The organism is Cupriavidus sp. GW823-FHT07B10, from assembly GCF_058794355.1.
In genome coordinates this window covers 1-55,099 of the sequence record NZ_JBXAGS010000026.1, presented here as the reverse complement: position 1 = coordinate 55,099, position 55,099 = coordinate 1, and the positions used below count along the sequence as shown (strand labels likewise).

At 60.5% G+C, this 55,099-nt stretch carries 53 protein-coding genes and 10 pseudogenes (1 of these 63 cut by a window edge); 38 read left to right on the top strand and 25 right to left on the bottom strand.

Annotated features, from left to right (window positions below):
- Together AC1Q6V_RS32305 and AC1Q6V_RS32300 are read left to right on the top strand one after the other, a co-directional pair.
- On the top strand, window positions 1-233 hold the 3' portion of the coding sequence (locus AC1Q6V_RS32305) for a hypothetical protein (protein WP_439673151.1). The gene continues 46 nt to the left of window position 1, outside the view; 233 of the gene's 279 nt are visible here — the last part of the coding sequence; its start codon lies beyond the left edge, outside the window; it ends in the stop codon at window positions 231-233.
- A gap of 9 nt (window positions 234-242) precedes the next feature.
- Window positions 243-440, top strand: a complete 198-nt coding sequence (locus AC1Q6V_RS32300) for a cell division protein ZapA (RefSeq protein WP_439673152.1) — start codon at window positions 243-245, stop codon at window positions 438-440.
- 129 nt (window positions 441-569) lie between these two features.
- Here AC1Q6V_RS32300 and AC1Q6V_RS32295 read toward each other — a convergent pair whose 3' ends face one another.
- From AC1Q6V_RS32295 to AC1Q6V_RS32275, 5 genes are all read right to left on the bottom strand, one after another.
- Window positions 570-1,019 (bottom strand): HU family DNA-binding protein, encoded by a 450-nt coding sequence (locus tag AC1Q6V_RS32295; protein ID WP_439673153.1) that lies wholly within the window; start codon window positions 1,017-1,019, stop codon window positions 570-572.
- A gap of 161 nt (window positions 1,020-1,180) precedes the next feature.
- On the bottom strand, window positions 1,181-2,167 hold the full coding sequence (locus tag AC1Q6V_RS32290; RefSeq protein ID WP_439673154.1) for a tyrosine-type recombinase/integrase: 987 nt from the start codon (window positions 2,165-2,167) through the stop codon (window positions 1,181-1,183).
- 51 nt (window positions 2,168-2,218) lie between these two features.
- Window positions 2,219-2,551 (bottom strand): hypothetical protein, encoded by a 333-nt coding sequence (locus AC1Q6V_RS32285; RefSeq protein ID WP_492344728.1) that lies wholly within the window; start codon window positions 2,549-2,551, stop codon window positions 2,219-2,221.
- Window positions 2,548-3,315, bottom strand: coding sequence for a DUF6884 domain-containing protein (locus AC1Q6V_RS32280; RefSeq protein WP_492344729.1), 768 nt, complete (start codon window positions 3,313-3,315; stop codon window positions 2,548-2,550). The genes AC1Q6V_RS32285 and AC1Q6V_RS32280 overlap by 4 nt, the downstream gene beginning before the upstream one ends.
- A 321-nt stretch (window positions 3,316-3,636) precedes the next feature.
- Window positions 3,637-4,602: an IS5 family transposase gene (locus AC1Q6V_RS32275; protein WP_492344730.1), complete on the bottom strand. Its 966-nt coding sequence runs from the start codon at window positions 4,600-4,602 to the stop codon at window positions 3,637-3,639.
- 126 nt (window positions 4,603-4,728) lie between these two features.
- Between AC1Q6V_RS32275 and AC1Q6V_RS32270 the strand changes: the two genes are divergently transcribed.
- From AC1Q6V_RS32270 to AC1Q6V_RS32205, 14 genes are all read left to right on the top strand, one after another.
- The gene (locus AC1Q6V_RS32270; protein WP_492344731.1) at window positions 4,729-5,418 is read left to right on the top strand and encodes a tyrosine-type recombinase/integrase; all 690 of its coding nucleotides are present in this window, start codon (window positions 4,729-4,731) and stop codon (window positions 5,416-5,418) included.
- A gap of 78 nt (window positions 5,419-5,496) precedes the next feature.
- Window positions 5,497-5,748, top strand: a complete 252-nt coding sequence (locus AC1Q6V_RS32265) for an AbrB/MazE/SpoVT family DNA-binding domain-containing protein (RefSeq protein ID WP_459570504.1) — start codon at window positions 5,497-5,499, stop codon at window positions 5,746-5,748.
- Window positions 5,742-6,092 carry a type II toxin-antitoxin system ChpB family toxin gene (locus AC1Q6V_RS32260; RefSeq protein ID WP_492344732.1) on the top strand — a complete coding sequence of 117 codons (351 nt, stop codon included), beginning with the start codon at window positions 5,742-5,744 and terminating at the stop codon, window positions 6,090-6,092. The genes AC1Q6V_RS32265 and AC1Q6V_RS32260 overlap by 7 nt, the downstream gene beginning before the upstream one ends.
- An 83-nt stretch (window positions 6,093-6,175) precedes the next feature.
- On the top strand, window positions 6,176-6,970 hold the full coding sequence (locus AC1Q6V_RS32255; RefSeq protein WP_492344733.1) for a hypothetical protein: 795 nt from the start codon (window positions 6,176-6,178) through the stop codon (window positions 6,968-6,970).
- Window positions 6,971-6,987: 17 nt separating this feature from the next.
- Window positions 6,988-7,308 carry a hypothetical protein gene (locus tag AC1Q6V_RS32250; RefSeq protein WP_492344734.1) on the top strand — a complete coding sequence of 107 codons (321 nt, stop codon included), beginning with the start codon at window positions 6,988-6,990 and terminating at the stop codon, window positions 7,306-7,308.
- 88 nt (window positions 7,309-7,396) lie between these two features.
- Window positions 7,397-7,672 (top strand): hypothetical protein, encoded by a 276-nt coding sequence (locus AC1Q6V_RS32245; protein ID WP_492344735.1) that lies wholly within the window; start codon window positions 7,397-7,399, stop codon window positions 7,670-7,672.
- A 20-nt stretch (window positions 7,673-7,692) separates the two neighbouring features.
- Window positions 7,693-8,376: a hypothetical protein gene (locus AC1Q6V_RS32240; protein WP_492344736.1), complete on the top strand. Its 684-nt coding sequence runs from the start codon at window positions 7,693-7,695 to the stop codon at window positions 8,374-8,376.
- 67 nt (window positions 8,377-8,443) lie between these two features.
- Window positions 8,444-8,899, top strand: coding sequence for a hypothetical protein (locus AC1Q6V_RS32235; protein ID WP_195428836.1), 456 nt, complete (start codon window positions 8,444-8,446; stop codon window positions 8,897-8,899).
- A 618-nt stretch (window positions 8,900-9,517) separates the two neighbouring features.
- Window positions 9,518-9,796 carry an HU family DNA-binding protein gene (locus AC1Q6V_RS32230; RefSeq protein WP_195428834.1) on the top strand — a complete coding sequence of 93 codons (279 nt, stop codon included), beginning with the start codon at window positions 9,518-9,520 and terminating at the stop codon, window positions 9,794-9,796.
- An 84-nt stretch (window positions 9,797-9,880) separates the two neighbouring features.
- Window positions 9,881-10,057, top strand: coding sequence for a hypothetical protein (locus AC1Q6V_RS32225; RefSeq protein ID WP_492344737.1), 177 nt, complete (start codon window positions 9,881-9,883; stop codon window positions 10,055-10,057).
- A gap of 9 nt (window positions 10,058-10,066) precedes the next feature.
- Window positions 10,067-10,411 carry a hypothetical protein gene (locus tag AC1Q6V_RS32220; protein WP_492344738.1) on the top strand — a complete coding sequence of 115 codons (345 nt, stop codon included), beginning with the start codon at window positions 10,067-10,069 and terminating at the stop codon, window positions 10,409-10,411.
- 15 nt (window positions 10,412-10,426) lie between these two features.
- Entirely contained in the window at window positions 10,427-11,080 is a 654-nt protein-coding gene (locus tag AC1Q6V_RS32215; RefSeq protein WP_492344739.1) for a hypothetical protein, read from the top strand.
- Window positions 11,081-11,157: 77 nt separating this feature from the next.
- The gene (locus tag AC1Q6V_RS32210) at window positions 11,158-11,484 is read left to right on the top strand and encodes a hypothetical protein (protein WP_492344740.1); all 327 of its coding nucleotides are present in this window, start codon (window positions 11,158-11,160) and stop codon (window positions 11,482-11,484) included.
- 63 nt (window positions 11,485-11,547) lie between these two features.
- Window positions 11,548-12,165 (top strand): hypothetical protein, encoded by a 618-nt coding sequence (locus AC1Q6V_RS32205; protein WP_492344741.1) that lies wholly within the window; start codon window positions 11,548-11,550, stop codon window positions 12,163-12,165.
- Between the two features lie 509 nt (window positions 12,166-12,674).
- On the opposite strand, the gene AC1Q6V_RS32200 is transcribed toward AC1Q6V_RS32205, so the two are convergent.
- From AC1Q6V_RS32200 to AC1Q6V_RS32180, 5 genes are all read right to left on the bottom strand, one after another.
- Complete coding sequence (locus tag AC1Q6V_RS32200) at window positions 12,675-13,064, bottom strand: DUF3775 domain-containing protein (protein WP_492344742.1); 390 nt, start codon at window positions 13,062-13,064, stop codon at window positions 12,675-12,677.
- Between the two features lie 141 nt (window positions 13,065-13,205).
- On the bottom strand, window positions 13,206-13,475 hold the full coding sequence (locus AC1Q6V_RS32195; RefSeq protein WP_492344743.1) for a hypothetical protein: 270 nt from the start codon (window positions 13,473-13,475) through the stop codon (window positions 13,206-13,208).
- 71 nt (window positions 13,476-13,546) lie between these two features.
- A complete protein-coding gene (locus tag AC1Q6V_RS32190; protein ID WP_492344744.1) occupies window positions 13,547-13,927 on the bottom strand; it encodes a hypothetical protein in 381 nt (126 codons plus the stop codon).
- Window positions 13,928-14,126: 199 nt separating this feature from the next.
- Window positions 14,127-14,480 (bottom strand): copper resistance protein CopV, encoded by a 354-nt coding sequence (locus tag AC1Q6V_RS32185; RefSeq protein WP_492344745.1) that lies wholly within the window; start codon window positions 14,478-14,480, stop codon window positions 14,127-14,129.
- Window positions 14,481-14,673: 193 nt separating this feature from the next.
- Entirely contained in the window at window positions 14,674-14,835 is a 162-nt protein-coding gene (locus AC1Q6V_RS32180; protein WP_492344746.1) for a hypothetical protein, read from the bottom strand.
- 798 nt (window positions 14,836-15,633) lie between these two features.
- Between AC1Q6V_RS32180 and AC1Q6V_RS32175 the strand changes: the two genes are divergently transcribed.
- The 4 genes from AC1Q6V_RS32175 (at window position 15,634) to AC1Q6V_RS32160 (ending at window position 19,517) form a co-directional block, all read left to right on the top strand.
- Complete coding sequence (locus tag AC1Q6V_RS32175) at window positions 15,634-16,545, top strand: DNA-binding protein (protein WP_492363707.1); 912 nt, start codon at window positions 15,634-15,636, stop codon at window positions 16,543-16,545.
- Window positions 16,546-16,672: 127 nt separating this feature from the next.
- Window positions 16,673-17,362, top strand: coding sequence for a competence protein CoiA family protein (locus AC1Q6V_RS32170; protein WP_492344748.1), 690 nt, complete (start codon window positions 16,673-16,675; stop codon window positions 17,360-17,362).
- 32 nt (window positions 17,363-17,394) lie between these two features.
- Window positions 17,395-18,003, top strand: coding sequence for a hypothetical protein (locus AC1Q6V_RS32165; RefSeq protein WP_492344749.1), 609 nt, complete (start codon window positions 17,395-17,397; stop codon window positions 18,001-18,003).
- Between the two features lie 14 nt (window positions 18,004-18,017).
- Complete coding sequence (locus AC1Q6V_RS32160) at window positions 18,018-19,517, top strand: NYN domain-containing protein (RefSeq protein ID WP_492344750.1); 1,500 nt, start codon at window positions 18,018-18,020, stop codon at window positions 19,515-19,517.
- A gap of 102 nt (window positions 19,518-19,619) precedes the next feature.
- Here the strand turns inward: AC1Q6V_RS32160 and AC1Q6V_RS32155 are convergent, their stop codons facing one another.
- Together AC1Q6V_RS32155 and AC1Q6V_RS32150 are read right to left on the bottom strand one after the other, a co-directional pair.
- Window positions 19,620-20,054: a zinc-finger-containing protein gene (locus AC1Q6V_RS32155; protein ID WP_492344751.1), complete on the bottom strand. Its 435-nt coding sequence runs from the start codon at window positions 20,052-20,054 to the stop codon at window positions 19,620-19,622.
- 37 nt (window positions 20,055-20,091) lie between these two features.
- Window positions 20,092-21,058: pseudogene (locus AC1Q6V_RS32150) on the bottom strand (SOS response-associated peptidase family protein).
- Between the two features lie 286 nt (window positions 21,059-21,344).
- Here AC1Q6V_RS32150 and tnpB point away from each other — a divergent pair.
- The gene (gene tnpB, locus AC1Q6V_RS32145; RefSeq protein WP_492344752.1) at window positions 21,345-21,641 is read left to right on the top strand and encodes an IS66 family insertion sequence element accessory protein TnpB; all 297 of its coding nucleotides are present in this window, start codon (window positions 21,345-21,347) and stop codon (window positions 21,639-21,641) included.
- Between the two features lie 29 nt (window positions 21,642-21,670).
- Window positions 21,671-23,242: an IS66 family transposase gene (gene tnpC / locus AC1Q6V_RS32140; RefSeq protein ID WP_492344753.1), complete on the top strand. Its 1,572-nt coding sequence runs from the start codon at window positions 21,671-21,673 to the stop codon at window positions 23,240-23,242.
- Window positions 23,243-23,277: 35 nt separating this feature from the next.
- Here tnpC and AC1Q6V_RS32135 read toward each other — a convergent pair whose 3' ends face one another.
- Window positions 23,278-23,514 carry a hypothetical protein gene (locus AC1Q6V_RS32135; RefSeq protein ID WP_492344754.1) on the bottom strand — a complete coding sequence of 79 codons (237 nt, stop codon included), beginning with the start codon at window positions 23,512-23,514 and terminating at the stop codon, window positions 23,278-23,280.
- A gap of 195 nt (window positions 23,515-23,709) precedes the next feature.
- Here AC1Q6V_RS32135 and AC1Q6V_RS32130 point away from each other — a divergent pair, with 195 nt between their 5' ends.
- The gene (locus tag AC1Q6V_RS32130; protein WP_492344755.1) at window positions 23,710-24,339 is read left to right on the top strand and encodes a hypothetical protein; all 630 of its coding nucleotides are present in this window, start codon (window positions 23,710-23,712) and stop codon (window positions 24,337-24,339) included.
- 12 nt (window positions 24,340-24,351) lie between these two features.
- On the opposite strand, the pseudogene AC1Q6V_RS32125 reads toward AC1Q6V_RS32130, so the two are convergent.
- Both AC1Q6V_RS32125 and AC1Q6V_RS32120 read right to left on the bottom strand, forming a co-directional pair.
- Window positions 24,352-24,629 (bottom strand): annotated as a pseudogene (locus AC1Q6V_RS32125) (DUF4158 domain-containing protein); the annotation flags it as partial.
- A gap of 144 nt (window positions 24,630-24,773) precedes the next feature.
- Window positions 24,774-26,460: pseudogene (locus tag AC1Q6V_RS32120) on the bottom strand (site-specific integrase).
- A gap of 322 nt (window positions 26,461-26,782) precedes the next feature.
- Here AC1Q6V_RS32120 and AC1Q6V_RS32115 point away from each other — a divergent pair.
- On the top strand, window positions 26,783-27,865 hold the full coding sequence (locus tag AC1Q6V_RS32115; RefSeq protein ID WP_492344756.1) for a glycosyltransferase family 4 protein: 1,083 nt from the start codon (window positions 26,783-26,785) through the stop codon (window positions 27,863-27,865).
- 30 nt (window positions 27,866-27,895) lie between these two features.
- On the opposite strand, the pseudogene AC1Q6V_RS32110 reads toward AC1Q6V_RS32115, so the two are convergent.
- A pseudogene (locus AC1Q6V_RS32110) lies at window positions 27,896-28,241 on the bottom strand (3-deoxy-D-manno-octulosonic acid transferase); the annotation flags it as partial.
- Window positions 28,242-28,263: 22 nt separating this feature from the next.
- Between AC1Q6V_RS32110 and AC1Q6V_RS32105 the strand changes: the two are divergent.
- The 8 genes and pseudogenes from AC1Q6V_RS32105 to AC1Q6V_RS32070 all read left to right on the top strand — a co-directional run bounded on the left by AC1Q6V_RS32105 (window position 28,264) and on the right by AC1Q6V_RS32070 (window position 38,294).
- Entirely contained in the window at window positions 28,264-28,515 is a 252-nt protein-coding gene (locus AC1Q6V_RS32105; protein ID WP_376790697.1) for a hypothetical protein, read from the top strand.
- A gap of 285 nt (window positions 28,516-28,800) precedes the next feature.
- Window positions 28,801-29,073, top strand: coding sequence for a metal/formaldehyde-sensitive transcriptional repressor (locus AC1Q6V_RS32100; RefSeq protein WP_116322109.1), 273 nt, complete (start codon window positions 28,801-28,803; stop codon window positions 29,071-29,073).
- 62 nt (window positions 29,074-29,135) lie between these two features.
- Complete coding sequence (dmeF, locus tag AC1Q6V_RS32095; RefSeq protein ID WP_492344757.1) at window positions 29,136-30,095, top strand: CDF family Co(II)/Ni(II) efflux transporter DmeF; 960 nt, start codon at window positions 29,136-29,138, stop codon at window positions 30,093-30,095.
- Window positions 30,096-30,374: 279 nt separating this feature from the next.
- A pseudogene (locus AC1Q6V_RS32090) lies at window positions 30,375-31,714 on the top strand (MFS transporter).
- 158 nt (window positions 31,715-31,872) lie between these two features.
- Window positions 31,873-32,208: a hypothetical protein gene (locus AC1Q6V_RS32085; protein WP_492344758.1), complete on the top strand. Its 336-nt coding sequence runs from the start codon at window positions 31,873-31,875 to the stop codon at window positions 32,206-32,208.
- Window positions 32,209-32,305: 97 nt separating this feature from the next.
- Window positions 32,306-33,628: a TolC family protein gene (locus tag AC1Q6V_RS32080; protein WP_492344759.1), complete on the top strand. Its 1,323-nt coding sequence runs from the start codon at window positions 32,306-32,308 to the stop codon at window positions 33,626-33,628.
- A complete protein-coding gene (locus AC1Q6V_RS32075) occupies window positions 33,625-35,100 on the top strand; it encodes an efflux RND transporter periplasmic adaptor subunit (RefSeq protein ID WP_492344760.1) in 1,476 nt (491 codons plus the stop codon). The genes AC1Q6V_RS32080 and AC1Q6V_RS32075 overlap by 4 nt, the downstream gene beginning before the upstream one ends.
- Before the next feature lie 8 nt (window positions 35,101-35,108).
- Window positions 35,109-38,294 (top strand): efflux RND transporter permease subunit, encoded by a 3,186-nt coding sequence (locus tag AC1Q6V_RS32070; RefSeq protein ID WP_492344761.1) that lies wholly within the window; start codon window positions 35,109-35,111, stop codon window positions 38,292-38,294.
- A gap of 287 nt (window positions 38,295-38,581) precedes the next feature.
- Here AC1Q6V_RS32070 and AC1Q6V_RS32065 read toward each other — a convergent pair whose 3' ends face one another.
- The 4 genes and pseudogenes from AC1Q6V_RS32065 to AC1Q6V_RS32050 all read right to left on the bottom strand — a co-directional run bounded on the left by AC1Q6V_RS32065 (window position 38,582) and on the right by AC1Q6V_RS32050 (window position 40,448).
- Entirely contained in the window at window positions 38,582-38,902 is a 321-nt protein-coding gene (locus tag AC1Q6V_RS32065) for a sigma factor-like helix-turn-helix DNA-binding protein (protein WP_147316276.1), read from the bottom strand.
- Between the two features lie 27 nt (window positions 38,903-38,929).
- Window positions 38,930-39,295: a hypothetical protein gene (locus tag AC1Q6V_RS32060; protein ID WP_116322088.1), complete on the bottom strand. Its 366-nt coding sequence runs from the start codon at window positions 39,293-39,295 to the stop codon at window positions 38,930-38,932.
- Between the two features lie 326 nt (window positions 39,296-39,621).
- Window positions 39,622-40,005, bottom strand: a pseudogene (locus AC1Q6V_RS32055) (Hsp20/alpha crystallin family protein).
- A 15-nt stretch (window positions 40,006-40,020) separates the two neighbouring features.
- Window positions 40,021-40,448 (bottom strand): annotated as a pseudogene (locus AC1Q6V_RS32050) (Hsp20/alpha crystallin family protein).
- Between the two features lie 757 nt (window positions 40,449-41,205).
- On the opposite strand from AC1Q6V_RS32050, the gene AC1Q6V_RS32045 reads away from it, so the two are divergent.
- A complete protein-coding gene (locus AC1Q6V_RS32045) occupies window positions 41,206-41,436 on the top strand; it encodes a hypothetical protein (protein WP_492344762.1) in 231 nt (76 codons plus the stop codon).
- A gap of 303 nt (window positions 41,437-41,739) precedes the next feature.
- Here AC1Q6V_RS32045 and AC1Q6V_RS32040 read toward each other — a convergent pair.
- Window positions 41,740-42,182, bottom strand: a pseudogene (locus AC1Q6V_RS32040) (phage integrase family protein); the annotation flags it as partial.
- 29 nt (window positions 42,183-42,211) lie between these two features.
- On the opposite strand from AC1Q6V_RS32040, the pseudogene AC1Q6V_RS32035 reads away from it, so the two are divergent.
- Window positions 42,212-42,379, top strand: a pseudogene (locus AC1Q6V_RS32035) (transposase); the annotation flags it as partial.
- 320 nt (window positions 42,380-42,699) lie between these two features.
- Here AC1Q6V_RS32035 and AC1Q6V_RS32030 read toward each other — a convergent pair.
- Window positions 42,700-43,809, bottom strand: coding sequence for an acyltransferase family protein (locus tag AC1Q6V_RS32030; protein ID WP_492344763.1), 1,110 nt, complete (start codon window positions 43,807-43,809; stop codon window positions 42,700-42,702).
- Window positions 43,810-44,705: 896 nt separating this feature from the next.
- Between AC1Q6V_RS32030 and AC1Q6V_RS32025 the strand changes: the two genes are divergently transcribed.
- Window positions 44,706-45,647, top strand: coding sequence for an NAD(P)/FAD-dependent oxidoreductase (locus AC1Q6V_RS32025; RefSeq protein WP_492344764.1), 942 nt, complete (start codon window positions 44,706-44,708; stop codon window positions 45,645-45,647).
- A 1,267-nt stretch (window positions 45,648-46,914) separates the two neighbouring features.
- On the opposite strand, the gene AC1Q6V_RS32020 is transcribed toward AC1Q6V_RS32025, so the two are convergent.
- Complete coding sequence (locus tag AC1Q6V_RS32020) at window positions 46,915-48,165, bottom strand: GGDEF domain-containing protein (RefSeq protein WP_492344765.1); 1,251 nt, start codon at window positions 48,163-48,165, stop codon at window positions 46,915-46,917.
- A 334-nt stretch (window positions 48,166-48,499) separates the two neighbouring features.
- Between AC1Q6V_RS32020 and AC1Q6V_RS32015 the strand changes: the two genes are divergently transcribed.
- A complete protein-coding gene (locus AC1Q6V_RS32015) occupies window positions 48,500-50,623 on the top strand; it encodes a TonB-dependent receptor (RefSeq protein ID WP_439673201.1) in 2,124 nt (707 codons plus the stop codon).
- A gap of 237 nt (window positions 50,624-50,860) precedes the next feature.
- Here AC1Q6V_RS32015 and AC1Q6V_RS32010 read toward each other — a convergent pair.
- Window positions 50,861-50,950: pseudogene (locus AC1Q6V_RS32010) on the bottom strand (H-NS family nucleoid-associated regulatory protein); the annotation flags it as partial.
- 141 nt (window positions 50,951-51,091) lie between these two features.
- Entirely contained in the window at window positions 51,092-51,463 is a 372-nt protein-coding gene (locus tag AC1Q6V_RS32005; protein ID WP_439673200.1) for a hypothetical protein, read from the bottom strand.
- Window positions 51,464-52,207: 744 nt separating this feature from the next.
- Between AC1Q6V_RS32005 and AC1Q6V_RS32000 the strand changes: the two genes are divergently transcribed.
- Window positions 52,208-52,516: a hypothetical protein gene (locus tag AC1Q6V_RS32000; protein WP_199414674.1), complete on the top strand. Its 309-nt coding sequence runs from the start codon at window positions 52,208-52,210 to the stop codon at window positions 52,514-52,516.
- Window positions 52,517-53,028: 512 nt separating this feature from the next.
- Entirely contained in the window at window positions 53,029-54,828 is a 1,800-nt protein-coding gene (locus tag AC1Q6V_RS31995) for a PHA/PHB synthase family protein (RefSeq protein ID WP_439673199.1), read from the top strand.
- Window positions 54,829-55,099 lie beyond the last annotated feature (271 nt).

Here is a 55,099-nt window from a genome sequence, read left to right as displayed (position 1 = left end):
CTCGCGGTAAGAAGGTGCACACGTTTTTCAAAGTTTTCGGCTGGATTGGTGCCGACGTTGACCGGACCAAGGTGCTGGCGGCATTTGCGTCAGCCCAGGAGGTTGAAGTGTCTCCCGATGCTGCTGCGTGCTTCGGCCATCAGCTGGCCGTAAGGCTGGACGGCATGCGAACCTACATCGACACCAACCAGAAGGCCTTGCGCAAGCTGGTACCGCAAGCGGTTACCGCGTGAGGACGGATCATGCACCTCATTGTCGACATTGATATTGGTGGCGCAGCGTTGCAGAGGACGGCCGGTCCCGCCGAAGCCGCGCAGCAGTTGCGCGAGTTGGCCAACGAGATCGAACGCAAGGTAGTTGATTTCTCCGTCTGCCGCGAGGGCCAACGCCTGGCCGGCACGGACGGCGGATGCGCAATCGCCTATCTCGCCGATCTGTAGCACTTCCAAGTTGGCGTGGTGGTAAGTTGCTACGCCTCAGCACGCTCTCTTCTAGAGCCAATGTAAAAAGCCCCGAGATCCGCAAGGACTTCGGGGCATTTTCTTTTGGCTCGTGGGAGCCAGGTGCGATTACATCGCGGCGTCCTTCAGCTTCTTCATCGGGCGGACCTTCACCTTGACCGATGCGGGCTTGGCTGCGAACCACTGGTCCTGGCCCGTGAACGGATTTTTTCCGAAGCGCTTCTTCGTGGCCGGGACCTGGATGGCCGACACCTTAAACAGGCCGGGGAAGGTGAATTCACCGGCGCCCTTCTTGTGAATCGCGCTCACGATGGTGTTTTCCAGGTGGGCCAGGACGGTTTGGACGGTCTTCTTGTCCAGCTCGGTCTGGGCGACCAGGTGGGCGAGGAGGCTCGACTTGTTGAACGTGTCCTTCAGCGGCTTGGCGACCGGAGCAGTCGCGGCAGCCTTCTTGGCAGGAGCCGCCTTCTTGGCGGGGGCGGCCTTCTTCGCCGGAGCAGCCTTCTTCGCTGCGGTCTTCGTTGCAGTCTTTGCTACGGGTTTCGCTTTCGTGGCCATGGTCGTGTCTGGTTAGAAAAATGCGCGCCCGATGGCGATTTACACGGGCGCACCGGCGAAGAATAGCAAAACCGGCAGCCTGCGCAAGAGGTTTAACGCGAAAGGAAATCCCGCTGGACACCGTGAAAGCAATCTATCGGCGCGCGATCGCCATGGCTTTCCTATTTGCCTGGATTGACGGGGCCTGAGGCTTCTCGCAGCGCATCGCCTTCGGGCATCAGGGTCGCGGCGATTCGGTCACAGGTGCGAGTGCTGGCCAGCCCCAACATTTGACTGACCTCATCGCGAAAATGGCCGGCCAGGAGCTGGCGGCGGCAAAAGGTATTGCGCAACGTGCGCGGGCTTGGCTCAGCGCCGACGAACCCGATCTCTGCAAGAGCGGTGGCCACGATGCGGCCGAAACTCATGTCGGTGATCGGTCGGCCATCCGGGGTGAGGGTGAACAGCAGGTCGCCGTCGATAGGGAGCGTCACGCGCCGTGCGCACCACGCCCGCAGTATCGGTACCGCGAACTTGGCCAGGTGTACGGTCCGGGCGTCTCGCGGGCCACGAGTGCGCACGACCAGGTAGGGCGGGATCGCGTCCGGCCACAGATCCGCTAGGCGCGCGGCGCGAGCTTCTCCCGCGGTGATTCCCGTGCCGAGGAAAGCGGCGACGATCGCGCGGCTGCGCAAGCTGGCCACATCGTCAGGAATCGATCGAAGGTAGGCCTGTAGCCGCGCGTCCTCGGCTTCCGTCAGAAACAGAGGTGTGGGCTCCTGATCTGGCCACGGTTCAGCCGAGAGCAGAGAGGCCGCAGGGTTGTCCAGGCGTACGCCGGTGAAGACCAGATGCCGGCACAGCCGGTCCAGCAGCTTCACGTACCGCGTGCGGGTGGCCTGGGAGTATGTGCGGCCATCCGGTGTTTGCCAGAACGCGTCGAGATCGGCCGCGCCAAAAGTCGCGATGCTTGCGCCCTTGGTCATCAGGTGTCGGCGGAAGTTCTCGAACATCGCCTGATGCTGGACGATCGAGCGTGCCGAGAACGGGCGGCGATCGGCGCCGGCTGCCTCACGAGCCTGCCAGTCGCGGTAGGCGAGGATTGGGTTGCTGAGCCAGAGGGAGTCCATTTGTGCCATACCCGCTGTTATATACTGAATTTGGCCCATCCCACACCCCTGCCACCGCTACGCGGCGGATCTTGCTTGCAGGCCAGGGGGTCAGAACCGCGGCCGCCCATAACGGTTGCGGCGCGCGGCGAGCCTTGCGCGGGTGCAGGCATAGCGGGGGTAGGCGGCATCCAGCATGTCCGCAATCCGTTCCAAGCGGTCCTCCTGCGTAAAACAGCACGCGAGCAGGCATTCGTCGGCGCAGTAGCGCATGATCTTCAGTAGCAGCGCATACCGCTTTTCGGGCGGGAACTGCAGATTGCCGACCTTGGCCCACGCTTTCAACCCGGTATGGGCCAGCGCCACGAGTTTGTCGGGCGTAGCCGGGCCGGTTTGGCACAGTTCAACCGCTTCACGATGCAGTTGCCGGTCGAAATCACTCATGCCCGCTCCCCGGTGAAAGGCTGGAGATCCGCGACCCTGACCCAGCGGGGGGAGATTTTTGCGCGTCCACGCACGAAGTCTTCCACCTCAACATCGGCAGTGGGACCGCTGGGCCCGTTGAAGACGGAAAGCACTCGCACCTGACGGGCGGGGAGGGCTGGCGCGGCCCGGTAGCGCAGGGTCGCGATTGCGCCGGCCTGGATCCGACCGTAGGCGCGAAAGATCGGGGTACCGTTGGCATGCTGGCCGATCTGGTCGCGGAACGCAGACTTCAGCCCTGAAAGAAAGGCGCCGAGCTGCGATCGCTGCATGCCGATACCACCACAGGTTTCCTGCAGGGCAGGCAGGGCAGGGCCGTACCGGCAGGCCAACGCGGCCCGCATGACGCGTCGATACTCGGCGCCGCCAGCGAGCATCACCGATCCGACGCGCGTTGGCCAGGCAGCGGGCCGCAGGTAGGTCGACAAATCCGCCATCATCTGGTCGGCACGTTGCCGGGTCATTCGCTGGTCGTAGGGTGCGATCTCTGTGTCGGGCTGCAGGAAACCGTGCCGCGCGGACAGGATCAGGACGCGGGGCGCCACATCGCTGCGCAGGTGTGCCCGGTACGATTGGTACATGACGCCCCGATAAAGATCGATGGCAGGTGCATTCCGCTCGAGCTTCGAGCCGGAACAGGCCATCAAAAGCAGGGCGGGCTCGGCGGCCTCGTTGCAGCGCGCCGGCACGATGGGGAACAGGGAAAGTTGCGTGGTGGAGAGCATTGGGTGGGTATCTCGTTGCATGCTTCCCACTCTACCGAGATCACCCCTAAGTCAAGGGAGCCGCGCACCCGCCTATCGTTGGACCGTGCCATCGTCCGGTTCGCCGATCCAATTTTTCCGAGGACAGCAGGAAATAAGCCGGTTTATCATGGAAAGGAGCGCTAGGGATGGTGTCCAAAACCAGCTCAGCGACGCTGAACTGATCATACGAGTCGCCAGATGAAATCGAGGAGCCATTTCACGCCAATCCGATGCCAATTTCGGCATGAACGCGGACGATTTCGCCCCCGTTTCGGGTCTGCTTCCCGATTCCGGGCGCACTCATCCCTTGGCTGACTGCAAAATTCGTCGGCGCATCATCCACAGATTGCTCAAGGCAAACAGTGTGTGCAGTTGCTGCGTGTTTTTCATCAACCCACGGTAGCGCACCTTGAGGTGGTCGAACTGGCGCTTGATGACGCGAAACGGGTGCTCCGCCTTGGCGCGGATGCGCGCTTTGACGCGTTCGAGCTCGTCGCGCGCCTTGCCCATCGGGGTGTCCTTATCCAAGGCGCGGCGCTTGCCAGGGCGCATCGCGACGTGCCAGTTTGCCGCGATGGCTTGCGTCTCGCCGCGCTTTTCCACACCTTGGTAACCCGCATCACCGAATACGTCAGTCTCGTCGCCATGCACCAGGGCGTGGGCTTGCGTGACATCGTTGACGTTGGCGGCCGTGCCCACCACCGTGTGCACCAGGCCCGAGTCAGCATCCACGCCAATGTGAGCCTTCATGCCGAAATGCCATTGGTTTCCCTTCTTGGCCTGGTGCATCTCAGGGTCGCGCTCTCCCGATTTGTTCTTGGTCGAACTCGGCGCCGCGATGAGCGTGGCGTCCACCGCCGTGCCTTCTTTAAGCATGTAGCCGCGGGCAGTGAGTTGCTCGTTGACGGTCTTGAGAAATTGCTCGGCCAGTTGATTGCGCTCGAGCAGATGCCGAAAGCGCAGAATGCTGACGCGGTCGGGAAGGCGGCTCATGCCACCCAAGGCAGCGAATTCACGGTACAGAGGCGTGTCATACAACGCTTCCTCCATAGCCACGTCGCTCAGACCAAACCACTGCTGCAGAAGGTGGATGCGTAGCATCGCCTCAACAGGAAATGGCGGACGACCCGTTGCTTTGGCCGGCGCATGCGGCGCAATCAGTGCCACAAAATCACGCCACGGCACCACGCGTTCCATCTCGTCAAGAAACACGCGCTTGCGCGTGCGCCGATTGCTCAAGTCCAAGCCGAGGTCTGTCTGTTTCATGCACTCATTGTGGCTGCCAAGCCTGCTCATGGATATCAGGCCTTGTGCGGGTTTTGAACACAATCCCTAGCCGTTTCTCTCTCGTAACAATGCTCGAAATCGAGCGTATTCCGAGATGGAGAAACGATGCACATCAGACGCGCCAAGACCCTCAAACCGTCCCAGATCCGACATCTGCTCCGGGTCACCGAAGCCACCAGCCGGCACCCGGAGCGCGACACGCTCATCTTGTTACTGGCATTCACCTGCGGCATGCGGGTGTCGGAGGTTGCCAGAATCGAAGTCGCCGACGTTCTGCTGCCCAGTGGCCAACTTCGCGAAGAGGTGAGCCTGCGAGCGGCTATCACGAAAGGTTGCCGGCAACGTTGCGTCTATCTCAGCCATCAGAAGACAGTGGCGGCCCTGGAGCGCTACATCGAATGGCGATGGCTGAACAACAAGGGCACCGCAATGGATCGCCGCACGTGGCGTGGTCTGATGCCAGAGACGTGTCTGATCCTGACGCACAAGGGCGGTCGGTACGAGCTGAGTGTCAAGCGTCGCGTCAACGATGCCGGCGACCTGGTCGAGTACCTGGCGGCCGACAGTTTGCAGAGCTACGTTACAGGCCTGTACCGCGCGGCGGGCTTTGGCACCGGCTACAGCAGCCACTCTGGCCGCCGAACGTTTGCCAGCCGACTCCTCGCACAGGGCCACTCGCTCGAAACCGTGCAAACGTTGTTGGGGCATGCCGAGCTGGACCACATTGCGCCGTATCTCGAAGTTTCAAACAAAGAGCGTCGAGAGGCGGTAGCAGCACTTGGTGATAGCCTTTAGTAGCTACAATGTAGAAACAGAATCTTGACGTGTTACGCCTTTGTATCTACAATGAATCTACGCAATAGGAGTGCCGAGATGGAACTGTCAATTCAAAAATGGGGCAACAGCGCGGCTGTGCGCCTGCCCACAACCTTGCTTGAACAACTCAAGGTGGCATTGGGAGACAAGCTGTCTGTCGATGTGCGTCCGGACGGCGTCATGCTTAAGCCTGCTCGGCACAAGTATTCACTCGATGAGTTGGTTGCTCAGTGCGACCCCAAGGCGCCGACCCCTGAGGGGCTGGGTGATTGGAGCGGGGTCAAACCGGTGGGGCGCGAAGTATGGTGAGGCGCGCCAAGTTTGACCGGGGCGACATTGTGCGAGTGAGCTTGAACCCAACAGAGGGGCGGGAGCAACAGGGCGATTTCCGTCCTGCGCTTGTGCTTTCACCGGCAGCATTCAACGCTCTGGGTGTTGCCCTGGTTGCACCGATTACGCAGGGAGGCGATTTCGCGCGCTTCGCTGGTTTTGCTGTTCCGCTGTCTGGTGCTGGCACGGCGACCCAAGGTGTCGCGCTGGTGAACATGGTGCGCACGCTGGATCTTGAGGCTCGCGGCGCGAGGAAGCTCGAACGCGCACCTGCCGAGGTTGTGGAAGATGCGCTCGCCCGCCTTCAAACCATCCTCGAATAGCCGTTAGTAGGCGTCAACACAGGAAAAGCACCAGGCGCACGTGCGCCCCGCACCGGCCGGCAGCCGATAGGTAAAGATCAACCATGGGTGAAGCCAAGAGACGGGGAAGCCGCGAACAGCGGGTCACGGCGGCAAGGGGTCGGAATGAAGCTGCGCTTTCGCACATGGCAGAGTGGGTCAATCTGCCTGTTGACGAGGAGCTGTACCTGTTCTGCAGCAACTTGTACAGCGCCGCAGCTCATATGAGTATGCCCGTTGATAACCCTGCATCAAGGAAGATTGGTATTGAGGGTTTTGGGACGTTCGCCTTCTCTGACATTCCGGTCAATCGGGGGATGTTGGCAGTGACGAAAGAGCTTGAGGAGCAAGGTATTGCCCAGCCGACGCGCTTCTCGATGTGCTGGCGGGTCATGCACTTCGGCGACGTCTTGGCTGAAAGGGAGCGCTTTGCGAAGTGGATACGGCCTGGAGAAGAGCCGGACGCAGTTTCCGTGGCGGAAGCGCTGATTCGGGCGTGCGCAATTGCTCGGATTGATTTGTCCGATGACAAGGGCTCGTTCGACATGGACGATGTGGCGAGACACGCAGCGGAAATTGAGGCTCGACTCGACGCCGAGGATGGCAACGCCAATCGCGAGAGTAATAGGAAAAAGAAAGGTAAAGCGAGAATGGAAGACTATGCAATTCAAGTAGCTGAATGGCTCGAAAGACGGGTGCGCAGCGCCGAGGATCGCGACCCGATGCTGGCGGGTCTGAAGCAGAAGGTTAGGGAGACCACCGCGGCGGTAAATGCAGCTGACGAAGACAGTCTGCCGGCCGCGCTGCATGCCCAGGAAGAGGCCATTCAAGCGCTAGTCAAGCACCGCCCGACCAGGTAACGAAGGGGAAAAGAAGAATGGATTGGCTTCCTGCCTTTTTACTGGAGCGTCCGCGCCGTCTGTTGGTGACGGGACGCCTGTTTGTATATCTGGGCGGCCTGTGGTGCATCGCTGGCGTCGCCGGAGCCTTTGCCACGCGCGCAATCGGGATACTTCAACATACCGCACGCTCGGCAGCGCCGTCGCTGCAACTGGCGGATCTTTACCCCGGCTTGCCAACTTGGTGGGTGCCTGAAAGCTGGCTCGGTGCGCTGCCGCCGATCGCGCTCGTAGCCTTCGGCCTGTGGCTGGTCGCCGTAGGCAATAAACTGCTGCGCTTCCTTGGTGAAGCCGAATAGCTGCCACCTAACCGACACTAAAAGCACCTGGTGCGACAACGCCCCGCCGCTGGCCGGTAGCCAGCTGAACATAGGGAATGGAATGAGGATGGACAAAGAGAATGACCAGAATGCTCTGCCACGAAAGCCTTTGACCGGCGAGTTTGTAATGCATGTTGATGCTCCGATCTCGATCACGTTTCGTGGGAAAACAGGGGAACTTGATATAAACGCGATGGCGGCGGTAGCGGGCCAAGTGGAGGCGGTAAAGGTGGTTATTCGACTCACCAACGAGGGGGCAGGGAACCTCATTGGTGCCATCCAGAAAGCTATCGAAGTGGGCGGTATTGTTGTATCCGAGGCCCCTCCCAAGGTCGTCCAATAGACCACGGAAAAGGGACTGGTATGCACTGGCTACTCACTCCGTACGACAAGCACGCTGATGATGGTTTCGGTGCAATGGCGTCTGCCTTTAAGGCGAGTGCCGAAACGCTGATTGCCGCAGAGAAGGACTCCATTACGCATCGCGAGCTACCGACCTGTTTCCTGTTGCGGCACGCTGCCGAGTTGTTTCTCAAATCTGCGCTCATCGTGTCGCACCGCGCTCTCGTTGCGAGCGCTGATCCCTATCCTCCTATTCGGGTAGCTGAAAAGCAAAAGTCATTGACGAGCGTTCACAGTCTCAGTGTGCTTTATCGATCCCTAATTGAATTGCTGACGCGTCATCGAGCCGAACTGGAATTGCGCGCGAAGACGGATTGGCTTTCGACGCCGCCTGAGCTTGATGACGCCATAGCTATAATTGATGAGATGGACAGCCGAGGAGTGTTTTTCCGTTATCCAACAGAGAACAACTCAACGAAATCGAGCAACAGGCCGCTGCCGATCGAAGACATTTCAAGATGGCCGGCAGAGAAGCAGGGCCCGCTCAAGGCGTTTGTCGTGGTCGATCAAAATGACACTGTGATCGAAGCATTTCGTTACACGCCTGACCTTCTGAAGTCGGAGCTTGAGACGCTTACAACCGCATGTGAGTGGTTGAACTGCCTCCACCTTGGGCTGCGCCACGAATTGGCAGGGGGATGGTGAACGATGATTTTGTATCACGCAGTGCAACAGAACGGATCGGAAAAGCAGGGCGAACACGATAGAGTCGATGAACGAGCAGCTTCATCAGCACGTTCGCCGCAGCGCGTCACAGTCGGGCGGTAAGAATCGACAAACTATGCCGCACTCGTTGCATGAGGAGTTCCCTATGTCTCACAAGTTGCTTAGTTTGAATTTTACGTCAGTCGTTTCGGAGGGCTGGGAAAGTCTTCCCAATCTGGAGAAGCTTAAGAGGCAGATCGCGACTGCCGTACTTGCCCACAGCGAACTTACTCAGGAGGATCTTGGCATGTATGCACCTCCGAAAGAGATAAGAGAAGTTAGGGTCACGGCCGCCGCCGGCGATCAAATTACATGTATGTGGCACGGTCATCGAAATCGCGGGCGGAAGGCCCCGCCTACTATTCCACTGAAAATCTTCGTCTTTGGTTTCGGGCAAGATTCTGATGGCACGTGGGCAGACATCGAAGTCTTTCCCGGTATTGACGACTGGTCCGTTGAATGACCAGACTGACAATGCGCCGTCGCTTTATTTCGTGACCTTATGGCCGCAGATCGCCGCGCATGATGACTGGCGCAAGCTAACCCGGAAAAGAAGAATGAAGACGACACGGAGCAACCAAGCCAAGATGGGTAGTACGCCTTACCTCCGCCTATGTGCCGCAACGCTTTCTTTCTCACTGGTTGCATGTGCAGCTCCGCAGTTGGGTGAGCTTCGTTCATTCCCTCCCCGTGACACAGCAAGTGTACAGGCGCCAGTCGAGTGCCTATATGAGAAGGGTCGCGAGCATGTCTCTTCCTACCTTGGCATGAGCGAGCCCAAGTATCAAACGTTCATCAATTCCGCGCGAACCGATGCGTGGTTCCGGCAGCCCCTGACGTTAGTCGAGTTGCAAGCTACGGCGCGGAACATAACTGAGATAACGCGGCGGCAGACATCCTCGGCGGCCGCGTTGGGCCAAGGGGACGACCTTATGCAATACCTGCGGAGCAACCCGTGTGGGAGTTTGGCAACGCCGAAGAACTGACCGAGAACGTTGACGTGACGGCGAAACGCCCATTGGAAAGGCCGTTGTCCCGGCACTGACGGCAAGGAAATTTACAACTTGAGAAGGAGCAATGCATGACGAAAACTGAATTGATCGATGCCATCGCGGCTGGTGTGGACGGCCTGACGAAGGCCAAAGCGGAACAGGCGCTGAACTTTACCCTCAACACCATCATGGACACCGTGGCCAAGGGTGACACCCTGAACTTGATCGGCTTCGGCAGCTTCGGCAAAGGCGAACGCGCCGAGCGTATGGCGCGCAACCCTCAGACTGGCGAGGAGATCAAGGTCGAAGCAGCCAAGACCGTGAAGTTCAAGGCGGGCCAGAAGTTCAAGGATGCCGTCAACAACTAACCAGGTGAGCTGACGCCTGATCCTTGCCGCTGCGAAGCGGCGGCAACCGTCAGGCCTCGACGTGGCACCAGATAGGAAAAGAGCATGTCATCACTGACCACCGCAGATGTGCGCCGACTCGCGATCAACGTACTTCGCGACGCCGCAGAGTCCCGCAAGATGCCATCCTGTGCCGAGCTTGACGAGGCGACTGCAGGCCGCCGTGCAGACGCGGCCGAGACGCTGGAAGCGACCCTTGCCGACCTTAGGGATCACGAGTAGGAAATATTCATGAATAAGACCGTTGAACAAGCTGAAGCCGCGCTGGCATCAGCGAACGCCGCCCTCCTGAGCGAGTTGGAGCGCGATTGCGAACGTAGTGAAGGAAGTGGCGCCCAGGAGCGCCGCCGCGAGGAGCGTCAGCAGTCGCTGCGTGATGCCGTAGACCAGTGTGAACGCGATCTTGAAGTTGCAAAGCGACAAGCTATAGCCACCGCTCCGGAGCCTTCAAGAACAGACGCTTGGTGGGAAGGGTTCCACGCGCGGCGTGAGAAGAAGCCGAGCAGGCCGCCCTATGGGATCGGCACCCAGGAATATTCCGATTGGTCGGATGGTTGGGTGGCAGGTGCAGACTAGGAAAAGGAGAATATCTTGGACCAGTGCAAGATGTTGCCTTTGACGTGCAATATTGAAGGCCTACGTACGCACTCCGTGGCAAGCAACATGTTCGGCTTTGGGGAAGAAGCCGATCTCGTAAGGCGATGGCGGACATGGCTCGTGCACTGTCTAGTCAAGGCGGGACGGCATTACAATGAGGCTCGCAGCATCGTCCTGTCCCAAATCGAAGCCAACCACCAGGCCTCAAACGTAGCTCGCTTTCCCATCTTTGACTTCGCGCTAGCCATGGAGGACTGCGTCACCTCGATCGATAAGAGTGCCACCTGTATCTCTGCATTGGCAAAGTCCACCCCCGCTCTCGCGACGTTTGCAGTCAATCATTTGCTGGAGAGACAACAGCTGAAGGCAATCCGTAACCAACAAGAGCATATGCATCAGCAGGTGGCGAGTGGTCAGACTGGCGGCGGCCCAATTCTGCTCTCGCTGACGGAGGATGGGGAGGCGATTCGCCTGCGTGATTTGAGAATGCCATTGGTGTCTGTTCATGCATTAATCGGGGAGTTGTATCGAGTGCTTTGTGATATCTACCCGAACTTTGATGCCGATTCGACACCAAAGCCAGCGGGTACGCTGCAGCTATCGATGCAGATTCTCATTGATCCCGTCATCTCCCCCAGCAACACTTAGCAGCCCGACCACCAGGGGAGGAAAAGATGATCTCCTCCATTCCAAACAACAAGTAGTCCACGGGGAGAATCGCCATCATGGAACGACACAAGCGAGTAGGCATTCTCACCATGGCGATTGCCATGGTTTTCGCGTTCGCCTCAGTGGTCTTCTCAGAGAACGCTTGCTATCCGGGCTCGCCAGCCGATGAGTCGTTGGTGAGGTTGCTGCTGGTCCGCTTGCGCATCAACGTCTATGAAGAGATCCCGGGTAACGAGTACGGTGACCACATCTACCTGCCGTTGAAGTATCTGCTGCTTGCATCGGTCGCCACATTCACGCTGGGAATGCTGTGGCACAAAGCCGTTCTCCCATTGCCGTCTGGACGGGCAAAGTCGGCATCGTCCGAAGATGAAAACTCGTAGGTAAGGAAAGGAATCCACTATGGCAGAACTCACAACAAGACCTCTTGCATTTGCGGAACAGCCATGAATTACGACGAATCAGCCGCTGAATCGAAGCGGCAAGAGCTGCTAGACGCCGCATTGTCAGCCGGCCCCCCGGTTCACGAGCTTCCTGTCGCTGTGCTCGAATCCGTTCTAGCAGCATTCACAAGCGTGACGCCCCCGGAGAAGCCTGAAGTTCGGTTCGATTTCGTCACGGTGAATTCGCTCCACACTACGCCAAAAGCGCAGTCGCGCAAACCAGGGAATGTTCTTCTCAACTGGCGCAAGCTGGTCGATATCGTCCCTGATATCTCGCTCGCAGGCATTGGCGCAGCCACCTTGCCTGTAGCGCCGGTGTTGGCGGCTGCTCTTGCCGGGCTGTATATTTGGAATAAGGTTTGGCGTGGAAGTGCGGAAGATTTCTCTGATGTCGAAGCCCTAACGATCCTCGCCCTGTGGCAGCATCGAAATGGTGAGGACAAAATCAACGAGAATGACGGCTTGGTGAAGACGAACCAGCTACGTGCACAGTACTCGATGCCCCCACTCACCCCCGGGCAGTATGCAGCTGCGGTCAATAGGCTCGTTGAGATCCATTGCATCGAACTCGAGAACGGGGTCATCTGGTTGTGCGAATCGGTCCGGGTCAAGTACTCCTGATATCAGGAGTACTGCTAAGTAGGAAAAAGAGAATAGAAGTCGAAGTCGAAGTGGACGGCCGGGCGATCTCTGTTTTGGCAAGACGGCACTGGACAAGGTTGTCAGATGGGACCTGCCGTCGAAACTCGGGGATCGTCAGGAAACGGGGATCACCTACACATACAAGATTAACGATCTCGCCGAATGGGCCAGAAATCCGGCTGTCCAGCAGTCATATCCTGGCATTCAGGACGTCATCGCCAACGCGGGGAAGCTGCAGAAGACGCACGGATTGACGCTCACCAATCAAGGCTGGGTAGCCAACGGCCTGTAGGGGGCGCTCCGTTCCGCTAGGAGCGGCGACAGCTCGGCCGGCCGTCACCCGGCTGCAATGTGGGAGGAGGTCCCTTCAGCGTGGGCGAAGTGCCTTCCCTTCGCCGATCCCCATACGCCGCGGAGACGCTACTGGATGCTTGATGAGCCCAAGGGCGTGCGAAAATCCTGTGGGCATTGCCCACAGCCTTCGACGACTACAGAGTCATGCGCTTCAGGCCTGCAGGTAGATACGTCGACAGGGGCTTTCCGGAGACATAGCCAGCACTACGCGAGTCGCATTGCGATTTAGCGTAATCGAGCACCGATGCAAAGGTTGCTCCGGGCTCGGCAATGCCGTCACCCCGGCCGAACCAGGCCAAGGCCATGATGTAGCTTAAATCGTCTTTGGACAGGCCTTCCAGAACTTTCAGCGTCGGATTCGGCCCCTGCTTCAGAACAGCCGCGATATCGGCCAGTTCTTTTTTGGTGTCCTTGCCGCCGAATGTCATGGTAATGCCGTTGGGATGCCGTGCTTGTTCTTCAGCACGATACTGGCCGTCGAGTCGTACCAGTTCATCAATAGTCTTGCGAAGCTTCGGTGTCACACTAACTCCTTGTTTTTATTCAGACTGAGGAAGACCGATTTTGCAACCGGCCGATTTTGGTATCGGAAACGCCATGCCGATATCAACAGTTATCGGCAAGGAGGCGGATGACATTAAAGGCCGCCTTGCGGGCGGCTGTCTTCATCGTCCAGGTGGCGGGAAATCGGCGGCAACCGGCGGTCGGTACGGCTTACCGTAGCCAATGAAGCATGCGGCGTAGGCAACCGCGATGGCCACGAGCGGATAGACGCGTGTTCGGAGGAACCCGTCATACACGTAGTCGACGGGCAGGAGCGTGGAGCGCACCGGCCAACCGTCATGAATGGAGAACCACGCCCACCAGCCAAAGGCTACCACCACCAGCCAAAGTGTCGCGGCCCACCACAGCAGCAGAAAGAATCGTCGCTTCATGAAATGGCGCCCTCCAGGCGCTGGTCTCTATCCCCTTTGGGGGTGTTTTGGTTTCCTAATCTCAGAACCGCTTAACGTTTGCACAGTCGGCTTTCAATGGCATCGCGCAGTGCCTCCGGATAGCCCTTTGCGTTGGCTTCCGGGTGCGCAGCGACGTGGGCAAGGTAGGCTTGGCGAAGACGTTCAGGCGCCTCGGCGCTGTTGTCCACGCCGCAACGGGCGCGCGGCAGAATGGTACCGGTGCGCTGCTGCATGTCCTTCACGCCCTGGACCATAGACATGACCTGTTGGTCGTCGAGATAGACCCTCATCGTGCCCTGGTAGGTGCCTTCCATGAAGCCGTCACGATAGGCGCCCAAGGTGAGCCCGCACACTGCCCAGTCGAAATTTGTGCTGACTTGGTTGAGGGAACCTCCATTGCGGCAGCGCTGAGCCAGTTCACCGGCATTCATGGCGGCTTGTGCGCCAAGGGGAGTTACTAGGGCCAACGTTAGCAGCGTCTCGCGTAGGTGCCGTATTTGCATTGCCATTGTTCGCGCCCTCCCTGGCGCTTGTTTGAGCGCCCCAAGGGGGCGTTTTCTGTCGCGCGGTTCCGTTATTGGCGCTTGTACAGTTGCACCCCGGTGCGGCGCGGTCTCGCTCGGCCTATCCCTACAGGTAGCCGCCAACGAGCCCGCCGGCCTGGTGCAGCATCTCGCGCAGCCACGTTTCGCGGTCCAAGCCCAAATTCCGGCCGTATTGGTCATCGTTGGGATCGGGCTCGTCGCGCTGCGCCAGCGCCTCGGCAAACTCGGCCGCGGCCTGGTTGCCAACGACGTCGGCGGCCGCTTGGTTGCCGCGGGTGATCCAGTTGCCAGCCTGGCCGACTAGTGTCTGCGCGCCATCCACGTCCACAGCCCGCAATGCGCCACGCGCTGTCGCATGCGCGGTGAGCTGATTGCCGGCGGCGGCGTCCAGGGCGGCCTGCGCCTCAGCCTCACGAGAGCGGTAGATTTCTGGGTCCATGTGTTCGCTTAAGCGTGGCTGTCAGATCGGCGTAGTTCCAGGTCTTGCCAGCGGCCATCGGCCTTCCCTCTCATCGCGGCTGCCGGCCGGTTGCGGGACGCATGGGGGCGCCGGCTCGGCGTCCCAGGGGCTTTTTCCCGCTTGGCCGTAGGCCTATAAACAAAATTGTAACAGTTGCGCCTGAAAGGCATCTTTACGGCGAATGCGCGAAATCGGGGCGAAATACGGGAAATAGCTCGCCTGGAGCAGCGACTACGAGGGTGAGAGCCGTGTGCGCGAAAATCGTGCTGCAGAGCGAGCGCAGCGTCGACAACACCACCGTGGTGCTGACCTTCAAGACGGGGGAGAAGGTCATGGTCAATATGCTGCGCAAGCTGCGCAAAGGACTACCGCTAAGAAGAATTCATCATCGCCAGCGCACAGTTCGACTCGGCACCAAAGACTTCCTGCGCAACAAGCCACCTGCGCTTCGTGGCGGAAATATGCGGTTTTTTTGCAGGAGCCGGCGGTTTTCTGCGGAAATTTCTCACAGACACCCTAAAACACGTAGCGCGTCGGAGGTTAGGAGAAGCTGTAGTAGACGCTACTACAGGCACTCCCAGTGCCGTATCAGCACGAACAGGGCTTATGATGCTGCTATGTCATTCGGCGCACATTCAGGAAAAGCCGCACGAGAGGGGGACGGTTCCAGGTGTACGATACGAGGCAACTTTGGCAGAAACGCCGGAGAGGGGCCTAGCCGGAAAGTTGATGTTTGGCGCATCAACGACCGGCTTGGCATTTGATTAACCATTCACTGGGAGGATGCCCATGGGTGAAATGATCAATCTGATCATCGCACTGGTCGTGCTTGCGATCGTGATGAAGGCTTAATCGAAGCCGTTCCAAGTTGGCGGTCGGTTCGTTGGCGCGAATCGGCCGCTTTGATCCCGTTGCGTTTTTCACAACGCGGGTTCCAGCAAATGCTAACGAGATGGGAGCCGCGGTGTCAACAACACAATGTCGTTGGTCCCCTCCAAAGTGACAAGCTAGACACCCACTCTTCGAACGTGGGCCCGACGCCCTCAACTTCTTCTGCGGCTTCCCCTGTGAGGGGCCCTTTCCTTTATACGTATCGTATCGTAGTATTTTCAATACGATACGTTTTGAGGAAATGGAGATGCCGCGCCCAGGAATAGCCTACGAAGAAGTCGCAGCAGCCGCGAAAGAACTAGTCGCAGAGGGCACCAAAGCGACACTGACCGCCGTGCGAGAACGGTTAGGCAACACTGGGAGCATGAACACCATCCATCGCCATCTAAATGCCTGGCTCGCGCAACATAAGCCGGCTGCGCGAAAAGTAGCGGACCCCAATCCGCGGCTGCTGGTGGCTCTGGGCACTGAGCTATCAAAGGTTGCGGAGGAAGCGGCGGCCGATGCCGAAGCAAACTTGGCACAGGCGCTAAGTGAAATGGCGACCCTCACCGCGAATGGCGAGGCTATCGAAGCAGAACGAGATAAGCTGGCCGAGCAAGTCGTGCAGCTGACCAGCGAACGGGACCGCCTCGCTGGCCAAGCATCCGAGCGTGCGGATGAGGTTGCACGGATGAACCAGGAGATTGAGCGCGAACGGGGCGAGATGACCGCCGTGCGGCGTCTACTGGCGCAGGCTGAACTGCGCCTTGAGGCAGTCCCGCGCTTGGAGCAAGAACTCGCACAACTGCGAGAAGCGTTGGCCGACGAACAAAGAGATCGCACTGCCGCTGACAAGGCATCCGCCGTTGCGGAGGCACAGCGCGCAGCCGCTGAGAACGCCCGTCAGCAGGCTGAAGCGCGCCTTGTGGCTATCGAGCAGCGTGAAATTCAAGCAAGGTCTGAGTTGGCCGCAGCTCATGCTGCGCATCAAGGCACTCGTGAACGGCTGACCGAAACGGTGGGAACCGCGGCCGCCGCTCAAGCGGAACTCAAGGCTTTGCGCGAGCAAGCCGAGGCTCGACAGAGCGCACAGCAAGACGTCGCGCCAACGCTGCAAGGCGAGGCTGAAGGGTCTTCACCGACAAAGCCCAGCACGACTCGAAAGCGTTGAGGCCGGGCGTCCCGCCCGCCCGATCGGTGGAGCCGGTGTCTCGAATCTCGGGGGCTTTATAGATTCGGCGGCAGATGGCAATCTTGACTCCAACGTTTTCGCAGCAGCAGAAGCCGGGGGCGTTGCCATGACGAAATCCGCCAAACTACCGTACGCACTTAACGCTTCTGGCCACATTGTTTCCGTTAAAGACGTCCCTAACGGTCTTGCCTGCGATTGCACCTGCCCCGCGTGCGGCGCTCGGCTTGTCGCCAAGCAAGGAGCCGAGCAGGTTTGGCATTTCTCCCACTACCACGTCGAGAGTTGCCAGGCAGGCTATGAGTCAGCGCTGCACCTCGCGGTTAAGGCAATCATCGAGCAAGACCGTAGGCTATTCCTACCACGCTGCCTTGTCGTCCGCTATGACAACGACCACGACGCCTCACCATATTTGACGGACAAGCAGGCCTCTCGATTCGGGGTGTATGAATACCTCGCGGACGACAACGAGGTGGAACAGGCACGTAATCTGGCAACGGCCTACACCAGAGGAATAGCGGAACGAACGGGCAGGATGATCGAGTTCGATCGCGTTGAGGTCGAAGTCCCAGACGGCAGAATCCGCCCGGACCTGGTCGCCTTCGCAAGCGGCCGCCCTATCAATATTGAAGTTGCCGTCACTCATTTCATCGACCAGGAGAAACTAGCCCATATCCGCGCCAGGGGAGTGCCAACCATCGAGATCGTTGTGCCGCCATTAACCGATCCCGATTGGCAGACATTGCGCGAACTTGTCCGAGGGGGCAAGCGACATTCTGGAAGTACCACCCGCTCGTAGAAAGAAAGGCCGAGGCGGACTATCAAGACCGCGTGGCGGAAAAGGCCAAACGCATTGAATCCATTCAGCGAGAACGACGTTCGGCTCAAGACGAAGAGTTCGATCGCCGGGAGTCGCTTCGAAAGGCACGCGCCAAAGAACTACGCGAAACGAAGTACAAGCTGATCGCTGAGGCTCACCTCAGCCGCCGGCGCGATCGATTCCATGTGCGCTGGAATCAGTCAAACGTGAATCTTTCGGTGTTCCCGTACACCGACCATGGCGCAAAGGAGGTGATCCGTATCGCCATCCGCATGCATGGGTCATTCAACAGACAGATGCGCCAGTGGGAGTTCCCCTCAGAAGTTGACTCCTTCCGGTCAGACGGCGTGAAGAAAGTCAAACTGGGGGACCTTTGTTACGGAAGAAAAGCCCTTGAGAAGGTTGTGAAGTGGGAAGGCCCAATGAAGTTCGGTGACTATCAAGAAGCCGGCGTGACGTATCTGTACAAGATCGACGGACTCGCTGACTGGGCTAAAAGACCGGACATTCAAGCGACGTTCCCCAATATCGCACGGATGATGGATGGCTCGGGGAAGGTAGCGCAGACCCACGGAGTGAAGCTCACCAGCGAAGGCTGGGAAGCAAAAGGCTTGAACTAAACTCGCCCACGGGAATGAAGAGCGCACTGTTCGTCGACTTCGACAACGTCTATTCGGGCCTGAGACAGCTCGACCCTGCCTATGCGGACCGCTTCGCCCGCCGTCCCGCCCAGTGGATGGAATGGCTCATTGGAACGCTGAGCTTGCCGGATCACGCACCAGCCGGCGCAAGGCGGCGTGTCCTCGTTCGCCGCTGTTACCTCAATCCGCAGGCATACCAACGATTCCGGCCTTCCTTCAATCTGGCTGGATTCGAGATCGTCGACTGCCCCGCTCTCACGAGCGAAGGGAAGACAAGTACCGATATTCACATGGTGCTCGACATTGTGGATCTCCTCCAACACGAAGCTGGCTACGACGAGTTCATTGTCTTCTCTGCAGACGCCGACTTCACCCCCGTCCTCCGAAAGCTTCGTCGCTGGGACCGCCGCACGACGGTACTTGCCATCGGCTTTCCATCGGCGGCGTACCGGTCATCAGCCGATCTTCTCATCGATCAAGATGATTTCGTTCACAACGCCCTGGGATTTGACGACGATGTCGAGCCGCCGCCGCCACCCGGTGAACCTGCCGCACGAGCAGCACTCACCGAGGCTGCATTCAAGCTGATGCATCAAGTTGTGTCTGAGGCTCAAGGTCCGGTGGCCATATCCCGCCTCGCGTCAATGGTCCAGTCCAGTGTGGACGGCATCGACGCCTCATCGTGGGCGGGGTTCGGCAGTTTTAGGGCGCTGCTTGAATCGGGAGGCCTGCCTCCCCTGCAGGTTAGCTGGGAAGGTGGGGGTTTTGTCCACGACCCGAAGCGTCATGCCACGCCGGCGCCGCCTGGCCGGATTGGCGGTGGCAACCACGACGGACTAGCCAAGGCGGTGGCGGAATTTGTGAAACTCGAGGTGGTCACGGCCAAGCATCCGATCCAATGCAGCACCCTGGCAGACCTGATCATCCAGAAACACCCTCAACTTGCTGCAGACTGGAACGGCCGGGGCACATTCCGCAAGTTTGCCGAGTCCCTCGATGTTCACCCTGTGGTGTTCGACTGGTCTTCCTCAGGCGGGAAGGCTTACGACGGAGCAAGCGGATCCACCATGCCCCAACAGCAGGAACAGTGGGGCGAGGCGCAGTACCTTCATTCAGCTGCAAGGCAGATTCATGAAGTAACCGGTGTGCCGCTGCTTTCCCCGGAACGGTACCGGATGCTGCTAGAGAGCGTTCAGGCAGATGTTCTCGCCCATCCCTTCCATCTATTAGAGACCACGAAGCGCGTGCGTGACCGATGCAAGGCGGCCGGAACGCCGATCAGTCGTTCGGATATCAACCAGGTCCTTCGCAGCCTCCTCTATTGCGGGCACTCTTTTGAAGACGGACCGAACGACGCCGCATCCCTCGCAATGAGATTCGCGGATGGTGTGAAATCGCTATGTGTCCGGGAGCAGATGGTACTCGATCGTGCCATGCTTACGACCATTGAGGGTTGGCTGGGCTTCAACACGCTCTCACAGGAGCGCGCCTGAGGCTGACAATTGGGTGAACGTAACGAACCCCACACGAGCATAGCCGGAGACGATTGAATACCACAATCTATGTGATCGAGAATCGCTAGGAAGCCAACGGACTCAACGGCGAGAAGCTCGAAAATCCGCTATGTAACGAATCGCTTGATCGCATTGTTCCAGCGAAAGCGCATGAATGTTAGGGCTGGAAATTTCAATCCCCAGCGACGCAATGAGCCATTTCATCGCTTTGCCGCGGGCCTCGAAGGCATTCACACCATCGCGCCTCATCTTCGTGGTGACGAGAGGCTCAAGCGCATCGTGGAGACTGCGTTTCCTTTCGCGCAACGCCGCGTCAGCCAACCGGCCAAGCGGTGCGTTGTGTTTGCTACGCGCAGGGACACCTATCCAGGCCTGACAGGACGCGCAAATCCACACTGCTCCGTGGTCTTCGAGATAAGGATAGATTCCATCTCCTGCACATGCGAGAACTGCCTCAACGCCGCAGTAGTCGCAAACGGGCTGGGGAGGTGCGGGGATTGGACGGCCAACACGCATTGAATAACTCCCACGGCGCAAGCAAAGACGAGCGCGACTATGCGGCCATGCGGTGCTCGTAGTACGGCCGGCTCCGATCGTCAAGGATGGCGTCGAGCGCGGCCAGGTTCTTGGCGTCAGGATTCAGCCAAGATTCCAGGTGCTCCGGTTTGATCGGTACGATACAACGGTCGTGCCCAGCTGCCGACACTTCAGCAGGCGGCTCGTCGGTGATAGCGGCAAACGAGTAGAGATCGGTCTCGCCCTCTCCCCCTTTTGGTGACCGACCACAAGCAGGCCACCAGCATGTCCCGCCGCGGCTCCGGTTTGAACTCCAGAACAACGTTTTCTTCCTTCTCTCCGGGGGCTAACTCTCGATGCTCCGTGCGATGGCGCGCGACGTTCTCGTAGAATGCATTAACGATCATGATGCCGTGCTTGTACCCGTAGAGCTGACGCCAAGCCTTCTTGAGGTTGTCTCGGCGCGCATTGAAGGTTCCGGGCTTCTGACGCTCCATCGCCACCGTCCACCCTGGCAGCCGGCACTGGTAACGCATCGGAACTACAAGTCGCTTCCCTTCCAGAACCACCATTACAGGCGCGTAGTAGCCAGGGAAAATGCGTGAGTCGCGATCCAGCAAGTCGGTTCGCTGAAGGTCTGCTAGATTGCGCTGGACCCGAGAAATCTTGTCGGTAGCAACGCGCTTGTCGTTCTCGGCCTTCTTCGTCGACTTGATTGCGAGCGCGCGCTCAGCCTCGGTAAGGCGCGTTTTCTGCTGGAACAGTTCAGTCTCGATGGAACTGGCCACCTTCCGGTCACCAATGGTGACCAAGTCGGCCAACTGGCGCTCCTCGTCGTTGCGGGAAGATCGGAATGCCTGCCGCATCGCCCTCGGCAGCTTCTGCCATCCGCCACTCTCTTGTTTTTCCCAGAACAACCTCCGGAAGTGCTCAAAACTCAGGATTGCGCCGAACTCCCGCTCGAACTTTCTGAAGTCGGCATATATTTGGGCGGAATAGCACATTCTGGCTGGCCTCCAAGACAGAGAGATCATCGCACGGGCGAATGCCCTGAATACCTTCAGCAGGTTAGTCTACGGCAAATCCGAAGGGGACCCAATTGAGTCCCCTTTCGAGCCGCGGAAAACTGGATTTAATGGGCGGTCAGTGTAACTTTGATCGAATGCTCCTTCCGATCGTCCCACGAATTGAAGACCGTTTGGGGTTCGCCTACACGCAGGTTGGCGGAAGCCTCGTTTGTGGTTCCGGTCACGCTCGGGCAGACAGAACGGTCACCATTGGCAGACACCAATGATGCGCTCTGGCTTCAACAGCCTGGCCGCGAAGGTGCAGACCGTGCTAGAGCGGGACCCGTTCAGCGGCCACGTGTTTGTGTTCCGTGGCCGACGAGGCGACCTTGTCAAGGTGCTTTGGTGGAGCGGTGATGGCATGTGTCTGCTGATGAAACGGCTTGAACGCGGCCGCTTCGTCTGGCCGCGTGCGGATGGGGGTGTCGTCAGCCTGAGCCAGGCGCAGCTCTCAATGCTGCTGGAAGGCATCGACTGGCGACAGCCGGTGCGCACGGCGGAGCCGATCTCGGCGTTGTAAACCTGTCTGCCGGCGCGTAGACTGCTGGCATGACGACGGCGAACGCGTACCCGGACGACATCGAAGCGCTCAAGGCCCTGCTGCTGGAGCGCGATACCCGCATCGGGCATCTGCAAGACGTGGTCGAATCGCAGAAAGCAGCGACGGCAACGGACAAGGCGGAGATCGAGCATCTCAAGTTGCTGATTGCAAAGCTGCGCCGCATGCAGTTCGGCCGTCGCTCGGAGAAGCTGGACCGCCAGATCGAACAGCTCGAACTGCGCCTGGAAGAACTCGAGGCCGACGAAGGTGCCGCACCCATCGAGATCCCCAGGACGCCGCGTACGGCACCGGAACAGGTACAACGTAAGCCGTTGCCAGAACACCTGCCGCGCGAGATCCTGACCCATTGGCCCGAATCACGTGACACCTGCAGGGCATGCGGTGCGCCGATGAAGCAGCTTGGCGAGGACGTCTCCGAACAACTCGAATATGTGCCGGCGAGCTTCCGGGTCATCCGCCATGTGAGACCGAAGCTGGCATGTTCGTGCTGCGATCACATCACCCAAGCTGCTGCGCCGAGCCGTCCCATCGAGCGAGGCATGGCTGGCCCGGGACTGCTGGCTCACGTGCTGGTCTCGAAGTTCGCGGATCACCTTCCGCTCTACCGACAGTCCGTGATCTATGCGCGTGAAGGTGTCGAGTTGGAGCGCTCGCTGCTGGCGAAGTGGATTGGTCACAGTGCGGCGCTGCTGCAACCGCTCGTCGACGCACTGCGTCGTCACGTCATGGCGGCGACGAAGCTCCATGCCGACGATACGCCAGTCCCGGTGCTCGCACCAGGTAACGGCAAGACTAAAACCGGACGCCTGTGGGTGAATGTACGTGACGACAGGTCGTCGGGCGACGCAACTCCGCCGGCCGTCTGGTTTGCCTATACTCCGGACCGCAAGGGCATCCACCCGCAGCAGCATCTCGAATCGTTCAACGGGACGTTGCAGGCCGATGCCTACGGCGGCTACCAGGCGATCTACGAAACGGGACGTGTTGCCGAAGCAGCATGCTGGGCCCATGCCAGACGGCAGTTCTACGAATTGCATGCGGCTCGCCCGAATGCCCTGAATACCGAGGCGCTGGAACGCATCGGCGCACTATACAAGGTCGAAGAGCAGATCCGGGGCAAACCACCCGACGAACGCCGCGCGTATCGACAGGCGCAAGCGCGTCCAGTACTCGATCAACTCCACGCGTGGCTGAGCGCCACGTTGGGAACGCTCTCGCGCAAATCTGACACAAGTCGGGCGATCCTGTACGCGCTGAACCGGTGGGAGGCGCTCACGCGCTATTGCGACGACGGACGACTGGAGATCGACAACCTGCCAGTCGAGCGTGCGCTGCGCGGGGTGGCCATCGGAAGACGCAATTACCTGTTCGCGGGTGCAGACTCAGGTGGGGAACGCGCCGCTGCAATTTACAGCCTGATCGGTACGGCCAAACTCAACGGCGTCGATCCCGAGGCTTACCTACGCTTCGTGCTCGCACGCATCGCGGATCACGCGATCAACCGCGTCGACGAACTCACGCCGTGGGTCGTCGCTGAGCAACTGGCTACGCCACAGTAACTGCTGCCGGCGTCAACACGGCACTGGCTACACGCTTACGTCTTAGTTACACCGTCCTCCAGTTCGACAACTCGAGATCCCGAGACGTAGCTCTCGGAGTCTACTTTGATTTCGAGCGTAGTTTTTGCCGCGAAACTGATTGCCGGAAACATCAGCGCGGTGGCCAGCGCCACGGTGCAACGTTGGGCATTGATTGAAAGGATTGTCAATGGGTTCTCCAGGTAGTGGTGATTTGCCGAATCACCGACACCGTCGGTCGGCTTCTCGACCATTCCATTTATCGACCGGAGTCAAGCGCTACTTGAGCCTGCCCTCTTCGACACCCGCAGATCGCTGCAAACAAAAAGAATATTTTTTTCCTAACTAAACCAATATAAAAAAAATATTTAGTCGCATTTGTCAAACAAGAATATTGCCCGTATGATCTTCGTCATAATCTAATGTGCTCAACGAAACGGAACGGCTTCATGGAAAGCGTAGCCAAGCTCTATTGGAATTTCATTATTGCCCGAACCAGGGTCGGCCTCCCCATTAGCACAATAGCGATGACAATCGTCGCGACCTATGCTGTCTATCAAATCGCATACGCAGTGAACTTTCATGGGGTCCTTGAGGAATGCGTCAAGTGGACACTGGTCATCGGGGCAGCATGTCTCGTTGCGAGCTTTATCACTTATCGCGAGGGCTTGATGCTCACCGTTGGGTGGCGGCCAAACGCTCTAGAGGTGCATGCCGACCGGGCATTTTTCACCGGCCGAGATAAGCCAGAGGCTCTGGCTGCCCTATGCACGGTCATCCATGACGCTGGAGCTTCCGGAGTGCAGACCATCATCCTGGAGACACCATTGTTTTCGAGCAAGCCAGCATTGGACCGGCTTGCACGGCGAATATCCGAAAAAACCGATGGGAACGTCCTAACATACCGGACGTCCCTGGATTACTTCCCTTGGTATGCCACGCTAGCGTTTATGCTTGTTCGCGTTCCAACAATTCGTCGATTCACCAAGATCAAGGAGCGCCGTGGCCGGCTTACGTGGCATGGCTGGAAGCTTCTCTGCGGGCGGGTGGAATTCCAACTTAGACCTAATGCAGAATGACCTGTGCTCCCATCGGATGCCAACGTGGGTGCGCAGCAGTTTCTGGTGCCGCGACCGGGTGCCCGAGACGTCGTAGCGCATGACTGTTCGGCGCGACAGGGGGATGGACGCGCAGCGCGGACGCAACGTGTTCAATCACGGCGGCCGGCACTTCTGCCAGCATCGGAAAGTAGCCGAGACGCTGCAGCAGCTTGAGCTGCATGAGGATCAGGACCGAGGTCGAAGTCCGGCGCGCCTGGCTTTCGCGCCAAGCGAATCTCGGCCGCGGTCGGCGTGAACGCCGCCTTCAGTTCTGCGGCGCTGAGTTGAGGTCATGCCAAGATACAGCCAGTCCGCTATCATAAGCCTTGCGGTTATATTGAAAGAAAAGGACTGCCTCATTTCGATATAAGCAAGGATTCGCTGACCACCCCCATTGGCCACACCCCACGTCGCTAGGGAGCGGAGAACGCCGCCCCGATTTGGCGTGCCCGTTTCACCTCGTCGCCGTGCAGATAGATTGAGGTCGTCGAGATGGACGCGTGCCGGAGATTGTCCCGGACCGTCGTCAATTCCGCGCCGCGCGCCAGCGCGTGGGTCGCGTGAGTGTGCCGCATCCAGTGCGGGCTGGCCTGCCGCAACTTCTCGGCGGCAACCGGGTGGTCGGCCTGGATCAACTTCGCCGCTTGCTCGAAGAACCGTCGCAACACGGCCCACAGTCGCGTGCCCGTGATGCCGCCGGCCGGATCCTGGCCAAGGCCGCCGATCAACGGCGTATGTGGATCCCAGCGTGCCCGCGTAACAGGCAGGCCGCGCTCCACCAAATACCGGTCGAGTGCTACCCGCGCCAACGGCGGCAGCACCACCTTGCCCGCCTTGGAACCCTTGCCGACCAGGCTGAGCCAGTGGTCGCCATGGAGATCGATCTCAATACCGCCAAGGGTTGCGCCGACCAGCTCGCTGGCGCGCAGACCCGTGGCATAGCCGAAGTCCAGGACGAAGCGCAGGCGCTGGGCCGCCGGCGCGTCCCACCCGTAGGACCACTCCAATCCGTTGGCGAGCGTGCGCACCAGCATCCATTCCCCCTCGGTGAACACGTGCGACGTATCCAACGGTGCGGCACGCGCGCTACCGCGCACCTTGATGCCCGCAAAGGGGTTGGCCAACAAGTACCGCTGCTGGATCAGCCAGCGGAACATCGCCCCGAGCACCGCCAAGGCATAGGCGGTCGAGCGTGGCGACAGGCCTTGCGCAAACGGTCGCCATTCGCTCGAGGTGCGTGGTCGGGGTGGTCCCACCCAACGCTTGTGCGGCGTCGGCCGACGCAGGAAAGTGCGATAGGCAATCGCGTCCTCGGTGGTCAGCGACGACAGCGGACGCTCGCGCTCGACGATCGCCCACAGGATCAGCCGCTCCGCTTCCTTGCGATAGGCCCGCTGGGTGGCCGGTGACTCATGCAACGCCAGCCAGGCCTGGACGGCCTCGTAGTCGTTCGACGCGCCGAGGGTGCAGGTTTGCCGTGGGGCGCGGAAGGTCCCGGACGAGCCATCAACCTCGTGGGGCAGGCGCAGGTGCTCCCAAGGCACGATCACCCCGCGGTCGGCCGCGGCGATCAGCGCGCGGGCGCGCTCGGTGAGCCCAGGATGCTCGGCGAAGAAGGCCTCGATCCGCCGGGCCCAGGCCAGGCACCGCCGTCCACCAGCGACGCCGGCGCGGAATACGCACCGTCAGGTCCGCCAGCGTCTCGATGCCGTGCGCGCGCAGCGCCGCCACGGCACGAGGCGGCAGCCACTGCCCGATGTCGTCGCCGACCTGCGGCTGCGGCGAGGGCAAATGGCGCAACAAGTCGACCGCCTGGCTGATGGCCTTCGCCCGCCCGACTCGCTCAGCCGCGCCGTGCTCGAACAAGTCGGCCAGGTCCTGGCGCTGCCGGCGGCGCGCGAAATCGGACAACTGTCGCCGGATATGGCCGAGGATGCCGCGCGCGGACTGGCCGCTGGCCTTGCGCTCGCCCAGGTAGCGCACCACCGCGTCGCGGGCCGACAGCCCTTCGTACCAGGCCCGTAGCGCGGCCAGCGACGCTGCATCCGGGAAGTCAGGCGGCGCCGGATGGGTCCGGGGCTTGGCTGGCGGCTTTTTCATGGCTACCAGTTTAGTGCATCGATAAAGCTATTACGATAAGGATAGTTATCACAATAGCCGAGGTGACCACGAAAGATTGTCATTTCGCCGTAATCCCTGTGACAGGCGGCCTACCCTAGCATCGGTGATGCTTGTCGCCGTGAGACATAAAGAGCGACCGGTCTTTGTCATGCGCGGTATCCACAGCGAGCCTGGCGCGATGAGGCTTGCCCTCGGATCCAGCGATACGGCTCGCGCACAGGTTGCAGACCTGGCTGGCCCGGCAGCGTTTCGATCTGCTCGCCTTGCCAGCCCATGATCGACACTTCTTCGAGAATTGCCCATGGTGACAGCCCGCAATATCTGTTTCCTGACCGGCACGCTAAACGCGATGGCCGGCGCTGAGCGCGTGGCGGCGACCATTGCCAATGCGCTAGCCGGGCTTGGCCACAACGTCACCATCCTGAGCTTGGTGGATGCACATAGTCAGTTTGCCCTGCATCCGCGTATCCGCCATGAGGCGTTGTTTGCGCAGCGACGTTCCTTCAAGCGCGCATACTTCGCCACCGTGGCAGGCATCCGGCGCCATTGCGCGGCGCACCGGACCGATGTGTTGGTGCAGGTCGACCCCCTGCTCGAACTCTTCGTACGGCCCGCCACCGTCGGCCTGCGCCTGCACCATATCGCCTGGGAGCATTGCCACTTTGACGAAGACCTTGGCAAGCCGGTGCGCAAGCTGGCGCGCCGGCTGGCGGCGCGATACTGCCGACAGGTGGTGGTGCTGACGGAACGGGACCGCAGCCGCTGGCTGGAAGCGCTGCATCCACGCAGCGAGGTGGTTTGCCTGCCCAATCCGCTGCCGTTCCCGCTGCCTGCCGAACCGGCACCACGCTCGCAGAAGACCGTGCTGGCGATGGGGCGGCTGGTGGCCGCCAAGGGTTTCGATGTCTTGCTGCACGCCTGGCATACGGTGGCCAGGCAGGCGCCCGATTGGCAACTGGTCATCCACGGTGAAGGCGAAGAACGCTCTGCCCTCGCCGCACTGATCGGCAAGCTCGGGCTGGAAGGCCGGGCCAGCCTGCCGGGCATCTGCCACGATCCCGCGCAGGCCTATGGGCGCGCATCGGTCTTCTGCCTGAGTTCGCGCTACGAGGGCTTCGGGCTGGTGCTGATCGAAGCGATGGCCTTTGGTCTGCCGATCGTATCGACCGATTGCGAGACCGGCCCGCGCGAACTGCTCGCACCGGGACATGATTCGCTGATGGTGCCGGCGGACAATGCCGATGCGCTGGCCGAAGCGCTGCTGACCGCGATCCGCCAGCCGGACACGGCCAGCCGCCTTGGCGCCGAAGGCCGCCGCAAGGCAAGCCGGTTTGCGCTGGAGCGGCTTGCCCTGCAGTGGGACGCGCTGGTGAAGTCGCGCTAGCCGCCGGTCCGGTTCTCGAGCACGGGGGCCAGCAAGCGTGCGTACGGTGGCGCCGCGATGCAAGCCGGCAAAGGCCTGCGCATGCGCACGTATGTCCGACCGCCGCGCCGGATCGCCAGCACGCCCGCTGCAGTACCCACCAGCTGATCGGCATTGCTCACGCGCAAACAGGCCCCCGCGGCAACGGCATCTTGCGTCGGCTGCGCGAAATTGTATGTGTCGGACCGATCAGAATGGGCGTGCCGAGCGCGCTGGCCTCGATCAGGTACCCGCCCAGCGGCAACAGGCTGCCGCCGATAAAGACGAGATCCGACGCGGCAAAGTACATCGCCATCGCGCCCGGCGAATCGCCCAGCACGATATCCGCCGCCAGCGGCGCCTGCACGTTGTCGAGATCCGTGCTGGCCAGCACGCTTGAAGGCGAGGAGCCGTTGCTGCTCGACGCCTTCTCGCGCTGGCAATCGCTCGCCGCCGGAGCGTCGCGTCCGGCGATGCTGCTGATCCCGCGTCATCCACGGCGCTTCGATGAAGTGGCTGCGATCGCGGCACGCACGGGCTTTACGGTCGAGCGTCGCAGTGCGCTGGAAGCGGCAATTGCGCAGCCTGCCTGGCCACGAGCAGATAATCAGTCTACGGCCGTTACCTGTTGATTGAACGTCTGGACGACGAACCGATCGTGGTGGCTCGGCTGATCGAATTCGGCCGCAATCGTTATGACGCCGCCTTTAGCAGCCATAGCGGGCGCTGGGAACCGTGGCCGGCGCAGGCTCGCTCGAGGAGATGGCCCAGGAGGTCGTCGCGACGCTGCAGCCCATGTCTTGGCATGCCCCCTCTCTGCGCCCGGTTCTGGCGTCTTCGCCATGGCGCCGGCGATTCCACATGTCCCATTATGCAGGCCGTGGTACTATACCCCCCTATACTATACTTGTGAGGCCATGAGTCATACCGTCCGAGAGAAACAGAAACTGCTTAACCGTGTCCGGCGCATTCGCGGGCAAGTCGACGCAATCGAGCGCTCACTCGAGGATGAGCAGGGCTGCGTCGAGGTCCTTCAGCAAATCGTCAGTTGTCGAGGTGCGATGAACGGGTTGCTTGCCGTCGTGCTCGAAGACCACATTCGCACTCACCTAGCCGAGGCCAGCGAGCACGAAGGTCATCGTGACGCGAAGGAAGAGCTCATCGAGATCGTCAAAACATACTTCAAATAGCAGTCCCAGTTCGCGGCCCCACGAATGATCCTTGCCTTGCCACCTCCTCGATAGCAAATAGCATGCATGCAACCGACCTCTCCAGATGGACCCACACCCATGTCTTTGATGACGGAAACGAGGTGGCCGAGCGCAAAACGCGGCTGGTAATGATCCTCACCGCCATCACGATGGTGATGGAGATCGCGGCAGGACTCTGGTTTAATTCGATGGCGCTGCTCGCAGACGGCTGGCACATGAGCTCGCATGCCTTCGCCATTGGTCTGACGGCATTCGCCTATGCGGCGGCCCGCACCTATGCGAAGGACCAGCGCTTCGCATTCGGCGCATGGAAGATCGAGGTCCTAGCCGGCTTCGCGAGCGCTGTATTCTTGCTCGGCATTGCGGCACTGATGGTATTTGGCTCCTTCGAGCGGATTTTCTCGCCCCAGGCCATCCACTACAAGGAAGCAATGGCCGTCACCGTATTTGGCCTGCTGGTCAACCTCGGCTGCGCGCTGATTCTCGGCGGCAGGCACGATCATGGGCATGGAGGCGAGCATGATGAACACCGGCACCACCGTCATCGCGAGGATCATCAGCACGACCTCAATCTGCGGTCAGCATATCTGCACGTGCTTGCAGATGCTGCGACTTCGGTTCTGGCACTGTTAGCGCTGGCAGGCGGGTGGTGGCTAGGCTGGGGCTGGCTGGATCCGATCATGGGCATCGTCGGTGCAGCGCTGGTCGGGTCGTGGGCGCTGCGGTTGCTCAAAAGCACTGCGGTGGTCCTGCTCGATCGCGAAATGGACCACTCAGTCGTGGACGAGATCCGCGAGGTGCTCGACACCTTCAAAGACGGTGAAAAAGGAGCCCGCATGGTTGATCTTCATGTATGGCGCGTTGGCAAGGAGAAGTTCTCCTGTATCGTAAGCCTCGTGAGCCACGATGCGACGCTTACCCCGACAAGGGTCAAGAAAGCCATCCAAATTCATGACGAAGTCGTCCATGTTACGGTCGAGATCCACCACTGTGGGGCATAGCCGGGCGGCACCTGGCTTGAGTACTTGCCGCCCTCTCTCTTTCGCCGCGAAACCCCAGTGGGCGCCATGCCGCGTAAGCGCAGCAGGTCGTCTCGCAGGCCATCGAGGTCGTAGCAACGTGCTAGCCGTGGAAGCTGCCGTGGCGAACGCCGCGAGGACGCCTGTCCATGACCATAGCGATCATGGTCTCGACGACGCAATTCCCAGCGGCACCCGTAAGGCAGAGGAGGCATTGCACGAGTTCAACACCCTCAGCAAGGATCTGTAGGGATCGCGGCCATGCTGGATGTTTTGACCAACCGCATCTATCGGCACCTGTTCCTGGCCCAGGTCATTGCGCTCCTCGGCACGGGCCTCGCGACGGTCGCCCTGGGACTGCTCGCCTATGACCTGGCTGGTGCGAACGCCGGAAGCGTCCTGGGTACGGCCCTGGCGATCAAGATGATGGCCTATGTTGGCATCGCGCCAGTGGTTGGCGCCTTTGCGAATCGACTGCCGCGGCGGGCGTTCCTGGTGTCGATGGACCTGATCCGCGCCGGCGTCGCCCTATCGCTGCCCTTCGTGACCGAAACCTGGCAGATCTATATCCTCATCTTCTTGCTTCAATCCGCCTCGGCAGCGTTCACGCCTACCTTCCAGGCGACCATTCCCGACGTGCTGCCCGATGAGAAGGACTACACCAGGGCGCTGTCGTTGTCGCGGATGGCCTACGACCTGGAGAGCCTGGCCAGCCCGGCACTGGCCGCGGCACTGTTGACGGTGATCGGCTTCCACTGGCTGTTTGCCGGCACCGTGGTCGGCCTTCTGGCGTCGGCTGCGCTGGTGTATCGGTGCGTCTGCCACAACCCTGGGCTGTTGAGCGAACCGGGAGCCTCTATGCCAAGACGTTTCACGGCATCTCGATCTACCTGCGCACGCCAAGGCTGCGCGGCCTGCTCGCGCTCAATCTTGCCGCGGCGGCAGCCAGTTCGATGGTGATCGTGAATACGGTCGTCTACGTGCAGAGCAAGATGCAGCGGCCGAGCACCGACGTGCCGTTTGCGCTGGCAGCGTTCGGAGGCGGCTCGATGCTGGTGGCGCTGCTGCTGCCCGAGTATCTTGACAAGCGGCCTGACCGCCCCGTCATGCTGGCCGGCGCGTCGATCATGGCGATTGGCCTGTTCGCCGGCTTCGCAGTCGCCGGGCTGAAGGCGCCAGCTGAATGGCCAGCGCTCCTCGTGACTTGGTCCGCGATCGGCATCGGCTATTCGATGACGCTGACGCCCAGCGGCCGGTTGCTACGGCGCTCGGCAGGCCCCGTCGACCGTCCCGCGGTCTTCGCCGCCCAGTTTTCCTTGTCCCACGCCTGCTGGCTGGTCACCTATCCACTGGCTGGCCAGCTTGGCGCTACCCTAGGCATGGCGCCGACCTTTGCCGTGCTGGCCGCCCTGACAGCGCTTGGCGTGCTCCTCGCTTGGCGATCGTGGCCCGCCGAGGATCACGATGTCCTCACGCACAGCCACCCCGAGGAAGAGGCGTTCGAGGAACACCTGGACGAAGGCGAGCGCACGGGCCCTCACAGCCATCGACACCCCTTCACCATCGATGACCTTCATCCAAAGTGGCCAGATAATCACTAAAATCACCGTCCGGATGCTTCCCATGATTGCCAGTTGCGGATCGTTTGCACAGAATAGCGGCCAGCATCTCAGAAGCATCCTGACCGCTGACTACCGAGCCTGATCCAGCCGCCAAAACTCCCATCGTGCAACGCCTCCTTTCGCGATTCGTGGTCCGTATGGTCTCGCTGCTGTTCATCTTGAACTGCGGCGCGAGCCTGGCCGCGTCGCACCAATGGCTGCATCACGAAATGGAGCACGCGCTGGAGGCTGCCGGGATGGATGGCGGTCATGCGGCAGAAGAGCTCATCATGGCCGTCGCCGAACCGGAGCATAACGACGATTCTGGTATTCCGCACGGTGCGCTGCACGCCTTCGCGCAGCTGCCGGCCACGCTCGCCTCGAGCCTTACCATTCCCATCCCGCTACTTGCGCGCAGTCGCCCGCTGCCCGACGTCTGCCACTTGCTGACCGACCACCCGGACGGCCAGCCATTCAAGCCCCCTCGCGCCTGACGACCGTCGAGCGTCGGGCGCAACTCCGCCCGCACTGCCTTCGCCACACCTGGCCGAGCCGGGAGGTGGCGCGTCTCCATCGTTCCTGAATCTGAACATGATTGCATTCCCATGTCCTCGCGGGCTGCGTGCGACTGCGTTGGCCGCGCTAGGCCTTGCGCTTGCACCGCTCGCCCTTGCCCAGCAGCAGGCGGGCAGCGCTGCAGCGCCCACCAGCCTGGCATCCGCACAGACCACCCTCACACTGCAGGCCGCTCAGGCGCGCGCGCTCTTGGCAAATCCATCGCTGCTCGCGGCCGGAAAGGATCGGCTTGCCTGGGACGGCACCGTGCGCCAAGCCGGCGCCCTTGCCAACCCCGAACTGCTACTCGAGGGGGACCAACTACGTAGCGAGAGCCGGACCGAGGCGATCCGCCTGATCCAGCTGCTCGATATCAGCGGCAAACGCCGCGCACGAACCGCCGTCGCCGAGGCAGGACGCGACCGCACCGAGGCCACCCTCGCGGCACAGCGTGTCGAATTGCGCACCGCTGTGGCCAATGCCTTTGTCGGCTTGCAGGAGGCAGAAGCGTTCGAGCGCCTGGCACAGCAGAAGCTAGACGTCTTCAATGACTTCCGCGGTGCTGTGGCGCGTCGGGTCGAGGCGGGCAAGGTTTCGCCGATCGAACGGGAAAAGGTCGGAGCGGAAGCCAGCCTTGCCCTGATCGAATTGCAGGATGCGGCACAGCGCACCGTAGTGGCTCGCCGGCGTCTTGCCAGTCTGTGGGGACGCGCCGAGGCGCCGGATTTCTCGCTGCTTAGCGGTCCATTCGGCGAGCCGGCGATACTTCCTAACCGGCAAGTGCTTCTGCAGCGATTGCCGCACCGCCCGGAATACATGGCGCGGCAGCAGGCGATTCGGGAGCAGGAAGCGCGGCTGGACCTCGAGCGGGCGCGGCGGTTTGGCGACATTACACTCGCGGCGGGCGTCAAGCGTATTCACCAGCCTCCAAGCACTGGCCTGGCCGCGCAGAACACGCTGATGGTCTCGGTCGGCATTCCCCTGCCGCTCTTGGACCGCAATCAGGGCAATATCTACGAAGCCACCCAGCAGCTCGACCGCGCCAGGCTCGAGGCAGACGCCACGCGCAACGAGTTGCAGCTCCGGGCATTGGAACTCCTCGACGGCGCGGGCGTGGCCGCACAGGAGCTGCAGTCAATGCGCGAGCAGGTGCTGCCCGCCTCTCGCGAGGCCGTCCGTGCCGTGACCAAAGGGTACGAGCTGGGGAAATTCTCATACCTAGACGCCCTTGACGCCCAGCGCAATTACTTCCGCAACGAAGCGCTGTACAGCGCCGCCGCTGCGCGTTATGAGCGACTGAAGAACGCTTTGCTTGAACTCGCCGCGACGCCGGCCAGCCACCAGTTGAATGCACAATGAAAACGAGATCCGCCATCATTCTTGCCGTCGTCACGCTCCTGCTTGGCGCCGCTGCCGGCTACCAGCTTGCTCACCGCGACACTGGGACCGGCGTTTCGGCCATTGCAGATCCCTCCGCCGCGGAGGACGCAGTACGGGGCCCGCATGGGGGGCGCCTGCTTGCAGACGGCAAGTTCCAGGTTGAAGTGACCATTTTCGAGCAAGGCGTGCCACCGCATTTCCGCCTCTTTCTCTATGAGGACGGCAAGGCGCTGACGCCTGGCGCTGCCCAGCTCGGCATCACGCTGAAGCGGCTTGGCCGGCCGGCCGAGCCGATTGCCTTCCGCGTGGAGCGCGATTACCTGCGCGGCGACAAGACCATCGTGGAACCGCACTCGTTCGATGTGAACGTGACGGCCAACTACAAAGGGAAGGCCGCCTCTTGGAAGTATTCGCAGGTGGAGGCCCGCGTCGAGATGGACGATGCGCAACTGAAGGAAGCCGGCGTGGACATCCTCGCCGCCGCTCCGGCGCGCATCCGTTCGGTGTTGGAACTTCCTGGCACCGTTAAGCCCAACGCCGATCGCTTTGTGCCCGTCTTGCAGCAGTTCAAGGGCACGGTGGTGTCCATCGCCGTTGGAGAGGGATCGCGCGTGCGGCACGGCGACTTGCTTGCGGTCATGGAGAGTCCCGAGGTGGGCCAGCTGCGCAGCACGCTGGCGGTGGCACGGGACAAGGCAGAGCTGTACCGCAAGACTGTCGAGCGAGAAGAAAAGCTGTTCGCCGAACGCATCTCGCCAGAGCAAGACGTGCTGGCTGCACGGCAGGCCTACCGGGAAGCGCAGATCGCGGCAAACGCGGCCGCACGTAGCCTGGAGGCCATGCGCGTGACGGCCGGCGGCAGCGGCAACATTGCGCGCGTCGAACTGCGCGCGCCCATTGATGGCGTCGTCACGGCAAAGTCGGTCGCGCCAGGTCAGGCCGTCGATGCCGGCTCAGTGCTGATGTCGGTTGCCGATACCGAAACCGTCTGGGTCGAGCTGCCCGTGTATCCGAAGGACATGGCTATCGTTCGTCCCGGCCAAGCGGTTGTCGTGAAATCGACCGATGGCGCCCTCGAGGCCGAGGGCAAGGTGGAAATGGTCAGTCCGCTGGCCGGCGAGCAGACGCGCACCGCCACGGCGCGCGTGGTCCTACCGAATCCCAAGCGAGCCTGGCGGCCGGGTACCGTGGTGAACGCCACGCTTACCACTGAGGAGCAGGAAGTTGCCGTGGCCGTGAACAAGAGCGCGATCCAGACCGTCCGGGACTGGAAGGTTGTGTTTGGCCGCTATGGCAAGTACTTCGAAGCCCGCCCGCTGGAGCTCGGCCGCAGCGACGACACGATGGTCGAGGTCCTGGAAGGCCTGAGGGCCGGTGAGAAATACGCCGCTGGCAACAGCTTCACCGTCAAGGCAGAGCTCGGCAAGGCCGGTGCGACGCACGACCACTAAGGCACATCATGTTAGACAATCTCCTGAAGTTTTCGATCCGGCGTCGCTGGTTCGTGATGCTCGGCGTGCTGGCCCTAGTCGGCATCGGCGTACATAGCTTGCTGAAACTGCCCATTGACGCCGTGCCCGACATCACCAATGTCCAGGTCCAAATCAACACGACTGCCGAGGGCTATTCGCCGCTCGAGGTCGAACAGCGCATTACTTTTCCGATCGAAACAGTGATGGCGGGCCTACCCAGGCTGGAGTCGACACGCTCGGTGTCCCGCTACGGCCTGTCGCAGGTGACGGTCACCTTCAAGGATGGCACCGACATTTACTTCGCACGGCAGCTTGTCAACGAACGGATCACCGCGGCACGCGAGCGCCTGCCGGGCAACGTCACACCCACAATGGGTCCGATCGCTACCGGCCTTGGCGAGATCTTCATGTACACGGTTAAGGCCAAGCCCGGCGCGCGCAAGGAGGACGGCTCAGTCTACACGCCCACCGACTTGCGCGAAGTCCAGGACTGGGTCATCCGCCCGCAGTTGCGCACCGTCAAGGGCGTAACGGAAGTCAACTCGGTCGGCGGCTTCGTCAAGCAATTCCACGTGACGCCGGACCTCACCAGGCTGGCTGGCGTCGGACTGACACTCGCCGACGTTTCCAAGGCGCTCGCCGAAAACAACGCGAACGTCGGTGCCGGCTACATCGAGCGCCAGGGTGAACAGTATCTTGTGCGCTCGCCCGGCCAAGTAGCCGGCCTCGATGAACTGGCTGCAATCGTGGTCGACACGCGCGGCGGCACGCCGATCCGCGTTGGGGATGTCGCCACGGTGCATCTGGGGCAGGAACTGCGCAATGGCGCGGCCACCGAGAATGGGCAGGAAGTGGTGCTGGGCACGGTCTTCATGCTGATCGGCGAGAATAGCCGTACCGTCGCGTCGGCCGCGGCGAAAAAGCTTGAAGAGATCAACGGCAGCCTTCCGGCCGGCATTGTCGCAGAACCGGTCTACGATCGCACGACGCTGGTGGACCGGACCATCAACACCGTCAGCAAGAACCTGCTCGAAGGCGCGGCGCTGGTCATCGCCGTGCTCTTCGTGCTGCTTGGCAATATGCGCGCGGCCATCATCACGGCACTGGTTATCCCCCTGTCGATGTTGTTCACGGTGACGGGCATGGCCAACAACAACATCAGCGCAAACCTGATGAGCCTTGGGGCGCTTGATTTCGGCATCATCATCGACGGTGCCATCGTCATCGTCGAAAACTGCATACGCCACCTGGCGGAGCGCCAACGCGCGCTGGGCCGCCCGCTGACACGCGAGGAGCGGTTCTCCGTGGTCTATGAAGCGTCGCGGGAAGCCCGCAAGGCCATTCTGTACGGCCAACTTATCATCATGGTCGTCTACCTGCCGATCTTCGCGCTGTCCGGGGTCGAAGGAAAAATGTTCCACCCGATGGCGATCACGGTCGTGCTCGCCCTGGCCGGGGCCATCATCCTGTCGATGGTCTTCGTGCCCGCCGCGGTCGCCATGACCATGGCGGGCGCGATCCGCGAGGGGGAGAGCAAGGCGTACGCGGCGGTTCGCAACTTCTACGCGCGCCAGTTGGACCGTGCCCTGAAGCGGCCAGTCATGGCCTTGACGATCGCCGGCCTGATGCTGGTAATCAGCGGCGCACTGGCCACGCGGATGGGCTCGGAGTTTATCCCGAGCCTGAACGAAGGCGACATCGCGCTGCACGCCTTGCGCATCCCGGGCACTAGCCTGTCGCAGGCGATTCAGATGCAGACGGCGCTGGAGAAACGCATCAAGGCCTTCCCCGAAGTGGACCGGGTCTTTGCCAAGATCGGTACGGCGGAGATCGCCACCGACCCGGTGCCGCCGAGCGTGGCCGACAACTTCGTCATCATGAAGCCCCAGTCGGAGTGGCCGGACCCAGGCAAACGCAAGGAGGTGCTGGTGGCCGAAATGGAGGCCGCGGTCAAGCGCATCCCTGGCAACAACTATGAGTTCACGCAGCCAATCCAGATGCGCTTCAACGAATTGTTGTCCGGCGTCCGTGCCGACGTGGCATTCAAGGTGTTTGGCGACGACATGGAAACGCTGGAAAGTCTTGGCAAACGGACCGAGGCGGTCCTGAAGTCGATCCCGGGCGCCGCAGACGTCAAGGCGGAACAATTGACGGGCCTGCCGATGCTGTCGATCACCTTCGACCGCCAGAAGCTGGCGCGCTATGGTATTTCTCAGGCCAGCGCACAGCGCATCGTCAATGCGGCAATCGGCGGCCAGACCAGCGGCACGCTGTTCGAAGGGGATCGCCGCTTCGATATCGTAGTACGCCTGCAGGAGCATGTCCGTACCGATCCGGAGCGGCTCCGCATGTTGCCCATCCCGATCGGCAACGGCGGCAACGGCAGCAATGCGGCTATCAACTTCATCACGCTCGGCGATGTTGCGACGCTTGAAGTCACGCAGGGTCCCAATCAGCTGAGTCGCGAAAACGGCAAACGGCGCGTCGTGGTCACCGCCAACGTCCGTGGACGCGATCTTGGCTCGTTCGTGCAGGATGCGCAGTCGCGCATGGCCAGCGAAGTTAAGCTGCCGGCTGGCTATTGGTCCGTCTGGGGCGGGCAGTATGAGCAGCTGCAATCCGCCTCGAACCGGCTCAAGATCGTGGTACCCGTTGCGCTTGGCCTGATCCTGCTGCTGCTGTATGGGATGTTCGCGAGCGTCAAGGACGGGCTGCTGGTCTTTACCGGCGTGCCGTTTGCCCTGACCGGTGGCGTCATTGCACTCTGGCTGCGCGATATCCCGTTCTCGATTTCCGCAGGCGTCGGCTTCATTGCACTGTCCGGAGTGGCGGTGCTGAATGGCCTGGTGATGGTCTCGTTCATCCGCCAGTTGCGCGAGGAGGGACGACCCGTTCCAGAAGCCGTGCGCGATGGTGCTCTGCTGCGCCTGCGCCCCGTGCTCTGCACAGCGCTGGTGGCATCGCTCGGTTTCATTCCAATGGCCATCGCAACCGGCGCTGGCGCCGAGGTGCAACGGCCGCTGGCCACGGTCGTGATCGGGGGTATCGTCTCGTCCACGCTGCTGACCTTGCTGGTGTTGCCGCTCTTGTACCGCTGGGCGTATAGCCGAAGCGCGAAACAACCGATACCCACGGGAAGCGAAGATCGGCAACTTGGGCGTACGCCTTCCTAGGCCACTTTCTGAAGTACTCATCGCACAAGGGGCGAAACTTTCCCCGCAAGGCAGTTAGGCTCGATCTTTCACAATCTGGAAGCGGGCGTCACTGCATCGACTTTTTTACGGTTTGGTACCCGATTCCGCCGTCTTTACCGCGATTACTGCAACTGCGACGAATGATCCGTGAAGATCGATACGTTGCCCCATAGGCCACGCGCCTGGACGGCTGGATGGCCATGGCGTGCCGCAGACCGGGGGCGCGGGGTTCAACTCGGGACAACCGCTGACTTCCAACTCAATCCTTACGTCGGCGCTCCGCGCCCGGTCACCGCGTCAAAGTCCCGGGTCGGCTGGCGCGCCGGTGGCGGCTCCCCGAGGACATTGTCGGTTATGGCTATGTCCAGCCCGTTGGTCGTTAGCCGCAGTACGGTAAGCTTGGCCTGGAGAAAGGTATCGACTTGCACGAGCCAGTTCTCGATCTCCTGCTCGCTGGCGCCGAGCACCTGCGCGGCAGCGGCTTTGGACAAGCCTTCTACACGACAGAACTCCAGGGCCCGGCGCCAGGACGTTGGCATCTCCGCAATGAGGGCCGTCGCGACCCGGCGCATCTCCTTGGCACTCACCTCCTCCTCGGGGATGCTGCCTCGCACCTACATTACGTCCTCAAGCCGCAGAACCTCGTCGGGCTGCCAATACTCGAACAGGATCTCGTCATCGGCTTCCTGGGTCTCCCATAGCTGGAAGCGAAGCCTGCCTTCCAGGGAAATCCCTCGGCCCTCTTCGGCCTGTCGACGCGTCACTTCCTCGGCTGACAGGGTGATCGCGATCTGGTAGAGCCAGGGGAGCCGCGCGAGCCGGCGCGGGAGCCGCGTCACGTTTTCGAAGGCGCGGGCCAGCGACTCGTCGATGACCTCGTCAACTTCGAGATCCCCCGGCAGGAGATCGCCGCTCGTCTGTAAATACGCGAGCTCACGCTGCACGAAGCGCTTGAGATCGGACAGTAACGAGCGCGCCACTCGTCCTCTTGGCGAAAATGCACGAGGTGGCTCGCACTGCTCCAGTTCTGCGAAGGACTGCTCGAGGGCTTTGCGAAGTTCGGGCGCCTGGCAGTCGGAGGCGAGTATGGTGCCCGGCAATCCCAGCCTAAGCCTAGCTCGATAGAGACGGTGGTGGCTACTTCGTTCCAGGGTCGCCCGCAACGGGGAGTTCCGAGGGAAAATGGGACAAATGCCGCTGGAGGTAGCGAGTCACGAGCTTACCCGATCAGGCCTTCCAGTCGGAATTGGAACGCTCGGGAATGTCCGGTAATGGATCGTCGTTCTCATGATGACCCTACACGTGCTCAAGTGGCCGCCTGGCGGCGGCGCGGGATCGTCAGCTTGAGCACGCCGTCCTGCAGGTCCGCCTCGATCTTCGACGCCTAAAGGTCGGAACTCAGCGAGAAAGCGCGTGCGAAGTGCGGCTGGCGAATTTCCGCGTGTCGCACCCGCAGCCCGGGAGGTGTGGGCACGACCGCTTCCGCCTCGATATGGAGGTTGCCGTCGTGGACATTGACCTCGAGCTTGTCCTTGGTCACACCCGGAAGGTCAGCCCACAGGGTGACACCACTGCTGTCCTCGACAATGTCGACCGCGGGGAGCAGGGTCATTGTCGGCGTTGACCTTTCCTCCTGGCTGTTTGCCACCGCGTTCTGGTCGCGGTCAACCACTTGGGTAGTCTCGTTCATGGCATTCTCCTGGCATTATTGGACCGTGATCGCCCGAGGCTTTGAGGCTTCCCGTTTGCCAACACTGATAGACAGGCAGCCGTTGACATAGCGCGCCTGGACTTTGTCCGGGTCGGCGCTCTGCGGCAGTTCGACACGCGCCGGAACGTGCCGACGAATCGCTCTTGCGCATACGGCCGAACCTCCGGATGCGCCGCTTCACGCTCGCCACTGATGGTCAGCAAGCCCTTGTCGATCGACACCTCAAACTTGTCCTGCTTGATGCCCGGTGCAAACGCGACAATCTGGATGGAGTCGTCCGTGGTGCCGATATTGACGGGCGGAAATGCCCCAAAGCGGCCGGAGCGGATGCCGGATGGGAAACCGCCGAATAAACTCGCCATCTGCCTTTGCATGCGGTCGAGTTCGCTGAAGAGGTCGGTTCCAAAGAAGAGATCACTCATGGTCGTATCCTCCTTAGACACAGCAAGGAGGCGAAGGGGCATACGCGCTCCCACCCGCCTGCCAAGCTGCTGGCAAACAAACAGAAACACGCAGCGCGCAACGTCGCGACTGCCTGAGCGAAAATAAAATAGTAAGCGCGCAGCCAAATTTCAAGGGGGAGACCTGCGGATTTTTCACGAAGGATGCCGGCTGTGGCTTCCTGGCCTGCGCAGGTTTGGGCATGCTCGCTAGGCGTGCCACCTCCGGCGGTGCTCCGCTCTCCATTTTTATGCCGTATGAGGCGCATCCATGGCGCCCCCAGGCCTAGTGGGAACAGCGTCGAGAGCCATGCCAGGGAACCCGATGCTAACCTTCGGCAAGACTCGTTGCTCATTGCGTCAACGGCCTGCCCCGAACATGCTGCTCACCTTAGGTGAGAGCGTCGACCGGCTCGCGCTACCGCGCAGAATCTCACTGGCGACGCGCTGGCTAGGTATCGTGGCGGGTGCCCTGCTCCCTCGCCGCTTTTGACCTGCTGGGGCAGTCCGTCCACGACATCCGCGACTGGGCCATCAGAAGCGCAAAGCGGCGCTGGGCGGCACGGCTGGCGGACACTCGGAACTGCACAATCGTTGGCAAGGGCGGGCTGGCGCTACCGGGTCATCGCATGTGGCGCAATCTGCCAAGCCCAGTCAAAACTTGGCATATCAAAGTAGCGCTATTAAGCTGGTCCTTACATGACCGAATACCTTCCCGCTGTAAGGAGAGCGCTTCTAAATGTCAATTGAAAAATATCGAGGTTGCATTGCAGAGGGATTTGCGAACCCGCGGGAAAACGGTAAGGTCGAGGCGGTAGGTCGCGTGAGCTTGGATTTCCAAACAATTAGAGAGGCCGACGTACTGGGCTACCATGAGACCAGCGACGGCGCGCAACTGCAAGGGATACTATGGGCTAGGTATGTTATTGACACGCTGCATGCTACCAATGCCGCTTCAGCTCGCGGTTGAGTACCGAGTCGTTCTTGGAGAGCAGACATGCGGATTTTGGACAATGCAGCTGTCGATAGCAGCCGGTCCAGTGAGTCACGGTTCATCGGGCCCGCAGCGCCCAAGCCTGTCGATACCCTCCCTGAAAATCGGATTTGTCCGTGGGGTTGACCGGGAGTGCCTGCGAAAGGCCTGCAATGCGCCAGTCGCTTAGAGTACACTGACTCGGGCGTGGGCGCCGGCGCGGCAAATCAGCGTGCCGGCGCCTCAGCCGGTGAACGGGCGCCAGTCGGGGGTGCTACGCGTTCTCCCCGGCCTGACCTAGCACTCACGGGGTATCGGGCTGCCGCAGAAAGCGGTAGGCCGTCGCATCCTCCGTGTTGAGGGACGACAACGGCCGTTCGCGCTCAATAATCGTCCGCGGGGTCAGACGCTCGGCCTCCTTGCGGTAAATCCGCTGGGTTGCCGGCGCTTCATGCAGCGCCAGCCATGCCTGCACGGCAGGCGTAATCGTTGTCCGCGTTGAGCGTGCAAGTCGCGCGCGGCGCGCGGAACTGCCCTTGCGAGCCGTCGACTTGCTGCAGCAGGCGCAGTGGCTCCCACGGAACTACCACGCCACGCGGGGATTGCGCGACCAGCGCCTGCGCCCGCTCGGTCAGCTGCTGATGCCTGGCAATGAAGACCTCCACCTGCCGCGCGCTGGCGACACCCAGTCCTGCCTTGGTGGCCCACCAGCGGCGCCGTCGCGGCACCCGCACGGTCCGCGCGCCGCCGCGCCCGCAGCGCGGCCACCGAGGCTGCACTGGGCTTGCAGGCCACGCGCGCCGTAGACTTCACTACGGCGGTGGGCATGCTCGCTGAGTTGGGCGATCTCTCTGCGATTCACGCATCCGCGCCAACCAATTGCCTGGCCAAGCCGGACCCCGCCGAACACTCATCGGTGAAACGGCTGCAACGCAGCAGTACGGCCTTAGAACGGCTGATTCATTGGGCGGACTTCTGAAATGTGGTAAACCGACCCGCGTAGATCGGCACGAGCCTTCGTCGAAATTTACTGTTACGTCTTTTGACCACTGAATTTCAACCGCCCGTACGACCCTCGTGTCAATCGAGATTGACAGGGGTCTGACATGTCCATGCTGTTCCCAGTTTCCAGCCTGAGAGTGATAAGGCGCGACGCGATATGCGAATTGTTGCTCAATCGCATTCGCAGGAGCAAATTTCAACAGCTTGTTAGAAAATTTCCCGATGCGCCACATAACTATCCGCGACGAATCTGCCTCGCTATAAGATGGTTTTATACTGCGGTTTATTCTCGCTCGCACTCGGCGATTTATGTCGGCTCCGTGAGCCGAACTGATGATTGATCCATGATCGCACCGGCCTTTCAACTATATAGTGGAGCAAGATCGAAAAAACTAGCGTGAGCGACAACAGAAGAAGCGCCTGCATCGCGCCTGGCATCGCAGCAATATCGGGCAGCCGGGATCTAACAAACATGAACAGGTGCTGCGGTATTCGCTGTACGATGTAGATGCAATACGAGATCTCGCCAAGAAATACTAGCGTCCTCATTGAGAGAACGCGAGTCAGAGCATCTTTCTCATACGAAAGTGAGAAGACCAGTCCGGCAGCCCCGGCGACAAAAATCGTATCTGCACCGAGCTTCACCCCAATCGCGCAAATGAGCAACGACAGCAACGCCCCCACTGCGCAACCGTCATAATTCGGTAGTGCTGCTCGTAAGCGGCAGACCAGGACACCTAAATAAAATTCGGGAATCAAGCGGGCAATGCCGCCGCTGAGCGATAGATGTTGAGGCGAGGTTGACTCTACCACGCCAAGCACTGTCAGAGCGACCCATGCCATCAGCACGATGCGCCCCCGATTAAGACGCGGAGCCATCAACAGGAACACGGGAAACCAAACATAGGCAAACCATTCGGCACTGACTGACCAGCCGACGTCGTTCCACCCCGTTATTCCCGCGTATCGCCATGCACTAAGCAGGGAAAGCCCCAGCATAAAGTCCGACAATGTATAGTTTGTGGACCCAACCAAATCCTTATGCAACGTCAAGTCGCGAATAACTACCGCGGCCGCAAATGCCAATAGACAGACGACATAGACAGGATAGATTCGCGCGATGCGCGCAACAATAAACTTCTTCAAGTCTAGGCGGCAGTTAGGCGATGGATCGTAGTTGTAAGCGAGAATGAAGCCACTCAGGATGAAAAATCCATCCACACCGAGATAGCCATGATCAACGAGCGAGCTCGTAAAGCCAATATTAATCAAGGTCCCGTCGTCACCATAGTCGTGGAACCAGTGTAGGCTTAATACCCAAAGCGCCAGAAACAGACGTAAGCTGGTGAGGGGCCTGAATTGACGCATCTCCGTTCCCTGAACAATGCTATTGATGTTTGTTGCCAGTCCTCACTAGCGTCTTCTTGTCATTTTATTAGCCTAAGGGGGGTCATCAGTCACGGGGCCGCCGCTGTCGGTAATCAACGAAAATGAGTGTTGTGCATTTTCGGGTTGCGTCAGCAAGACTTCCGTGCGGGCCCGCACAAACTGCGTATGTTGCTGCGATTGCGTTAGTTTACTTGCGATAATGTCTGGTCATCGCGCTAGCAACCGAGAATCCTGTCTAGTTAGTTTGTCCGAAACGCCAAACTGCACTTTTCGCAACTTCTATTTCATCGAGGGAGGGCAAGTTGGCGATTTTCAAACTCGGTTGTGTGCGCCATCATCGGAGTTTACTCTGCAAGCTTTGCCAGTTTCTTCAGGTTTTTCCGTGGTAGTCAATCATCCAAGGGGGATCTATGTGGGTTATCGCACACTAGAATCTTATGGCTTGCGCGTTACGGGTTACTCGTTCCGCTGTTTGGCATTTGCTGGAGTTCAATGAGCGTAAAAACGTCTGCAATGTCGGCGTCATCTTCCGGTCAGGTATCATTTCCTAAAATCGGCCTAACCAGTGTCTTGTGAAACCTAAAGGCAAGCTGCGTCTTGACCCGCTCGTTGCGCGTCTGCGCCGGAGCGCTGCCACCGTCTGACTGCGGCAGCGTAGAACATACGGCCCATGCAGAAGATGCCACTGTTGCAGGACGATGCCGCCGCTGTGATGATCCTGATGCCGGCCGGGCCGGAATGCCGACGTTAGCATTACCCCTCCACGAACGGACCGTTGAGACAGTACCGAACAAGCACCACTTCGACCAGGAACGGATTACCTGCAGATTTAGCATCGGTTACCGATCTTTTTTTTGCATATGGAAGAAGTAATCATGAGTATTAGGGACAAGCAAGCGGGTCAATGGGACGTAATAGTGGTGGGCGGAGGGCCAGCCGGACTCAATGCGGCGCTGATATTAGGGAGATGCCGAAGAAATATCATTCTCTTTGACGATGGAGCGCCGCGCAATGCCGTCTCGCATGCGTTGCACGGGTTTCTGAGCAGGGACGGTATTTCACCAACCGACTTGCGCGCCATTGCGCGGCAGCAAATTGCTGCGTACCCATCGGTCAGGTTTGTGAAGGCCCGGGTGATAGACGCCAGGCGCGCCGATACTGGCTTTTCGGTAACCACGCGCGATGGGCGCGTTTTTTTTGCGCGCAAACTGCTGCTAGCCGCCGGCGTGGTCGACAAATTACCGGAACAGCCGGGGTTTCGCGAACTCTACGGGACCGGGCTATTTCACTGTCCTTTTTGTGATGGCTGGGAGATGCGTGACCAGCCACTTGCTGTCTACGGTCGCGGAGACGACAAGGGGGGTGGACTGGCGCTAGAACTGATGCATTGGAGTAAAGACACAGTCCTGTGCACTGATGGGCCCTCGGAATTGAGCGCTGACCTTTGCAGACGTTTGGGTCAGCATGGGGTCGCCGTGCGGGAAGAAAAGATAGTGTGCCTTGATATTCGTAGCAAAGTCCCGTACCAAGCCTCCTTTGATATCGTTTTTGATTCAGGGGCCCGTTTGCCGCGGTCTGCCATTTTCTTCAACACTGGCAGGCAGCAGTCCACAGACCTCGCAGAGCGCCTCGGTTGCGATATGTACGCCCCCCAAGGTTGCATCATAGATAACGACCAGCAGATGACCCACGTACCCGGTTTGTACGTGGCAGGTGATGCCTCGCGCGACGTCCTACAGGCCGTCGTTGCTGCCGGGGAAGGCGTCCAAGCGGCCATTGGGATTCATACTGCGCTGCTCCGTGAAGATTTAGAATAGTGCCGTGTCAGTCCAAGTTCCGCCGAGCTTGCGACTGACGAAGCCAACACGCGAGGTGAGCCAATGCTGGTCCTTGCGTATGCCGGTTTGCCAGAGTGGCGGAAAACACAGCGGGAGTGCTTGTGGCGGTCCGCACGGCTCTCCCCTCGTTTCGCGCGCGCATACAAGACACATGGACCTGCCCCACTGCCAACTACGGTGCTTCCGCCGTGCTCGCAGGATCCGGCTGCCGGGCTAGCGCCGCCCGCACGACTGAGAATCTGCGCATAGCTTGGTTGGCAGGGCTTGAGCGGAAGGCGCGGCAGAACTCATCAAACGTCAGCGTGGTCACCGCATAGCCTGTGCGTTCGTTTCAGCGTGGCAGGTGCGAGCCTCAAGACAGCGTTGGCGCTGGTAAAGAAGACTGTTCGGCGCTTTGCCGCGGATCCCTTCTCCTGCCAGGGCCAACGGTTATCAGCGAAACTGCCAGTGTGAACGTCAAGGTGCGCCCGCTGAAGAATCTGCACGGCGCGCATCGCATTTGTTTCCACAAGCCAAAAAAAAGAGACTTGCTACGGCATGCGGTCTCCAGGCTCTGCACACTGGACAAGAGTTACAAAACCGAATTGCGCACACCAGATTGCCGGCCGTGAGTTGCTAGGGGGCACGCCGGCCTCGGGTACTGCCTGCAGCCGATCCAACCCGAACTGGCACACAGGATCCGGTTGCCTTCTCTGGCAAGTCATCGGCGCGATCATCGGCCCGTTCCGTTACAGGCAGTAACGCCTGTATAGCTTCGCTAAAACCCATTGGCTACAAACGGCATAAAGTGCGAATGAGACTTCACGAGCTATCGGGCGTCGCCAGTACCGCGAATGCGTCGTTGGCGCGACGATGATTAACGGATTTGACGTACGATGGGTTCGCGCCGAACCGATCCAGACCTGCTTCCTCCCGGAAGTCTTGCTCAGACCGCTGTCGTTTAGTAAGGAAACTGTAATGAAAACCCTTGCCCTCCTATTCACTGCAACCGCACTACTGGCTGGCTGTGTTGTGGCTCCATACGGCGGCGGCTACCACGGTGACTCGTCCTACTATGGAGGCCATGGCCAGCGCGGACATCACGGCCGCCACGGATATGATGACTAGCACTCGAGTAACGCTTAGCTATCGTCAGCACCACCGATATTCTCGCCCTCGAGGCTGCTAGAAGGCGTTCGCCAGCACCACGATCATTGCGCCTGGTGCCCCTGCGAGGCATGCGAGAAAGCTGGGCGAGGACTCCAATTCACGTTGGATGAAGGCATGCCTTGGATGCCCCTGCCGTAGCAAGACTGCCGTGCGATAGCTTGAGCGGATCGTGCGCGACCACCCGTCCGCGACCAGCCTGCTTTGCTGTATAGAGCGCTGCGTCGGCCAAGCGATACGCCGACTCAAAATTCTTTGCAGGCGGAAGGCCACACAGGCCGATGCTGAGAGACAGAGCGCCGCAGCGCGTCTGCATCGACGCGACTTCGGTGCGAATCCGCTCGGCCAGTTCGATGGCGTCGTCAATCTCGATATTCAGCAAAAGGATCGCGAATTCATCGCCACCAAGGCGGCCGACAAGGTCATTGCTCCGTGTATTGTCCCGCACAGCCTTGCCAATGCTGGCGAGTACCTCATCGCCTTGCTGGTGACCGAACGTATCGTTGACAGTCTTGAAGTGGTCCACATCAAGCAGGAGGAGCGTCAAGGGGTGCTGTTGTCGTTGTGCCGTGGCAATTGCCGCGTGCACCTGAATCTCGAAATACGACCGTGACATGACGCCGGTTTGAAGATCAAAGTTGGCGCGTCGTTCAATATCCTGGTGGGCAGCGCGCAGCCGCTGTTCGGTCCGGTGTTGGATCAGATAAAGGACGCAGCAGACGCGCAGAAATGCGGCAAATACGGCGGTGAATGTTTGCAGCGGTAGCCAAACGTCTTGCTGCCACGATGTCACGGTATCCATGCGGCGAAGGATATGAAACATGCGTGCGAAGAGCGCTGCCGCCACCAGCAAGGTAGCGAACAGCAGCAGGCTCTGCACGAAGCGCAGACCGGCGCCACGCAGGCTCAGCACGTATGCCAGAAAAAGCGCGAGCTGGATCAGAAAAGCGACCGAAAACCCAATAACGCGCTGTGCGTAGGTCCATCCTTCGCTCCAAGTCAGAGCCCAACCAATGAAGGCAAGGCCGGCGATCAACCACCGCGTAGTCAGGCCGGGCCAGATGTCGTCTCGCAAAAATGCCCGCAATCCGGATTCGATTGTCGGCATATTGCAGAAAATCAGAAAATTCGATCCGACCAGAATTAGCCACGGCGGCAGCTTGCCCCAGGCGAGTAACAGCAGCGATGCGATGGAAAGTTGCAGACCATCGAGGACCCACCAACCCAATCCCATGTCGGGGCGTTTCTTGCGCCAAAAATTAGCCAAAATACCGGCCAGCATGGCGTGCGAAGCAAAGGCGAAAACGTAACTCGTCCGGATATCCAAAGAAGTCATCAAATCGGCGTTCATTCAGGAGCCCGTGGCGAAATTTTGTGACGGCGCATTTCAATCTGAAAGGGCTCCGAATGCAAGCAATTAATCACCTAGGGCAACCAAAGTCGGCGGGGGCTCGATATGTCTAAACGCTTGGCTCAGGTTCGGACTTGTCTTTTGCCCAAGCCATCGGTTTCAGACGCGACTAGTCACCCCACCGTGTACTTCATATGTGCGTCGCAAAGCTCATTTTTTCACCCAGTCGGGCCAAGGAGTTTGTTGCCAACTGCCTCTTTGTAAATGATAATGCGTCGCATTTTTATACAAATAGCGGGTCATTAAAAGCAGCAGCAGGGACATGAACAGCAAAATGAGAACAAAACTTCACCCGATTTGCGCCGCGGTAGCCGCGAGCTTCCTTTTTCCCCCGATGCTGGCGCGAGCCGAGACCGTGCCGGCGCCGTCGGCGCAGTTGCCGGAGGTCATCGTCAAAGTCGACGTGAGCCGGGAGCTTGGCGAGGGGTACAACCCGCCCAATGCCGTCAGCGCGACCAAGACCGAAGCGCCGCTGCGCGATGTCCCGCAGACCGTCAACGTGGTCACCGCGGACGTGATGCGCGACCAGCACGCCACGTCGATGCAGGATGCGCTGAAGAACGTGCCGGGCGTGTCGTTCTCGCATGGCGACGGCCAGCGCGACCAGGTCTCGATCCGCGGCTTTACCGCGATCGCCGACCAGTTCGTCGATGGCATCCGCGATGACGCACTGTACTTCCGCGACCTGTCCAACGTGGACCGCGTCGAAGTGATCAAGGGCCCGGCGGCGGTGCTGTATGGCCGCGGCTCGGCCGGCGGCCTGATCAACCGCGTTACCAAGAAGCCCGGCATCGACGTCACCGACTTCGCGCTGAGCTACGGCATGTGGGCCGACCGCCGCGCCGAGGCCGACGTCGGCCGCGTGTTCGCCGATGGCGCCGCCGCGTTCCGCATCACTGGCGCCGTGGAAAAGGCCAACAGCTACCGCTCGCAGCAGTTCCTGGACCGCAAGGCGATCGCGCCGTCGCTCGAGCTGCGCGTAGCGCCCGAGACCACCGTGCTGTTCCAGGCCGACTACCTGGAAGACCGCCGCGTTACCGACTTCGGCATCCCGGCCTACCAGGGCCGCCCGGTCGACGTGCCGGCCTCGCGCTACTACGGCGCGGCCAATGCGCGCGATGCCGACTATTCGCAGTCACGCGTGTTCTCCGGCACCGCCACGATCAATCACCGCTTCAATGAGAACTGGTCGATCCGCAACGCCACGCGCTACTATCACTATTCGCTGGATCGCAACAACACACTGACCAGCGCCGTCAACGAAGCGGCGCGCACGCTAACCATGAACCACGGCAATGTCCGCCGCGAGGAACATGGCTGGTTCAACCAGACCGACCTGACCCAGAAGGCGACCTTCCTGGGCATGGAGCACGAAATCCTGTATGGCATGGAGATCGGGCAACAGAACAAGGACCAGGTCAACAACACCAAGCCGGTGCTGGGGGCCAACGGCCGCCCCGCGGTGTTCGACCTGTTCAACCCGGTGCTGATGACGCTGCCGCTGAAGGCACCGGGTTCGCCGACCACGTCGAACCTGGGCGTCTTCGACACCCTGGCGTTCTACACCCAGGACATGATCAAGTTCAGCGAGCAGTGGAAGGCGCTGATCGGGGTGCGCTACGACAACTTCCAGCAGGAGACCAAGAACCGGATCGCCGGCCAGCGCGACCTGTCGCGCACCGACACCGCCTGGAGCCCGCGCGCAGGCCTGGTGTGGCAGCCGTCGAAGGCGCAGTCGTACTACGTGTCGTGGAGCAAGTCGTTCCAGCCGTCGGGCGAGGCCTTTGCGCTGGCGGCCAACAACGCCGACCTGGCACCGGAGACCACCAACAACACCGAAGTCGGCGCCAAGTATGACTGGCTGAACGGCAAGGCCAGCACCACGATCTCGGTGTTCCGCCTGGAGCGCAGCAATATCAAGGTGGCCAACGCCACCAACACGGCACTGCTGCCGATCGGCGAGCAGCGCACCGACGGCGTAGAGCTCTCCGGCGCGGCCGAGCTGGGCGGCGGCTGGCGCATGCTGGCAGGCTACGCCTACCTGGATGCCACCATCACCAAGTCCACCGCCGCGCTGCAAGGCAAGCGCGCCACCATCACGCCGCGCCACTCGGGCAACGCTTGGGTGACCAAGGACCTGGGCCACGGCTTCGGCGTGGGCGCCGGCGTCAACCTGGTGGGCGCGCGCTATGCCGATCCGCTCAACACCGTGACGCTGCCCGGCTACGTCACTGCCGATGCCATGGCCTGGTACCGCCGCGGCGCCTTCGAGGCGCAGCTGAACGTGTACAACCTGTTCGACAAGGGTTATATCGTCTCAGCGCATGGCACTAACCCCAACCTGAACATGCCGGGTGCGCCGCGCAGCGTGATGGCAACGCTGCGGTACCGGATGTAAGCGCCACGAACCCCGCGGGCTCGGCCTGCGTGGTTCCCTTTTTGATGCGGCCGTCAAGCTGTACTGGCAACTGCGTCATCGTTGATGCGGGGATGAGCTTACCTGCTTGCGATTTCCTAGCCATCTCATGTTCGCAAAAAGGCGATCCTTCTAAAAACCGGTCGTCTGTCCTGCGAGCGAACTTGAATGCCATCAAGCGACCTCGTGGTCGGCTTGCGAAAGCATCCTGTTGTTGGCTTATGCTTGGATCAGAAAGCGCTCTGGTCGCTTTCCAAGCCATGCAGGCGTTCGACCGCGCCCAGACCAGGTCTTTCCTGTTTTGGGATCCCTAAGCATGTGGTGTACGTGACGGACTGGAATGATGCACGCCGCGTGCCGGCGGTGGACGGTCCGTTCACCCTGGACGATTGCGTGGCAGAGCTGAGACAGGTATTCGCCATGTTGGCGTGGAACAGCTGCACGTGCTGGCTATTTGCCAGGCGTCCGTACCGGCGCTGGCAGCCGTTTCGTTGCTGGTGGTTGTGGCTGTCGCGTGCCAACACGTCCGCCGGGCGCCTCTGGCGCGAAGCGCAGCAGACGGCAGAATGGACGGTCCAGTGCCACATCCTCGACCACAGTGATCTCATGGCCTTCATGGTTGACCGCACTGATGCCGAAGGCGGGCTTCTGATAGGCCTTACCAAAACGGTTCAGCATGTCCCAGCCGGCGGCAAAACACGACGCAGCGGGGAACGGCAACCAGGGACTGCCCGGCTCGATCCACGCGCTTGCGACTGTCTCCGCCCACGCCGTCCACGGTGCAAACAGCGAGCGCTGATATTCAATGAATGGATTCAGCATGTGAGCTCCCCAACGAGGGCCAGTTAGCACCGCTGCCAAGTCTGACCTCGCTAACGTCTTCCGAGGCAGGCATGACATCCGGCGCGACACGCTGCAACCACCGCGCCCCTTGGCATGGACAGCAGGCAACAGGTCACCATCACTGCGCGCACAGGTCGACTGCACACACTTCAATATATGCCGGCACAGCATCGCGACAAGGCCAGCCAGGGGCGCGCATTAATCGAAGCTATGACTGCATAGGCCCGACGAGCGCCCTGCACTCGTCAGCGCTTCGCGGTATGTGGGGCCCGCTCGACCGCTTGCTGTGCCGCAGCCGCGAGCACGTTTCGTTCAGCTGCCTCTACTTTTTTGTGTCGCGGTCTGGTACCACATCCCACACCAATTGTTGGTGCGGGTGATCACCGAGGCCATAGTGCCCCCGGCGGCCTCCGATCCCAACGGCGCGCTGTTCGCGAGCAGGCAGGTAACGGTGATCGCCCGGCCCATGGATTGCGCCAATCAAGCTCCTGACCTGACGCTGAGTCCCCTGCCTGCGGGTCCTGTCGTCTGCGCGCGTGCCCGCGTGAGAACGATGCAGAGCGCAGCCGCGTCGCCCCGAGATACCTGGCAAACATCAATCGACTACTGGCGCAGGAACAGTTTGCTTCGTGACCAGATTGTAATGTATGAGTAACGATATCGTCGGCATGGGCGCAATAGAGTGATTCAGGCTAAAATCTTTTCATCGTGCTGGAGCCAATCATGGCCACGAAGAAAATTATCACCGCTACCGCGCGGTTACTGTTGGCATGGAGCGCTGACAAGCGGCTGGGTGATGGTGGCGGCAATTGGCTCGAGCATGTTCGTGAACAAAAACTTGCGTCGATGATGCCGGCGAACCAGACGCCCGCCCTATTTGGAGGCCCAGCTTCCCTCGACAGAGCTGCCCGAGCCATTACTGCTGACAGCAGATATGAAGTATCTCCGGGTCGGCTCAGGAGAAACCATTGCATTACGCGCGGGCAAAAGACGGTGGACGTTGCTGGAGGCGATCGGCGACCGGTCGGTTGACATGAGCTTCATGTTCCCGGACCTCCCGGAAACGAAGGCTTCATTGTCATCATTGAACCGAGTACCCTATTTAGGAGACACTAGTCCCTGTACCGGCCATCCGGTAAGCGAGGGTCCGGTGCTGTGGTCAATTCCAGGAACCGCGCTGTGTCTGTGTATGAGGGGGGAGTGAAGTTCGTTATGATGAGGACATCATTACCTATCGCGCTAATTGGCTTGGCGACCATGTACAGCGTTGCGGCCCATACGCAGCCCTCTCCAAGCAAGCCGACTAGCGGGGTGCCAAGTTCTGCGCCTGCAGCAAGGCCCCGCGTGGGACAGCACATGAGCCCGCGGGCAGCCGACGTAAAGGATGTCACGCCGGCACAGCCGGCACAAAGCGCGGGGCGGCCGAGCATGCCATCCCCGGAAGCCGCCAAGCCATATCTGCTGCCAGAAAACAAATAACGCGCGTTTCGCCGTGATGACGCTGGAGCTGAGATACGCTAGGAAAAAGAGGGTTGGAGCTTGCGATGGATGAGACCGTGACGCATCCTCCCGCTATCCCAGGGTCTGGCAGGTTCGCCGCAGGCGTCTCAGCTGGATCCGATTGTGCGCGGTCATACCCGGGCGCTGCGCTCGACCGGCCGGCGCCGCCGATCGACCAGTTCCTGCACGCGACCATTGCCCGCGCCACCGGCGGCGTTTCGCCGGCCGCGCTGTGGCTGGCGTGGCTGGATTGGGCCTGGCACCTGACCGGCTCGCCAGGTAAGCAGATGGCACTGTTCCACCGCGTCGCGCAACCAGCCGGCCTTACAGGCCGGCCCTCGCCCCCCGTTGAGCCAGACGACCCGCGCTTCGCCCATCCGGAGTGGGATCGCTGGCCGTTCCATCTGTTGCGTGACATGTTTTTGCAAGCCGAGGCGTTTTGGCAGGAAGCGACCACCGACCTGCGCGGCGTCTCTCCACACCATGAACGTGTCGTCAGTTTTTCGGCCCGGCAATGGACCGACATGCTGTCGCCGAGCAACTGTTGGTGGCTGAACCCCGAAGTGCTGCGGACGCTGGCCGAGACGGGTGGACGCAACTTCCTCGCAGGCGCTTGCCATTGGCTGGACGACCAGCATGACATCTTCGCTGGCCGCGTCCTGCATACCTCCCGGGGGCGATGCGGCCCCCATTGTGTCGGGCGAGACGTCGCGATCACGCCCGGTAAGGTCGTCTATCGCAATGCCTTGATCGAGCTGATCCAGTACGCGCCGCAGACCGCGACCGTCTGGCACGAGCCGGTGCTGATCGTTCCCTCGTGGCTCTTGAAGTATTACGTGCTGGACCTGTCGCCTCACAATTCGCTTGTACGCTATCTGGTTAAGCGGGGGCATACGGTTTTCCTGATCTCGTGGAAAAATCCGCATGAGGAGGCGCGCGACCTCGGCATGAATGACTACCTCGAACTGGGCCTGCTTGATGCCCTGGCGCAGGTGCGCAGCATTTTTGGCGGGATATCGGTCCATGCGGCCGGCTACTGCCTCGGCGGCACATTGTTGGCGATCGGCGCAGCGGCACTTGGCCGCGACATCGAGTCCACATCGCCCCCCTTCAAGACGATCACGCTGTTCGCCGCGCAGACCGACTTCAGCGAGCCGGGTGAACTCGGCCTATTCATCGATGCGAGCGAACTTGCCTACCTCGACGCGCTGATGTGGGAGCAAGGCTATCTGGATGGGGCCCAGATGGCGGCCGCCTTCCAGTTGCTGCACTCGCGCGATCTAATCTGGTCCCGATTGACGCGCGAATACCTCCTGGGCCAGCGCACCGAGCAGACCGATCTGATGGCCTGGAATGCCGATACCACGCGCTTGCCTTACCGCATGCATAGTGAAAATCTGCAATGGCTGTATGTGCACAATGATCTGGCCGAGAGCAGGTACTGCGTGAAGGGCCGGCCGGTGTCACTCGCCGATCTCAAGCAGCCCATCTTTGTCATCGGCACCGAACGGGATCACGTGTCACCTTGGCGCTCCGTGTACAAACTCCACCTGTTGACCCGTACTGAAGTCAGTTTTCTTCTCGCCTCAGGCGGACACAATGCGGGCATCGTCTCCGAACCTGGGCATGCCGGACGTCGCTATCGCTTCAGCACACGGCCCAAGGACGGCCCCTCTTTGAATCCGAACGAATGGTTCGCGCAGACACCGGTCTGCGAAGGTTCCTGGTGGCCGTGCTGGCACCAGTGGCTGGCCGCACACTCCAGCGAAAAATGCCCCCCGCCGGTGTTAGGTGGGGGCACCGTGCTGGAAGATGCTCCGGGCACTTACGTACTCGCACCCTGAGTCCCCCCATGCCAATTGACCCGCCTCATCGAGCACCAGGCGTAACCAAATGCGACTGAGCATTTCGAAGATCCACTGCGCCGGCCGCGATGTATCAGCGCGGCCTTGCGTTCGATACGCGTTGTCGGCATGGCGGTTGTAGGTCCTCTTGCGTTGTCTGAAATGAGGAAAGCCTACTCTGCTGCAATCAACAAGGGGTCGTCTCAGAAAACGGAAAATAAAGCACGCTAAGGCATAGCCGAACCTGCCAAGCTTGCTCCACCCTGTAGTG

What these genes read in the sequence shown, in the direction of transcription:
- AC1Q6V_RS32300 (WP_439673152.1), top strand. Translation starts at nt 243, where the DNA reads ATGCACCTCATTGTCGACATTGATATTGGTGGCGCAGCGTTGCAGAGG.
- AC1Q6V_RS32295 (WP_439673153.1), bottom strand. Translation starts at nt 1,019, where the DNA reads ATGGCCACGAAAGCGAAACCCGTAGCAAAGACTGCAACGAAGACCGCA.
- AC1Q6V_RS32290 (WP_439673154.1), bottom strand. Translation starts at nt 2,167, where the DNA reads ATGGGCCAAATTCAGTATATAACAGCGGGTATGGCACAAATGGACTCC.
- AC1Q6V_RS32285 (WP_492344728.1), bottom strand. Translation starts at nt 2,551, where the DNA reads ATGAGTGATTTCGACCGGCAACTGCATCGTGAAGCGGTTGAACTGTGC.
- AC1Q6V_RS32280 (WP_492344729.1), bottom strand. Translation starts at nt 3,315, where the DNA reads ATGCTCTCCACCACGCAACTTTCCCTGTTCCCCATCGTGCCGGCGCGC.
- AC1Q6V_RS32275 (WP_492344730.1), bottom strand. Translation starts at nt 4,602, where the DNA reads ATGAAACAGACAGACCTCGGCTTGGACTTGAGCAATCGGCGCACGCGC.
- AC1Q6V_RS32270 (WP_492344731.1), top strand. Translation starts at nt 4,729, where the DNA reads ATGCACATCAGACGCGCCAAGACCCTCAAACCGTCCCAGATCCGACAT.
- AC1Q6V_RS32265 (WP_459570504.1), top strand. Translation starts at nt 5,497, where the DNA reads ATGGAACTGTCAATTCAAAAATGGGGCAACAGCGCGGCTGTGCGCCTG.
- AC1Q6V_RS32260 (WP_492344732.1), top strand. Translation starts at nt 5,742, where the DNA reads ATGGTGAGGCGCGCCAAGTTTGACCGGGGCGACATTGTGCGAGTGAGC.
- AC1Q6V_RS32255 (WP_492344733.1), top strand. Translation starts at nt 6,176, where the DNA reads ATGGGTGAAGCCAAGAGACGGGGAAGCCGCGAACAGCGGGTCACGGCG.
- AC1Q6V_RS32250 (WP_492344734.1), top strand. Translation starts at nt 6,988, where the DNA reads ATGGATTGGCTTCCTGCCTTTTTACTGGAGCGTCCGCGCCGTCTGTTG.
- AC1Q6V_RS32245 (WP_492344735.1), top strand. Translation starts at nt 7,397, where the DNA reads ATGGACAAAGAGAATGACCAGAATGCTCTGCCACGAAAGCCTTTGACC.
- AC1Q6V_RS32240 (WP_492344736.1), top strand. Translation starts at nt 7,693, where the DNA reads ATGCACTGGCTACTCACTCCGTACGACAAGCACGCTGATGATGGTTTC.
- AC1Q6V_RS32235 (WP_195428836.1), top strand. Translation starts at nt 8,444, where the DNA reads ATGAACGAGCAGCTTCATCAGCACGTTCGCCGCAGCGCGTCACAGTCG.
- AC1Q6V_RS32230 (WP_195428834.1), top strand. Translation starts at nt 9,518, where the DNA reads ATGACGAAAACTGAATTGATCGATGCCATCGCGGCTGGTGTGGACGGC.
- AC1Q6V_RS32225 (WP_492344737.1), top strand. Translation starts at nt 9,881, where the DNA reads ATGTCATCACTGACCACCGCAGATGTGCGCCGACTCGCGATCAACGTA.
- AC1Q6V_RS32220 (WP_492344738.1), top strand. Translation starts at nt 10,067, where the DNA reads ATGAATAAGACCGTTGAACAAGCTGAAGCCGCGCTGGCATCAGCGAAC.
- AC1Q6V_RS32210 (WP_492344740.1), top strand. Translation starts at nt 11,158, where the DNA reads ATGGAACGACACAAGCGAGTAGGCATTCTCACCATGGCGATTGCCATG.
- AC1Q6V_RS32205 (WP_492344741.1), top strand. Translation starts at nt 11,548, where the DNA reads ATGAATTACGACGAATCAGCCGCTGAATCGAAGCGGCAAGAGCTGCTA.
- AC1Q6V_RS32195 (WP_492344743.1), bottom strand. Translation starts at nt 13,475, where the DNA reads ATGAAGCGACGATTCTTTCTGCTGCTGTGGTGGGCCGCGACACTTTGG.
- AC1Q6V_RS32190 (WP_492344744.1), bottom strand. Translation starts at nt 13,927, where the DNA reads ATGAATGCCGGTGAACTGGCTCAGCGCTGCCGCAATGGAGGTTCCCTC.
- AC1Q6V_RS32185 (WP_492344745.1), bottom strand. Translation starts at nt 14,480, where the DNA reads ATGGACCCAGAAATCTACCGCTCTCGTGAGGCTGAGGCGCAGGCCGCC.
- AC1Q6V_RS32180 (WP_492344746.1), bottom strand. Translation starts at nt 14,835, where the DNA reads ATGACCTTCTCCCCCGTCTTGAAGGTCAGCACCACGGTGGTGTTGTCG.
- AC1Q6V_RS32175 (WP_492363707.1), top strand. Translation starts at nt 15,634, where the DNA reads ATGGAGATGCCGCGCCCAGGAATAGCCTACGAAGAAGTCGCAGCAGCC.
- AC1Q6V_RS32170 (WP_492344748.1), top strand. Translation starts at nt 16,673, where the DNA reads ATGACGAAATCCGCCAAACTACCGTACGCACTTAACGCTTCTGGCCAC.
- AC1Q6V_RS32160 (WP_492344750.1), top strand. Translation starts at nt 18,018, where the DNA reads ATGAAGAGCGCACTGTTCGTCGACTTCGACAACGTCTATTCGGGCCTG.
- AC1Q6V_RS32155 (WP_492344751.1), bottom strand. Translation starts at nt 20,054, where the DNA reads ATGCGTGTTGGCCGTCCAATCCCCGCACCTCCCCAGCCCGTTTGCGAC.
- tnpB (WP_492344752.1), top strand. Translation starts at nt 21,345, where the DNA reads ATGATGCGCTCTGGCTTCAACAGCCTGGCCGCGAAGGTGCAGACCGTG.
- tnpC (WP_492344753.1), top strand. Translation starts at nt 21,671, where the DNA reads ATGACGACGGCGAACGCGTACCCGGACGACATCGAAGCGCTCAAGGCC.
- AC1Q6V_RS32135 (WP_492344754.1), bottom strand. Translation starts at nt 23,514, where the DNA reads ATGGTCGAGAAGCCGACCGACGGTGTCGGTGATTCGGCAAATCACCAC.
- AC1Q6V_RS32130 (WP_492344755.1), top strand. Translation starts at nt 23,710, where the DNA reads ATGGAAAGCGTAGCCAAGCTCTATTGGAATTTCATTATTGCCCGAACC.
- AC1Q6V_RS32115 (WP_492344756.1), top strand. Translation starts at nt 26,783, where the DNA reads ATGGTGACAGCCCGCAATATCTGTTTCCTGACCGGCACGCTAAACGCG.
- AC1Q6V_RS32100 (WP_116322109.1), top strand. Translation starts at nt 28,801, where the DNA reads ATGAGTCATACCGTCCGAGAGAAACAGAAACTGCTTAACCGTGTCCGG.
- dmeF (WP_492344757.1), top strand. Translation starts at nt 29,136, where the DNA reads ATGCATGCAACCGACCTCTCCAGATGGACCCACACCCATGTCTTTGAT.
- AC1Q6V_RS32085 (WP_492344758.1), top strand. Translation starts at nt 31,873, where the DNA reads ATGGTCTCGCTGCTGTTCATCTTGAACTGCGGCGCGAGCCTGGCCGCG.
- AC1Q6V_RS32080 (WP_492344759.1), top strand. Translation starts at nt 32,306, where the DNA reads ATGATTGCATTCCCATGTCCTCGCGGGCTGCGTGCGACTGCGTTGGCC.
- AC1Q6V_RS32075 (WP_492344760.1), top strand. Translation starts at nt 33,625, where the DNA reads ATGAAAACGAGATCCGCCATCATTCTTGCCGTCGTCACGCTCCTGCTT.
- AC1Q6V_RS32070 (WP_492344761.1), top strand. Translation starts at nt 35,109, where the DNA reads ATGTTAGACAATCTCCTGAAGTTTTCGATCCGGCGTCGCTGGTTCGTG.
- AC1Q6V_RS32045 (WP_492344762.1), top strand. Translation starts at nt 41,206, where the DNA reads ATGTCAATTGAAAAATATCGAGGTTGCATTGCAGAGGGATTTGCGAAC.
- AC1Q6V_RS32030 (WP_492344763.1), bottom strand. Translation starts at nt 43,809, where the DNA reads ATGCGTCAATTCAGGCCCCTCACCAGCTTACGTCTGTTTCTGGCGCTT.
- AC1Q6V_RS32025 (WP_492344764.1), top strand. Translation starts at nt 44,706, where the DNA reads ATGAGTATTAGGGACAAGCAAGCGGGTCAATGGGACGTAATAGTGGTG.
- AC1Q6V_RS32020 (WP_492344765.1), bottom strand. Translation starts at nt 48,165, where the DNA reads ATGAACGCCGATTTGATGACTTCTTTGGATATCCGGACGAGTTACGTT.
- AC1Q6V_RS32015 (WP_439673201.1), top strand. Translation starts at nt 48,500, where the DNA reads ATGAGAACAAAACTTCACCCGATTTGCGCCGCGGTAGCCGCGAGCTTC.
- AC1Q6V_RS32005 (WP_439673200.1), bottom strand. Translation starts at nt 51,463, where the DNA reads ATGCTGAATCCATTCATTGAATATCAGCGCTCGCTGTTTGCACCGTGG.
- AC1Q6V_RS32000 (WP_199414674.1), top strand. Translation starts at nt 52,208, where the DNA reads ATGGCCACGAAGAAAATTATCACCGCTACCGCGCGGTTACTGTTGGCA.
- AC1Q6V_RS31995 (WP_439673199.1), top strand. Translation starts at nt 53,029, where the DNA reads ATGGATGAGACCGTGACGCATCCTCCCGCTATCCCAGGGTCTGGCAGG.